Below are 57,671 nucleotides of genomic sequence, written 5' to 3' on the forward strand. Positions count from 1 at the left end.
GAAAAAGATTTGGGTCTTGGGAACCAGGACTCCTGCCCACCGAGGGAATGTAAGACCAAAAAAACTACGGAGTTTTTGAGGCTGTTCCCGATGAATTGGGAAGCTCAGACTTCAGCCGTAGGCAAGTCTGAGTAGTTCACTTACCCACGAGAGACTTCTCTAACCACGTTCAGGAAGTTAGACAAGATTTTCGATTGATTATCTCGTCGCCAAGTCATCGCTATTTGGAACACCGGTAATTGTCCTGAGATTTTTCGATAAACAACACCTGTACGTTGAAGATTCATCACATTAGCAGGTAATAATGTTACACCGATTTCACCCGCAACCAGACTGAGAATACTTGTCATCCAGGCGGCTTCCTGTGCCACCTTCGGGTGAAATCCTGCTTCCAGACAAGCCATCCGAATCATTGTGTGTAGTCCTGGTACTCTGTCACAAGCAGGAAGTACGAATGGTTCAGCTGCAAAATCTGAGAGTTGAACTTGTGGTTGATCAGCCAGGGGGTGTTCCTTGGGTAGTACCATCACTAGTGACTCTTGCTTGACAACTTCGTAGGTAAGAAAATGGCGATCGTCCACATCTTGGAGATTGTATAAATTCTCAAAATCCACATCTAGTGTGCGATCTTGAAGTCTCTGGCGACTATCTTCAGACACAAGCTCTTGCAATCGTAAATTCACATTTGGGAATCTCTGACGAAAAACACGAAGGATATCTGGTAGCAGGCCATTAGATACTGAAGTACTAATACCAACTACTAATTGTCCGATTTCGCCTTGATTTACTTGTTTTGCAGACATCTCAATCCGCTCGACTTGTTCAAGAAGGCGTTGTGCATCTGTGAGGAAAACCTTACCGTATAGCGTGAGTTCCAAGCGAGGCTTACGGACAAACAGTTCTACTTCTAGTTCTTCTTCCAATTGTTTAATTTGCTTGCTGAGATATGGCTGAGGAATATGCAGTTGCTCTGCGGCTCGACTCATATTGATATCTTTTTGTCCAGCCTCATTCTTGAGCGTAGCTAAAAAAACAAAACGTTCTAGACGTTCTAGGTTCATCATAAACTCAATTAATTATATATAAAATCTATATGATCTTATGCTTTATATAATATTTTACGTATAACAGGAGTCTCCTGTAATAAGATTGAGAAGATATTAATTGTTAATATAGGTAATACGAGGAGTGAGTGACCGAAATACCTACTAATGCTCAACTAGAAAGTCTCTATCGCGTCGCCTTTCAACTAACGTACATGATGCTCCAGCCAATACATCTCATTTGTGTTGATAGTCGAACTCGCAACGTATATATATTAGCTGGGCATAACGAAGAGCTTGAGTTTCAAATCTTACCCAATGGGGAGTTTTTTTGATGAACTGGGTAAACTATGATGAAATGTCTGATAGTGAATTGAGGCAGTATTTTCTCAAAAATCGCACAGATCAAGCTGCTTTTCAAGCATACTTAGACAGAATTAATCAACGTCCACGCAGAATTATTGCAAGTCCCGGCGATCCTGATTTTGATCAGAAAGTTCAAGCAGCCATTTGTCAAAAGCTAGAAGCAGCTGCAAGTGATAGCGATCAGCAATATAAAACTGCGTTGGAGCAAACCGATCAGGATTAAGAGCCAGAGATTATTTTTAGAAAAACCTTAATAGTGTTATATCTAAAAGCATATAATACAATATGAAATTTGATAATTGAGTTATAGTCTGTAAACTCCTAAGATTTGATTACTCAATCATTCATTAGGACACAGAATTTTGACTACAAATTTAATCCCTCCAATTCAACGAGTTTTGATTGTTGGAGGAACTCATGGGAATGAGTTCACTGGTGCTTATCTGATCAAAAAATTTGAACAGCATCCTAATTTGGTGCATCGAGCCAATTTTGAAACTTTAACTTTATTGGCAAATCCCAAAGCATTTGCAGCCGTACGTCGATATATTGATAAAGACCAAAATCGTTGTTTCCAAAAGTCAGATTTGCAAGATTTGACGCGCTTTAGCTGCGAAGATATCCGAGCCAGAGAAATCAATAATTTATTTGGTGCAAATGGCAAAACTCCGGTTAATGTGATTTTAGATATCCACAGCACGACCGCAAATATGGGCTTAACTGTGATCAGCAATGAGCATCCTTTTAATCTGCAATTAGTTGCCTATCTTCAGAGTGTGAACCCTTTAGTAAACGTTTATATCTTACCGAAATCTATAGAATCTTCTAGTTTGCCATCTATTTGTGAATTAGGTTGCACGATTGAGGTGGGAGCAGTGGCTCAAGGGGTTTTGCAAGCCGATCGCTTTGTACAAACTGAAGCCTTAATTGAAACTGCTTTGAATTATTTAGAGCAATATAATCAAGGGAAAATTCCATCGTTTCATAACACGCTCACCTTTTACCGCCATTGTGGAACAATTGACTATCCCAGAAATGAATCTGGTGAGCTACAAGCGATGATCCATCCACAACTTCAGTTTCAAGACTACAAACCACTTGCTCCCGGCGAGCCAATATTTTTGACATTTACGGGAGAAGCGATCGCCTATCAAGGAGACTCAATAGTATATCCGGTTTTTATTAACGAAGCGGCTTACTACGAGAAGGGAATTGCGATGTGCATAACTCAGCAGGAACAAGTAATACTTTGACTTGAGTACAGCCCTTATTTACTGTTTTATTCCTGGGAAAGGTAGATATTTATCAAAATTTGATATCAGGAGTCGTCAATGTCTCAATCATCCCCTCAAAAATCAGGGTGCTTAGGTATTCTGTTTTTTCTGATCTTTGTTGTTCCATTTTTGTTCTCTGTTGTTCCATTTCTCATCTCTGAGTTAATAGCAGTGTTTCAAGGTCAAGCAAAAGTTGGTCTCAAGAATTGTTCAGTCCGAGTTGGCGAAGGCATTAGTGTGGGTTGTATTCCAGAAATTACTCCGAAATATCAATTTTTTAATATCACAAATTTGGAGAGTAAAAAAAACGCAATTACGACATCTATTCAAGAGTTTCATACACATATTAGTCAAGATCAGTGTCAAAAAATTTATGAAAAAGCCAGTGATTTATTAAAAAAAGATATCACGCAAACAGATTTCTTGAAGGATTGCGATCGCATTCATCAAGCACTTGGAACAGGAAAATCATTTGAGCTAGTTGGGTGGGAATGGCTACCTTTCGATGAAAACTCGAATGAATATATTCGTGTTTATTCCAAAGCAAGTTTTTCCAAATTAACAATCAACGAGATGTTAATTTGGCAAATCAGAGACAATCAGCCTTCATTATTTGCTTATTATTGGCAACCGAACACAGCAAAATCAAAATAATTGTCTAAGTTTTTCCGAAATACCTATCGTGATTTAATATCCGCGATCGCTCCTTTGGTCATTGCGGCGATCGCTTTATCACTAGCTTTAGGCAAATGATAATACTTACCTCCAGCAGTTTTGGCTATTTCTTTGGCAAAGCCAGTGGAAACAAATTTACTTTCGGTATCAATCACCAACAATTGCATCCCCAATGCCCGGATTCTAGCAGCAATATTTAACAATTCGGCTTTGATATCTGGCTTTTCTCCTGGTTCTTGTGGTTCGCCCAAAGAACGCGACAAGGGAATATTACCCCGACCATCGGTGATCGCTACCAGGACAATTTGACCAATATCTCCACTCATTTGAGCATTCAATCCCACCCGTACAGCTTGTGTCAAACCGTGTGCTAGCGGTGAACCGCCACCACAAGGTAATCTCTCCAAACGGTTTCGTGCTAAAGCGATCGAACGTGTCGGTGGTAACAAAACCTCAGCCTGTTCTCCTCGGAAGGGAATCAAAGCTACTTGATCACGATTTTGGTATGCTTCCGTCAACAGTTGCATCACCGCACCTTTAGCAGACTGCATCCGGTTCAACGCCATTGAACCAGAGGCATCTACAATAAATACTATCAACGCTCCAGCTTTACGTGCTAGCCGCTTCGAGCGAATATCGCCTTGTTCGATAAATACCCGCTTTTGTGCATCTCCTTGATGACGAGCGCGTCGTGCTTTTTGATACGGGGCTGCGGCTCGCATTGTGGCATCTACGGCAATGCGCCGAACTTTGCCTTTGGGTAGCATTGGCTTAATGTATCGTCCCCGGTCTTCGGAGAAGATTAAACTCCGACTCCCTGATTTACCGTGTCGCTGTGCCATCTGAGCAAAATAAAGCACACTCTGATCCAGAACGACTCCTTCCGGGTCAAAGATAAATTCTTCCGGTATATTGGGCGGTTCTTGTTGTTCTTCGTTATCTTCCTCTTCCTCCTGTTCTTGTTCTTCGTCGTCAGGTTCTTGTTGATCTTGGGGAGGAGGAGGTGGTGGTGGGGGTTGTTGTTGGTCAGGTGGGGGTGTCTGAATCTGAGTTGCCCGTGGTACGATGACTAATTCCACCGCTCGACGCAAATCATCGGCGTTGACTTGGGTGCGTCCATCCAAGGCCGCAGAAGCTTTCGCCACCCGCACAGCAAATAATTCCGCCCGATGTCCTTGGACACCACCGCGAATTGCTTCTTCGACTAAGTAAGTAATTTGGTCGTGGGTAATGCAGACATCTTTTAACCATTCCCGCGCGAAGATAATTTGAGTTTTGAGGGCGTCGATATCTTCGCTGTATTGCTGGAGAAATTCTTGAGGAGATTTAGAGTAGGCGATCGCCTGTTCCACTGCTTGCACTCTTTGGTCTAAACCCAAAACACCATCCGCAGAAAGAACAATCGCAATTCTATCGAGTAAATGCTCCCGCAAAGCACCTTCTTCTGGGTTATATGTAGCGATAAATAGGGGTTTACAAGGATGCTGGAAACTTATACCTTCCCGCTCAATTTGGTTACGTCCCTCAGATAATACTGATAAAAGTTGGTTGCTAATTTGGTCATCTAATAAGTTTATTTCATCGACGTAGAGAACGCCTCGATTTGCAGCTGCGAGTAGTCCTGGTTGAAAAATAGTTTGTCCTTGTTTGACCGACTGTTCTACATCTACAGAACCGATGAGTCGGTCTTCTGTTACTCCTAGAGGAATTTGGATGAAGGGTGCAGGAATAACTTCGGTTGGCACATTTTCTGTAGAGACGTTACATGTAACGTCTCCATACAATTCATCATCCCATTCTTCTGGGTGATTGGGGTCACAGTTGCTGAGTGAACCTTTGACAACTTCAATTGGTGGTAGTAGAGCGTGAATTGCACGCGCCATTACAGATTTTGCCGTACCACGACGACCTGCGATCGCTACTCCCCCCAATCCCGGATCAACTGCTGCTAAAAGTAAGGCTAGTTTGATTGCTTCTTGACCGACGACAGCAGCCAAGGGAAAGGTAGTAGTTGTAGCAGTTATAGTAGGCGCAGGCATGATTTTTATAATAGCTTGTCTAGGTTTTTAGCTTACCAAATCTGGGACATCTTTGGAAAAAAGCGGGATTAGTCCAAGACACAGCATACTACCTTTATGATGATCCTGTCTGGAAAATGGGTGTGGAGTGTAATTGAACTATTATATAGATAATGATTTTGCACGGCATTGCAGGTCGATTTTTTACTATATTTTACTATGCCTGCCAAAGATATCTTTCACAACGCAGTCAAACATGCTCTTGAAAAAGATGGATGGTTGATTACAGATGACCCAATATATCTAGATTTCGGTGGAGTTGAAATTTATATCGATTTAGGTGCAGAAAAACTCATTGCAGCAGAAAGAGAAGGAGAAAAAATTGCCGTTGAAGTCAAAAGTTTTATTGGAAGTTCAACTATTTCTCTGTTTCACACAGCGCTGGGACAATTTATTAACTATCGAACTGCTTTGAGTCAAGAGCAACCAGAACGAGAATTATATTTAGCTGTTCCCAGCACAACATATGAAACTTTTTTTAAACTAGAGCTAGTTCAAATTGTGATTCAATCTCAAAATCTCAAGCTGCTGATTTACGAACCAGAACAGGAAGTGATTGAACGATGGATAAAATAGTTCAATATCGGGAAATTATCAAAAGCTTGATTGTAAATTACGTCAATGAAGCTGCAACTAGAGATGACGTAGAAAGACAAATGATATTTGATACGGAACATGACCATTATCAATTAGTAAATGTTGGTTGGCGAAATCGTCACCGAGTTTATGGTTGTGTGCTACATTTCGATATTAAAAATGATAAGATTTGGCTTCAATATAACGGTACAGAAATTGATTTCGCAGAGGAATTAATTAAACAGGGTGTACCAAAGCAAGATATTGTGATTGGGTTTCATTCACCATTTATGCGACAGTTCACAGAATACGCTGTTGGTTAAATCAGACACTTTTGCAATCGTAGTGATGGCGCATTTAAAAACACAACAGACGCGCCAACAACCCCAGGAACGTAAAACTTGGAAATTTAGCTTGATTCGCCGACTGTATGATTTAGGTTTGCAAGAGCAGGATATCCGCAATCTATATAGATTTATCGATTGGGTTATGATATTGCCAAAGGCATTGGAAACAGAGTTTTGGGAACAGTTCAAACAATTTGAGCAGGAGCGTACTATGAGATACGTTACTACAGGTGAGCGCATTGGCTACGAGCGCGGTAAACAGGAAGGCGAACAGGCGCTCATTCTACGACTATTACAAAGACGGGTGGGAGAATTATCACCAGAAATACAAGAGCGTATTCAATCTCTCAGAGTAGCGAGTTTAAGTACGGCAAGTTACGGGTTATACTATATTCCAACCAACGAGGTTAGTGGTAATGTTGAAGTCAGTTGAAGGAGTTTACAAATACGGTACGATTGAGTTGTCTGAAATTCCATCTGACGTGGTAGAAAGCCGCGTCATTGTTACTTTTTTAGAAGCAAAGCCAGTTAAGTTCACTCCACAAATGATGTACTTTGGTATGTTGGCTACTTCAAATCAACACTCAACCGAAGAAGATTTCAAAATAGCAGAATTTCATGGTGATTTTGATGACGGATTGGACTGGTCTTAGGTAAAAGTGAAATACGTTATCGATACCCATGCTCTCATTTGGTTCCTAGAAGGAAATCCCCGCTTGGGAAGTAACGCGAAAACAATTCTTTCAAACCCTGAGAGCCAATTAGTCATACCTGCTACAGCTTTAGCTGAGGCTGTTTGGATTGTAGAACGTGGACGAACATCGATTTCTTCAGCAACTGCTTTACTTTCAGCAGTAAATGCAGACAGTCGTGTCATGGTACATCCACTAGACATAAACGTTATTCAACAAACTATTGGTTTATCTGCGATCGCACAAATGCATGACTGACAAATTGTTGCAACTGCTATTTTTTTGGCAAATCAAGGAGAGACAGTTGTTTTGTTAACCTGCGACCAAAATATTACCGCTTCAGGATTGGTAGCAATTGCTTGGTAAGTAAGTCAGTGGAAATAACGTAAATGCATCGTTAGTGCGATCGCCATTCTAATATGCGGTGTTAATTTTTACTTTACTGTCGGGAAGTAGTGCCTAGACACTGTAGACTGGTATATATTTAGGGTTGAGCTACCGTAAAGTTGTAAGTAGTGTAATGCTTTAAGAGTGTTGATGAGGTAATCGCAGAGTAGAGAGACAGATTATTGTCGTATAAGCTACCTAACAAATGTTGTAATAACACCATGAGCGCTTGTACAATCTTCTAAAGTAACATTGCAAAAGCTAAGATATGCCAGGAAAAGAAATCCCTGATAGCGCTATTGAATTAGTTGCTAAACATATAAACACACGAAGGATACTATCGTTGCACCCTGGCTGAAAATTGGAAGGAATATCTGCTTGGAGATACAAACCGGGTAGTATGGCGAGAGTTTACCCAAAAAGACTTAGTAGACTATTGGCATAAAAAGTGGGTTACTCCTAGACTAAAGACGTTGCAAACAAATTTGAAATTAGAAGTTGTTTTGTAGATTTTGCTAATATTTACAGGTTAATAAACCTTTCTTAGCAAGCAGCTTTAGTACTTAAGATATTGAGTTCAAACCTAAGCTGACCTACTTTTCTAGTTTTATAATGTTGCTACAGTTCCTGTTTGAACCTATACTATGCTGGCACACCGCGTTGAAACAACAATCGGACAAGATCGAAAGCTGACGTTAGAAAACTTGCCATTTCACTCTGGGGAACGGGTTGAGGTAATTATCCTGTCTCAACCCCAAAAAGCATCTGAGCAAAATAGGTATCCTCTTCGCGGAACTGCTATTCAATATGTTGCGCCGACTGAACCTGTAGCTCAAGACGATTGGGAAGTTACACAATGATTTTGCTTGATACCCATATTTGGGTTTGGTGGGTTCATGGAGATACTCAGCTCACTCAGGAATATCAAGACTATATCCAAGCGCAGGAATTACAAGGCTTAGGCGTTAGTGCTATCTCTTGCTGGGAAGTTGCAAAGTTAGTAGAGCGTGGTCGATTAATTCTGCCTTTTTCTGTAGATAAATGGCTAGATCAAGCCCTTGGTTATCCTGGTATTTGTCTTGTGGAGCTAACACCCCGGATTTGTGTAGAGTCTACCCAACTACCTGGTGATTTTCATCGTGATCCTGCCGATCAAATTATTGTTGCAACAGCACGAGTTTATGATTGTCCATTGGTGACAATGGATAGCAAGATCCGCAGTTACCCTCACGTTCAGACACAGCCGTAGAGATAGTAACCTTTTTGGTGTAGGTATCACAACCACTAAGGAGCGCCAATGAACTCAGAAAAGCAAATACCAAGTATAGCGATCGCAACTGGTGCAAATCGAGGTATCGGACTCGAAGTTGCACGTCAACTTGCTCGTCAAAATATCACTGTAATTTTAGGAGCGCGTAACCTAGAAAAGGGAAAAGCCGCTGCTGAAACTTTGGCAAAAGAAGGACTTGAGGTCTTACCGCGTTGGCTGGATGTAACTAATCAAGAAAGTATCGATCGCCTAGTAACTCAAGTCAAAGAAGAATTTGGGCGATTAGATATCCTGATTAATAATGCTGGTATTCTCTATGACACTTGGCAGCAAGCAATCAATGCTAACTTTGACACAGTACACGAAGCACTAGAAACGAACACCTTTGGTCCTTGGCGCATGTGTCAAGCATTTATTCCCCTGTTACGTCAAAGCAAACATGGACGAATCGTTAATGTTTCCAGTGGAGCCGGATCGTTGACTAGCATGAGTGGTGGTACACCAGCCTACAGTGTATCGAAAGTAGCACTTAATGCACTGACTCGAATGCTAGCTGAAGAATTAAAAGGAACTGGTATTCTTGTGAACTCAGTGTGTCCAGGCTGGGTTGCTACTGAGATGGGTGGCGCAGGAGGACGACCAGTTGAAGATGGTGCAGCAGGGGTTGTGTGGGCAGCAACATTACCCGATGATGGGCCTACAGGTGGATTCTTCCGCGATGGTAAGCCTCTGGCGTGGTAAAAAAAGGAACGGGGAACAGAAAAACAAATTTTCCCCGCGTCTTCATTCAAGCTTCAGATGTTTCTGTTTGTAATTTTTGTCCTAGCTTTGGTTCAGTACCTGCGATGATGCGATCAATATTACTACGATGACGCAGAATCACGTACAAACCAGCAGCAACGCCAAACAAAATGTAGGGTAAGGGTTGATGCAGAAGTGTCATGAAAATGGAAACTGCGATCGCACCCGCAATTGAACTTAAAGACACAATCCTTGATATTGCCACAACAACGGCAAATACTCCTGCTGTTGCTAAAGCAACTTGCCAATTCATCGCCAACAAAACTCCTAAACTGGTAGCAACAGATTTACCGCCAGTAAATCCCAAAAAAATAGATTTGCTGTGTCCAAGTACCACTGAAAATCCAGCTAAAGTCACCATCCATGCTTCCCAGATTTCAGGATTGACTGTTGAGGGAATGAAATTTTGAATTTGGGCAAAATGGAATAACCAGTAAATAAGAAAGATGGCTAAAACTCCCTTTAGGCAATCAATTAACAACACAAATGCCCCAGGGCCTTTACCCAATGTTCTTAACACATTCGTTGCGCCAGTAGAACCAGAACCAACTTCGCGAATATCAATACCTTTTAATAGCTTCACCACTGTGTAGCCAGTGGGGAGAGAACCCAACACATAAGCTACAAATAAAATTGCCCCACACAAACTTAACCAAGTAGACATAATTTTGAATTATTGGTTGTTGGTTGATAATTGATTGTTAGTTGTTGGTAATAAATAATCGAAGTTACCAATGACAAATGACAAATGAGCAATGACTATTGTACAGACGCGATTTATCGCGTCTCTAATCACCAATTGATTCATCGCGTCTCTAATCACCATTGACTAAAAATCATCTTCGTAACTTCTCATCATTTTGGGGTCAGGGGCGAAGGCTAACCACAAAGGAAATTGCAATAGTGCCAAGCTAATTACTTCTTCAGAATCATCAATAATAATTAAAGGCAATTGTTTGGATTTTTCTAAGCGTTCGGCTTTTTGTGCGACTGCTTCTGGAGACTCAAATAATACAACACCCCGATCAGGACCAAAATCTGGACGACCAATTCCTAAACAATCTTGTAAACCGCGTCGCCATTCACCCAAGCGTTCCGGTGTATTAGCTAAAACTAGAGTACGGATGCGATCGCCATAAATTTTGTGCAATATCGAAATCGCTGCGGAGGCTACTAGTATATTTTGTAACCTACTGCCCATTGTCCGTAAAGCACCCCGTCCACCTTGGTTGAAAAACCAGTTAGAAACTCTTTCGGCGTGGACTGGTTCAAAGGTACGACGCAACTGCCACGCTGGGCCATAATAATCTGGTTTAGTGCGGTATTGGTCAATGAGGCGACGAATTTGCTTGCTAGTGTCTTGAAATTGCTGTTGGGTAAATTGTGGTGTTCCTAATTCGGTTTCAGCCGATCTGACTTCCTTGATCAAAACTTTTTCTGGTTCTGGTTTTGATGCTGGAACTAATTGTAATTGTTCTGCGGCTATTGCTAAATCCTGTAAGCTACCAGCTAGATAGTCTTTAAAACCCTGTACTCGGATTGCTAATTCTTGAGAAGCACCTGCAAACGTGGTTCGCATCTCGTTGCGAATGCGTTCTTGACGCCGTTCTAGTTGTTCTACAGAAATTTGCAGCGCATTTTTACGTTGTTCTAAGCCAGAAAGCGTCTCTTGCACAAAATTTCCCATTGCAATTTGCGTTTGATTCATTTGCGCTTGCAGGGTTTTATATGAAGCTTGTAAGTTAGCAATTTCTGCTTTTAAGGCTTGTTCTTGTTCTTGTAACTCAGCTAGTTGTTGTTGTTTGGCTTGAATTTCTGGTTGATTTTCTGATCCGAAAGTGGTGATTGCTTCTTGTTGCTCCACTGCAAACTCATCATTAGGATTAGTTGCTTGTGAGTTTGCTGTTAAATGATTTTGGTTTTGTTCTGTATCCACTGTCGAGTTTTGCGTCATTGCTTCTAATACTGGTTCAACAGCTAAGTTTTCTCTTTGTCCATTTGTAGGTATAGGAGGGCTTTTTTCCTCTCTGGATTGCAAAGATTCGTCTGTGGGTTGTTGATTTTGAGCTTCCTCTGGATACATAAAAATTAGTGTAATTCCTATGACGCAATTTAAAGAACTTTTAGCAAATATACAATCTAAGATTAAATCAGTTACCAGTTCTCAGTGATCAATTTGTAGCTGATAACTGTTAACTGATCACTGATCACTGATTTCCTAAATACGTGGACAGCGTTGTTCCAAACAAATTTTTAGAGTCTTGGGATCAAATAAAATTGGTAGAAAATGGATGCTTTTAACTTCTTTAAAGTAAAACAGGATGGGAACACGATCCCAGAATATCCGCCAATTTTGCCATTCTTGATAAGAAAAGCGCCGAATTAATTTTTCTCCTCTGTATACATCTAAATCAGTGGCAGTAAATTGTAGGCGCAATGTTACTGTCTGAAACATGAGAAATAATCCAAATAGTGCGATCGCACCTCCTACCCAAGGTTGCACTAATAGCAGTGGAATAACCGTAATCACTAACACTACAGGGATGTTGTAACTAGGCTTAAGTTCCACAGTTGAAGTTGATAATGGTGTGCTTGTTGTAGTCACAGTCTCAAATCCTGTTCTGTTAGTAGACATTATTCTTATTTTAGGAGTTAGTGGTTAGTCAACCTCTAGCAGGATTTTGGATTACTCTGTCGAGTAGACAGGGAGTGTCTACTTGCAGAAGTCGCTAACGCGCCTACCAAAGGTAGCCGCACTTCGTGCGTCTATGGATTTTGGATTGACCATTAACTAAAACCCCTGTGTTAACGCACTCCCAGTTCCTTGAAACATTAACCAAGAAAGAAAGAAATTACTAGCAAATATGACCAACAAGGCAGTAACGACAGCAGTTGTCGTTGATTGTCCCACACCTTTGGCTCCTCCCGTTGTTGTCAAGCCCCAGTTGCAACCAATAATAGCGATCAAAACTCCAAAACAACACGCCTTGATCATGGCGCTGACAATATCCCAAGTGTCCAGAAAATTACGGGCTGAGTCCAGAAACTGCGTATCAGAGAGGTTGTAAATATTTGTAGCAATGATCAAGCCTCCCAGCATACCCGTCACCAACGACAGCAGGGTTAAAATTGGCATCATCAAAAAGCAAGCAAGTAAACGGGGAATAACTAGATAATCAATTGGATCTGTCTTCAGCATCAATAAAGCATCTATTTGTTCAGTTACTCGCATTGTTCCAATCTCGGCTGCAAACGCCGAACCAACACGTCCTGCTATAACTACAGCTGTGAGGACGGGTGAAAGTTCCCGTGTTAACGCCACTGCTAATACTCCACCAACCAGGTTTCCTGCACCAAAGTTGATAAACTCCCGTGCTACCTGAATAGTAAATACCGCACCTACAAAAACAGCCGTTAGTAGCGCAATAAATAGCGAATCTGGCCCTACTACAGCCAACTGTTCTACAGTATTACGACGATGGATTTTTCCTCTAAGGAGATGGATTATAACTTGTCCACCTAAAAAAATCGCTGTCAGCAATCGCTGACTCCATTTTCCCAAACTAGATGTAGATGTAATCTCGCTCAATGTTCACCAGCTAACTCAGTAACTGCAATAAGAATAGCAATTTAGTCAATGGTCAATGGTTATTCTCCCCATCTTCCTTGTCTCCCTTCAAATTTTGGTTAACTAAGTTTAAATCTCATCTCAGAAATTAACATTCAAATCAGTAGGAGTTTTTCTCTAAGTATGCTGATAAAGAGTCCTGCTAGGCTAGGTTTTTCGGGATTATCTAGATTGGATCTCTTGTCTGGGTTGAAGGCATATCTGAAAATTTGTGTGTAGGTATTTTAATGAAAACTTAAGATTTTTGAACTCTCGTCCATTGTATTGCGATCGCACTTATTGTAGAAAGTGACTACTCAGCTAAACGGCTATTGCTTTTTTAATTCAGGGAGCCAGACCTTCATGACGATTTGGATTAACTTTCTCCGCTCGCTACTGCTGACGATCATCTTTAGTTTTGTCGCACCCATGTTCTTTGTCGGCAGCATACTATTAACTGTGTCGCTAATGGGTCATATCCCTATCTTGCAAGCTGTGACCGAAGCGATCGCTAACCCAATTATGCAGTTTCTCGCTATTTTTGGTAGCGGCAACGCTATCGAAGGGTTATTTACTATTAGTTTGACCTGTAGCTTTGTTGGGGGATTGTTTGATACTTACGCTTATTACAGATGTCAGATTTTACGCTAACATTTTTGTCACAGCAGCATTTTTCCAGCCGATTTTATATTGGACGTCAAGATGCAGTCAGTAAAAGAATATCGCTATACTGTTTGTGGGCGTAGACTCTTAGCGTTTTTTTCTATGCCAGAGGCATTCCCCTAGATGCCTCACCCTACTCTTGCCGCTTATGTATAAACTACATCAAGCTGAGGTCAGCAAAAATCACAATAAGCTGGTATAGTTAAGTTTTATATATAAAAATATTTTTTTGAATAAAATTATCTTATTGTGGCGTAGACTTAATCGTCACATAATTAAAGCTTGGTATAACCTTTCACCTCATTCATCGATGGGAGCCTACTAGTCAGATTTGTTCCGAATGTGGCTACAAATGGGGTAAGCTGGATTTGAAAGTTCGGTCGGTTCGATGCCTCAACTGTGGCACTGAACACGACGGAGACGAAAATGCAGCAAAGAAATATAAACAAAGTCGGGATAGGGCATTGCCACGACTCTAAACGGGCGCAGAGGAAGAATAAGACTATTTCGATAGCATCATCCGATGAAGCGTCAAGAATCACCGTCTCTTCAGAGCGGTGAGTATGTCAATTTTAAAAGTATTGTTGACCGATAATCCCTTGATGGTACAAGCCCCCAGATTTATCCGTGGGGTCAATCCAAAATCACGCCACGTGCTACAACGGAGGGAACCTCCAAGGGCGCAGTGGCTCCAAAATCTAAAATCCAAAATAGTTTGACTGCACATGGTTTGGCCTTTTAAGCCTAGATTTCGTAAACAAATAGCTCGAATTGAAATTACTGGTGCGATCGCTAGCAACACTCGCAAACGCGTACTAGAAGCCCTAGAAACCGTAGAAGAAAAGAAATTCCCAGCTTTACTGCTACGTATTGATAGCCCTGGGGGTACGGTTGGTGATTCACAAGAAATTTACAGCGCCCTCAAACGCTTACGTGAAAAAGTAAAAATCGTAGCTAGTTTTGGTAATATTTCTGCGTCTGGTGGCGTCTACATTGGGATGGGCGCTGAACACATCATGGCTAACCCAGGGACAATTACGGGTAGCATTGGTGTAATTTTACGTGGCAACAACTTAGAACGCCTGCTCGAAAAGGTTGGTGTGTCCTTCAAGGTAATTAAATCTGGTCCTTACAAAGACATTTTGGCATTTGACCGAGAACTGACTGAACCAGAACAGAATATTTTGCAAGAATTGATTGATACAAGTTATCAACAGTTTGTGCAAACAGTCGCCGAAGGAAGAAATTTAGCCGTAGAAACTGTGAAAACTTTTGCTGACGGTCGGATTTTTACTGGTCAGCAAGCCGTAGAATTAGGGATTGTAGACAGGTTAGGCACTGAAGAAGATGCTCGTCGCTGGGCAGCAGAACTAGTTGGTCTTGATCCGGAAAAAACACCCGTCTTTACCCTAGAAGAACGAAAACCTTTGTTGAGCCGCTTGTTACCAGGGAATCGTCAGGCTGCATCTGGAATTAGCTGGCTAGAATTTGAAGTGTCTACAAGTGGTCTACCTTTGTGGTTGTATAGACCATAAAAATGTCAAGTGTCAATTGTCAAATGCTCATAGCATAAAGTTTTGACAATTGACTCTTGACAATTGACTCTTGACTCTTGACTCTTGATTAATTAAGGAGGATAAATGGTGGAGTGGCGAATGCGTGCGATTCGCGGCGCAACAACCGTTTCAGAAAATACGGTTGAGGCAATGCAAGAATCAGTAATGGAACTATTAGATGAGTTGGAAAAGCGTAATCAACTGCATCCGTCGGATATTATTAGCATTACTTTTACAGTCACGCAGGATTTGGATGCAACTTTTCCGGCTGCGATCGCACGCCAACGCCCCCACTGGGATACTGTCGCTATGCTAGATGTACAACAAATGCATGTCGAAAGCAGTTTAAAACATTGCATTCGCTTTTTAGTTCATGTCTATTTACCTGTATCTGCTCCAGTGTCTCATATCTATTTACGTCAAGCCCAAAAGTTGCGTCCTGATTGGTGTTTACCCTTAGCGCATCGGGACTAAACCAGCCTCCTCTATTAGCTGTTGTCCTTGATCAGTCAACAAAAGATTTGTATAAGCTTCTCCTGCTTGTTGCTGTTGACTGTTGTTTTGCTTAGTAATTACATATAACTTGGTAATTATTGGGTAACTACCATCATTAATAGCCTCTGTATTGACTTGATTGCGTTGTTGGGGACACTGATTTTTCGATACTGGAGGTTCAATGTAGGGTGAAACTAATTTTGTCGAATCTAAACCCACAGTTAATAGTTTAACTGTACATTGAAATACTATTGTCCGAGCAGCAGCGTAATAAATACCACCAGGAGTCTGATTAACTCGGCGCAGTGCTTCTGTCGGAGAGTAAACATACTGGATGTTAGAACCAAAAGTTTGCTGGTTTAAAATTTCTTTGTCACCAAAGATGACTGTATCTGCACTTTCCGGGCGTTGAGAGAAGGGGGTAATTGCTAGATCCGGTCCGTCTAGTTGTTTCCAATTAGTGATTTTTCCGAAATAAATCTGCTGTAATTGTTCCACAGTCAGACCTGAGACTTGCAGCGATGGATGAGTTGCGATCGCAATACCATCAACAGCAACCTGACGTGACGCAAGTTGGAAACCTCGTTGAGTAGCGATTTTCTGTTCTGCGGCGCTGGGGGGACGAGAAGATTCCACAAAATCCAATTTCCCGTCAAGTAACATCTGAATTCCCGATCCAGAACCCGGACTGCTACTGGTGGGGTCTACATAGAGTAACTGTAGTTCTGGGCGAGCATTTTGGATTTGAGCATCAACTAATGTTCTAATTGACGCCCAAGCAGTACTTCCACCATGTTTGAATGAGCCAATGGGAACGTTAGTAATTGTCTGGAAAGTTGAATCACTACGACCAGAGGTAGTACTTGTACCTTGACTCATAGGTCTTGAGAAAGTACCGTTATCAATTTGCAAGCGCGGTCTGAGCCATAACCACAGTCCACCAATAATTATGATTGTGATGAGTTCGCCGACAATTAGACCTCTGACTATTTGTACAGCGTCTTTGCTCAGTGGTACGCCTCTTCTGCGTTCATTAGTCATCTTTTGTTACTGGCGTTTACTGGATTATACCAATTCGGAATTTTAAATTAAGAATTTAAAATTCCGAATTTCTCGCTATTTTTGAATGCACTCCTGATAACTCTTGATAAGATTTAAATATTACTTCTGGTGGTTATAGGTAAATCTATTTTAGTGGAAACTATATATTAAATTTATAAGTAAATTAGTCTTAAGTAAAGTTACTTAATGTAATCGTCAGATACACCATAATAATGTTAAGTCAGTTACTAGGAGAGCGATACCAAGTTGTTCAGGTTTTAAGTCAAGGTATATTTTGTCAAACGTATATAGCGCAGGACATCTACTCTTACGACTGTCCTATCTGTGTAGTCAAGCATTTTTTACCAAGTAATAAATGTCCTATACCAATAGAAATACGTAGGCGTTTATTTATTCGAGAAACAGAAGCCCTGAAAAAGCTGGACAATTATGACCTAGTTCCCAATCTTCTGACTCATTTTGAAGATAATCTTGAGTTTTACCTGGTACAGGAATTCATTGATGGACATCCCCTGAGTGCAGAACTTCCTGTTGGTAAGCGTTGGTCAGAAACGGAAGTCTTTCAATTACTGGTAGAAGTTTTAGAAATCCTGAATTTTATTCATAATCAGGGGTTGATTCATCGCGATGTTAAGCCAAGCAACATTCTCAGACGTAAGCAAGATAATCGCTTAATCTTGATTGATTTTGGTGCTGTGAAACCCATCTGGAATCAATTGATCAAAGATTTTATTTCCCATGATCAAAATACTACCATTGCGATCGGTACACCTGGATACATGCCTCATGAACAAGAGCGAGGTAAACCCCGTCCTAATAGTGATATTTATGCTCTAGGTATGATTGGTATCCAAGCACTAACGGGAGTTCATCCGACACATCTACCAGAAGATCATCATACAGGTGAAGTAATTTGGCAAAACCTAACCTCAGTCAATCTTGAGTTAGCCTCAGTACTCAATAAGATGGTGCATTATCACTTTAAAGACCGATATCAATCAGCACAAGAAGCACTATCAGCATTGCTACCTTTGGCTAGTTTATACACATCCACTCAAGCAGCAAATTCTACATTACTATTCAAATTTTCACCTCAAACCTTACCACCAGAAGAGGATACTTATCTAATTTCTGGAGAACACAAAACATTAGCACCACAGTTGATCGACCAAACAAGCAAATTCACAATTCCAGAGACATTAGTCTCACCAACTAATATCTACAAATCAATCCAAGATCATGAAAAGTTGGAACTGCAAAATATCTCATCAGCACAGAGTAATAACCAAGCTTTTGATCATGATAGTCACGCAATAAATTCCACTATGACAATTTTTATCAAAAGACCAGCTTTGTTAATAGGGCTGGTGCTAGGAACGATCTCTGGTTTAATTTTAATGGTTGTCAGTTATTGGTCAGTGCAGATAGTTACTCCTGCTCCTAAAATGCAAGACTTGCAATTACACAAAAATGTCGCCCCTTAAGTTTTGCTGATTACTAACCTATGTTCACCAAGTGATCGATTCTGGTTAGGTTGGACACTATCCCTATAAATCAAAAACGCTACAATTCCAACCACAACAAAATTAGTAATTAGCAGTCCAATAGTACTCCACATCGAAATTTTCATCTTGATCACCAGTGATGATTTGAGCTAGTATTTTGCGTACTATCACTCACGAATAACTATTGTATACAAGTTGCAATCAAAGCAAATAACATTGATATTTTATATCATGTTCGTTTGAACGCTTATAGTCTCGGTTGAAATAGGTAATGGGTAATTGGTAATTGACCCATTACTCATTACCCATTACCGAGAAATCACACTCCGAGCTTGATGTAGGATGAGCTTAATCCACTGCTTTTTTCCCATGAAAACGAATTCCTAAAACAATGTCGTAAAGGAAATCAAAAAAATCTTTTTTCTGGAGTAATCCTAAAGATAGATGACAACCTTTTTGATCTAACAGGGGTTTCATGAGATGGTATGTAGGCTGATAATTGTACCAAGGGATAGAAGGCCACAAATGATGAATTAAGTGGTAATTCTGTCCAAGAATCAAAATGTTGAGAATTGGGTTAGCATAAACACGAGCATTTTTCCAGCGATCGCGTTCCGCAAAAGGACGATGGGGCAAATAATCAAAAAATAATCCCAAAGCTAGCCCTACGATACCAGAAGGTACAAACCAAAAATTGAGAATGTAACCCAAAAAATGATAATGAACTGCGGTAAAGACAATTGTCACCACAAATAAGCGGCTGAGAAACCATTCTAGAAGTTCATACTTCCGCCAGAGACGTCTTTTAAAGAAAAATATTTCGTGATAGAAAAAACGCACTGCGATTAACCACAGTGGACCACCTGTAGAGACAAAATGGTCTGGGTCGTTTTTCGGATCGTTGACATGAGCATGATGCTGTAAATGAACCCGTGTAAACACCGGAAAAGCAAAAACTAGCATCAAAGCGCTACCATGCCCTAACATCGCATTAATGATCTTATTGCGATGGGCAGACTGGTGACAGGCATCGTGAATTACCGTACCGGAAATATGCAAGGCAAGGATATTCATCACAAATGATATCCAGTGCGGCCAGTGCCAAACCCAGTAACCAAGGCAAGATAATACAACGATCGCTACAGCTGCCAAAAACATTAGCAGCGTCGGATTGAAGCCACCAGGAGGCGCTAACAATTCTTTGGGGGGGACTGTCAGTGGCTTCTGTACCTCCGACGTCAGCATCGTGAACTCCTTCATTAATCAAATTTTGCTAGTTAACTAAGGGTCAAGTCAGGGTAAAGCTAAAAGGGTAAAGTAAAAAACATTTCCCTTCAGTTTCTCCTAGAGGAAAAGTGATAGCACTCAATCCGCTCTGAAAAATAATAAAGTTTTAAAGTTTTGTGTAGCAAGATTTATCGATAATCTTCGCATATCATGGGCAAAATAACGGTATGATTCGAGTCGAAGCTTTTAGCTTTGATATTTAACCCGCTATAAGTTACCGCCATTAAATCAGCCAACAGTAAACAGTAAACAGTGATCAGTGACCATTTATCAACCTGACAACTGAACAACTGACAACTGATAACTGAATTTAGGGTGTAAGGGTGTAAGGATGTGATGGTAAGGATTTTGATTTTCCTACACCCATACACCTCATAAACCCCTGGTGAAGCTAATTCCCTGAGTAGCTCCCTAGATTCATCCCCGTATGCAATTGAAAGACTCTTTACGCCGTACCAAAATTGTTGCCACCATTGGCCCTGCTACCAGCAGTCCAGAAATGCTCAAAGCTATTATTGAAGCTGGTGCAACAACACTTCGATTGAACTTTTCTCATGGTTCCCATGCTGATCATCAGCGTAATATTCGCTTAATTAGGCAAACAGCCTTTGAACTTAATCAACCGGTGGGAATTCTCCAAGACTTGCAAGGGCCGAAAATTCGCTTGGGCAAGTTTGATAATGGATCGATAGTGTTAGCAAAAGGCGATCGCTTCACCTTGACCAATCGTCCAATAGTTGGTACACAAGAAATCAGCTGCGTGACCTACGATTATTTAGCAGACGAAGTACCTGTAAGGGCGAGAATTCTCCTTGATGATGGACGAGTCGAAATGGTCGTTGAGGAGATCGACAAAGAAAAAGGTGATCTCCACTGTCGTGTTACCGTCCCTGGTACTCTTTCCAATAACAAAGGCGTAAACTTTCCTGGAGTTTACCTTTCCATTAAAGCCATGACCGACAAAGACCGTGAAGATTTGATGTTCGGTCTGGATCAAGGTGTTGACTGGGTAGCACTTTCCTTTGTTCGCAACCCCCAAGATGTCATGGAAATTAAGGAGCTAATTTCCAGCGCTGGTAAAAATGTACCAGTAATTGCCAAAATTGAAAAGCACGAAGCGATCGAACAAATGGAAGCAATTTTGGCTTTGTGTGATGGGGTGATGGTTGCTAGAGGCGATTTAGGTGTAGAACTACCAGCAGAAGACGTCCCCATGTTGCAAAAGCGATTAATTGCTACTGCTAATCGCTTGGGAATTCCCATCATCACCGCCACCCAGATGTTAGACAGCATGGTCAGCAATCCCCGTCCTACCCGTGCTGAAGTGTCGGATGTGGCAAATGCCATTCTCGATGGTACGGATGCGGTGATGCTCTCCAATGAAACTGCTGTTGGTAAGTTCCCAGTTGAAGCTGTGGCGACGATGGCGCGGATTGCGGAAAAAATTGAGCAAGAAAACATCCAAAACAATAACGCTAGCCAAGTTAGAGATCGAAAGCGCTCCATTCCGAACGCAATTAGCCAAGCAGTAGGACAAATCGCTCAACAACTAGGAGCCGCAGCCATTATGAGTTTGACTCAAACAGGCTCCACAGCTCGCAACGTTTCCAAATTCCGTCCTTGGACACCTATTTTAGCAATTACACCCCATGTAAATGTCGCCAGACAATTGCAACTGGTATGGGGAGTCAAACCTTTGTTGGTATTAGAATTACCCTCAGCTGGTCAAACGTTCCAAGCAGCCTTAAACGTAGCCTTAGAAAATAATCTTGTTTTTGAAGGAGATTTGGTAGTCATGACCGCCGGTACACTGCAAGGCGTTTCCGGCTCCACTGACTTGATCAAAGTAGAAGTTGTAACAGCGATACTAGGACGGGGAATTGGACTCGGACAAGGCTCGGTCAGTGGTCGCGCACGAGTCGCACACACCAGTATGGATGTGAGTAACTTTAACCCTGGTGATATTTTGGTTGCACCCCGCACCAGTGCCGATTTTGTCGAAGTAATTCGCAAATCCGCAGGTATTATTACTGAGGAAGAGAGTCTCACTTGTCACGCAGCAGTCATCGGTTTGCGTCTCGGCGTTCCTGTGATAGTTGGCGTCAAGAAAGCCACACAAGTAATTCGAGATGGCTCGATTCTTACAATGGATATGCAACGGGGTTTAGTTTACTCTGGAGCAGTGGGAACTCCTTAAGAGTTAAAGGGTTTGTAGTGAGCGCTTTAGCGCTCAAAAAGGACTAAAGTCCTCACTACAAACACATAAAGTTTTTCAGGATTTCTGTTGTTGCTAGTCCTGTTTTTTCCCAACTAAATTGATTTGCTCTGTTGATACTAGCAATACATAGGCGATCGCGCAGTTGTGTATCAGTCGCAATTTTATCCATTGCTTCTGTAATTTCTCTGATATTATAAGGATTGATCAGAATCGCAGCATCACCAGCGACTTCTGGGAGAGAGGAAATATTGGAGGTTATTACGGGAGTACCGCAGGCCATTGCTTCTAGAACCGGGAAACCGAAACCCTCCCAGAGACTAGGAAAAACGAGTGCGATCGCCCCACTGATAATTTTTGGTAATTCGCTGTAGGGAACATAATCCAAAAATTTGACTTGCTTACCGATACCCAATTCCTCAACTTGTGCTTGCAACACAGGAGTATAACGCTGATCCTGTGGTCCTGCTAACCACAATTGGTAATCATGATGATTTGGTAAGCTGGCAAAAGCAGCAATGAGTCTGTTGAGGTTTTTATAAGGATCGTGTCTACCAATATAAAGAAAATAAGGGCAAGATTTTGATAACGCGGACATAGGGAGACAGGAGAGATGAGAAGCTAAACCAGAAAAACTCCTCCCTTGTCCCCCTAGTCTCCCTTGTCCCCCCTGTCCCCGATCCCCGATCCCCGATCCCCGATCCCCGATCCCCACATCTTCTACAAAGGGTCGAAAATGATTAACATCATGCGCTAGAAGAATTGGCGTAATTTTCCTCACAGGAATTTGGTAAAAATCAGTAATATCTTTAGCGGTAGCTTGGGAATTACAAATAATGTGTTGCGCTTGCTGAAGAACTTGGGGAATATAGTGGCGAAAGTAGGGTGTCAAAGGCGAAAAACGTTTAGGAAAACGCAATGGAATTAAGTCGTGAACCATCACGACAAAACGAGAATTAGAATAGAGTGGCGCTTCTGGAATCGGGGAGAAAATTAGTTGAGATTTTAGCTTTTTATATATTTTTGGTAATTGAAACTGTGTCCATACTAAGCGATCAAAATGCCCTTTTGTACCATCCGCAGGCGTCAGATTACCAGGAATTGAGTAACATTTAAATTCTGGATAATTTAGAGCAGTTAATAAAGTAGGATGAAGATATTTTAAATAAGGAAAAAGATTTTTGGCATAATTACTTATGCCTGTAGGCTGAGAAAATACCACAGATAAATTAATTAATAAATCGCTCATTTATTCAAACTTAATTCGCTCATAAATTTGATGATATGGTATTTTACAGTTAACTGAAAGTAGAGTCAAAATTCCATCTTGAGCATCAGATTCTCTAAATAACCAATTTCCATCTGATGTTTTACTAAATTGCTCAATGTGAATTGAATACTGATCAATTAAAATATATTCTTGGAATTCAGATATAGAACGGTAATAAGAAAATTTATCGCCGCGATCGTGACTGCTTGTAGATTTCGATAGAACCTCGAAAATTATACAAGGGTTGAGGATTGTATCAGTACGTCCTTCTTCAAAAATAGGTTCATCTTTAATAATTAAGATATCTGGATAAGTGTATTGACGATAGCGAGGAATCCATAAGCGTAAATCATTGGCATAAATGCTGTAACCTTGTTCTTTAAGGGCAAGAGTTAGAGCAATAATCAAATTAATAATGATTTGATTATGATTAATCGAACCTCCTGTCATTGGAATAATTTCTCCATCACAATATTCGCTGCGGTACTCAGCAGTTTCTTCATGTGCCAAGTACTCTGCTGTTGAGTAGTAACGGGGTAGACTTTGCACAACCATAACACTTGTTTGTAGTTCAAAACTCAGTCAGATAACCTTAGTCTAACATTGGGAATCTTGTTATTCACTCATTACGTCCTTTCCACCAATAAATAAAAACTCCATAAATTTTACCCAACCCTATCTGAGGTTTGATAAACATCAAGACTAACGCATAAAAAATCAGCCTGGTTAATCTCAAGCTGAAAACTAGTTTATTTGTATATCTATCTAAACTTAATAAATAACCATAGGTGCTATTTGTTATTTTTCGGAAGATATATTTATTTGTAATAGAAGAAGGCTGATGTATGACTCCAAATTCTTGAGTGATTGCTATGAGATGTCCTTGCTGGGCGTAACGTTGACAAAAATCGAAGTCTTCATAATAAAGAAAATAAGCAGGATCAAATAAAGGACATTCTCCAAAGTTGCAGAGATTAATTATGAAACTACAACCTGTTACCCAATCACATTTAATATAATCTGTGTTTGGATCGGTAAATAGATTTAGACTTGAAATTTCGCCTGTTTTCGCATTAAAATAACCACCTGCAAACCAAACTTCACCAGCAGGAGTATGAATAACTGTACCAAGAATAGAAATTTCAGGGTGAGATTTCAAAAATAACTGGAGTTTCTCTAAATGATTTTCTTGGAAATATGCATCTGGATTAATTATCCAAACAATAGCTTGTGAGTCTTCAGTATATATATATTTCAACCCAAGATTACAAGCATTGCCAAAACCCAAATTATTTGCAGCATTTAAAATAATTACATAATCATTTTTAAGATTGTTAATTGAATCATCATCAGGAGAGTTGTTGATGATAACTACCTTAAAATCTAAATTTTTCTGATTGGGTAAAGAAGCAATTAATTTGGCAATAAGATGCGTTGAATAATAGTTGACTGTTAAAAAGTAGATCACGTTAATTCGATTTGACAGTCATCACCAATCATAAATCGCAAGGCTTTCGGACGCCGTAGAGCAGTGGTTAATTGCGCCCTTTGTCCAATCACGCTGTCAATAATACGTTGATGAATTCCTGTTATTTTAGCACCTTCTAAAACTACACTATGTTCTATATCACTTTCAATCAGTTTGGTATGATCGGCAATGCTTGTGTAAGGGCCTATGAAGCAGTTTTCTAAATAACAATTGTTACCTATGACTACAGGACCACGAATAGTAGTGTTAACTATTTTAGAATTAGCGCCAATCTGAACTCGCCCAATTATATTACTTTCGGCATCTATTTCCCCTAAGATTTTTGTGTTTAAATAGGTATCAAGAATCAGGCGATTTGCTTCTAATAAGTCATCTTTTTTACCAGTATCTAGCCACCAGCCTTCCAATTGACAAGCTAGGACTTGCTTTTGCTGGTCTATAAGGTATTGAATAGCATCAGTAATTTCGAGTTCACCTCGTGCAGAAGGTTGGATACAGGCGATCGCATGATGAATAATGTGAGAAAAAAAGTAAACCCCCACTAATGCCAAATTAGAAGGGGGTACTTTCGGTTTTTCGACTAACTGCAAAACTCGTCCGCTTTCATCAACCCTAGCTACACCAAAAGCGCTAGGATTATTTACTTGACGCAAGAGAATAATCGCATCTTGCTGTTGAGTAGTAAATTTTTGCAGAAAGTAGCTTAAATCGCCTTGTTGAATTAAGTTATCGCCTAAGTACATCACAAAAGGCGAATCTCCCAAAAAGGGATAAGCAACTTTCACCGCGTGGGCGAGTCCTGCTGGTTGTTCTTGTAAGATATAGGTAATTTTTGCTCCAAAGCGATCGCCATTTCCGGTTTTAGCTTGTACTTCTGTTCCCGTTTCTGGGCTGATGATGATACCAATATCAGTTATACCAGCGGCAACCATCTCTTCAATGCCATACCATAGAATTGGCTTATTTGCAACGGGTACAAGTTGTTTTGCCCCTGTATAAGTTAGAGGACGTAAACGAGTACCTTTACCGCCAGCAAGAATTAATGCTTTCATAAGTATTGGTTTAGAAGATATTGAATATTAGTTAGCAATATAAAAATAGCTACTAACTACTAACTAATAACTCTTGCAACATTTTCCTTAATCTTTGTCGCCAATGGGGCGGATGATTTCCCAAAATCTCTGCTATTTTGGCACATGCTAGAACTGAGTAGCTTGGGCGGTGGGCTGGTGTAGGATATTCGGGAGTAGTAATCGGGATAACTCGTTGGATTTTCAGTGGAAAACCTAATTGTTGGGCTTCTTCAAAAATTGCCACAGCAAAGTCATACCAGCTAGCAACGCCACTGTTGGTATAGTGGTAAGTTCCAGCAATTTCTGAATTCAATTGGGGTATTAATTTAGCTATGGTTTCTGCTATGTCTTTCGCCCAAGTAGGACTACCGATTTGATCTGCGACAACCCGAATTTCTTCTCTTTCTCCTCCTAGTCGTAGCATCGTTTTGACAAAATTGCTTTTACCAAAAGTTCCATAAACCCAAGCAGTACGTAGAATGAGATGATGATTGTAAGTCTCGCGAATACCTTCTTCTCCTGTTAGTTTAGTTTGACCATAGATACTTAAGGGGTTAGTTTGATCTTCTTCTTGATAAGGACGACAATTGTTGCCATCAAAAACGTAATCAGTAGATATATGAATCAAAAAAGCTTGTTGTTTTTTGGCTTCCTGTGCCAGAATTTGCGGGGCTGTTGCATTAATAGCTTTTGCTAATTCTGGTTCACTTTCAGCTTTATCAACCGCAGTATAAGCAGCAACATTGATGATAATTTTTGGTTGCTTTTCTCTAATTACACTGGATATAGTATCTGGTTGGGCAAAATCTACAGTGGGACGCGCAACTGAAATTACATTGGCGTAGGTTGATAAAATTTGTTTTAGTTCTTGACCTACTTGACCATTACTACCGATTATTAGAATTAATTTACTCATAAATTAATACTTGAAAATACTGATTCTAAAGCATTAGTTTGTATTTTTAATATTTTTTTAATGTCAAGTTAGCGGATATCATTATGTGAATAATGAACAAAGATATAAGCATGTAGCGATCGCCCTCCAAACCCATATTTAGTTCATTTTGCAAAAATGCTGCCACAGTTTACGCCACAACCACAATCATCTACTTCATCGCTAAAATAGGGCATTGAGTGAAAACTTCGGACTCTGGAAAAAGTTTACCTGCCTTGTCTTTAATAGATAGGATTGGTGATGTGGTGAGACGCCAGTCTATTCCCAAGTCGGGATCATTCCAAAGGATGCATCGTTCATACTGGGGTGCATAGTAATCTGTGGTTTTATAAAGGACTTCGGCAAATTCTGAAAGTACAACAAAACCGTGAGCAAACCCTGGTGGTATCCAAAGTTGGCGTTTGTTCTCGGCGTTGATTTCATAACCTATCCACCTACCAAAGGTCGAGGAGCTTTTTCTGATATCTACAGCAACATCAAATATACTACCACTAACTACTCTGACCAACTTTCCCTGTGGTTGTCGAATTTGGTAGTGTAAACCACGCAAAACATTTTGTTTGGAGTAAGAATGGTTATCTTGGACAAAGTTAAATAAATGGCTAGTAGCTTCAGCAAATTTTTTATAATTATAGCTTTCAAAGAAAAAGCCACGATCATCTTGGAAGACTTCAGGTTCAATTATGAGAATATCAGGAATTTCAGTACAAATAATCTTCATTTTAGTAGCAATTTTACAGACTATCAATGTATATTCAATTACTATAAATTGAATATACCAAATATAGTAAAAACAAACTCAAAATTAACTTTCAATTATCTCCTAGATTACTGCTGATTGAGTTAGTCAAATTTATGATACAACCTTGGTATTGGCGATCGCTTCCTTTAAGAAATCGCACTGGTTCCGATATTTTCGCTGCTTTATTTGGTTATAAACAGACATTAGGAATAGCAACTTTATTAGAAAGTCCATACCCAACACCAACAGATAACCCTCAACTATCCCGTTATTCTATTTGTGCAGGCGCTCCTCGTTATCTAGATGGATACCCCCAAATGTGGACTCCGGCGCTGGGAGAAGTTTTACCATTTCTCGAACAGTTACTGCAACAAAAAGTAGGGGGAGTAAGAGGACAAGGGGGAGAAAATATTTTTCACGCTCCTCCTCACACCTCCCTATCTCCTCACCTCCCCTTTACGGGTGGTTGGCTAGGTTGGTTAGGGTATGATATCGCCAGAGAAATTGAGCAGCTACCATACACTAAATCTGATTCATTACCATTTCCGGTTGCTTTTTGGTACGAACCAGATAGTTTTGCCGTTTTAGATCATTGGGAGCAAATCTTATGGTTAGCCGCCAGTAGCCCCGATGAATTCGATGAATTAGAGAGAAAGTTGGAAGAAGACACGGAAACTAAAAGACTCGAAGACACGGAGAAATTTTTCATAAAACCCCCATCTCCCCCTGTCTTTTTGTCCCCTTTCTCTCCCTCTAATACTCTGCGCTTCTACAGTTCTCAAGAAGAATACGAAGCAGCAGTTAACCATGCCAAAAAATACATTCAGGCTGGAGACATATTTCAAACAAATCTCTCGTTACGGTTTGAAACACAAACAACTGTTTCTGGTTGGGAGATATATCGTGCTTTGCAGCAAATCAATCCTTCTCCTTTTGCTTGCTATTTTCAAACACCGTGGGGAGAAATCATTAGTTGTTCACCAGAGAGGTTAGTAAAATCACAAAGACATACAGACACCAAATTTCATGTCTCCACCAGACCGATCGCCGGAACGCGATCGCGTGGGATGATGCCAGAACAAGACCAAAAATTAGCAGAAGATTTACTCAATAACACCAAAGAACGTGCCGAACATATCATGTTAGTGGATTTAGAACGTAATGATTTAGGACGGGTGTGTGAATGGGGAAGTGTGAACGTTGATGAATTACTGACTATTGAACGCTATAGTCACGTTATGCATCTGGTTAGCAACATCACAGGTACTCTCAGAGATGATGTTAGCCCTGTTGATTTGATTCGTGCCATATTCCCTGGTGGTACAATCACAGGCTGTCCCAAAGTTCGTTGTATGGAAATTATCGAAGAACTAGAACCTGTACGGCGTAGCTTGTTCTATGGTTCCTGTGGCTATTTAGATTGGCAAGGGAACTTGGATTTAAACATCTTAATTCGTACTCTGCTTTTGGCTCCCTGTTCCGAAGGACAAGGGGAACATGGGGGACAAGGGGAGCCACTGCGTTGCGCGGGTCAAGAGCGTTGTAGCACGTGGCGTGGACAAGGAAGACAAGGAAGCAGGGAGCAGAGAGACGCACTAGACGCGGAGAAAAAAACCAATGCCCAATGCCCAATTTACACACCAAGCACACCAAGTACTCCAAGCACATATATTGTCTGGGGACAAGTGGGAGCAGGAATTGTCGCAGACAGCGATCCCGAACGAGAATGGCATGAATCTTTACACAAAGCTCAAGCACAACTACAAGCGCTAGCAACTGTTTTAGGGGATCAGAGATCAGGGATCAGGAATCAGGAATAGGGGAGTATAAGGAGTGAGCATTGACCATTGACCATTGACCTATTGGTAGGCTGTTTGCGAATTTGTATAACAAAAAGACGGCAATTATGGCAGCATTGGTAGAGGGGAAACAAACAGAGGATGAGAGTAAAACAGGAGGGAATGGGCAAATTTTCCTTTCATGTCTCTACCTCCTCAAGCCCTCTGAACGCTTTACCCCAAATGCTAGTGCCTTTAATTACGACAGCAATATGCCTTAGCTACGCATTATCTACAGTTTAGGTAAAAGTTAGAGAGAGGGTAAAGGCATTATTATTAGTTTGGAAAAAGGTCAGAGTCCAAAGGCTTTTAAGTTCCTTTTCCCCTTATCCCCTCCAGGAGGTTCCACCTTTTGTTTTACCCCTGACTTTTGCAAATGAAACTGTCAGCCTCACCAATCTTGGCATTCAACTGCGAAAACATACTATCTATACTATTCTTACCTTCAAGTATTTAAATGAACCCAGAAAGCTCAGAAACTTACATCAATCATCCAACTTGGGGTTTGCTCTATAGGATCTGTATGGTGGATGAAAACCAAGAGTTATTCACTACACTGTATGCTCAACGCCTATTTTTTTTAGTAATAACTGACGCTAAAGGTGTCAAATTTCAGCCGATAGGACGTACTGAAGCCAGAATGTTGCTAGAAAATCGCTTGCGTAATCTACGTCGTACAGGACAAGCTCAGGAGTACGATCAGTTGCAAAGTATCTTCCAACGCACCTTCCAATGAGCAGCCCGATTAGCGAACGTATTAATACTGTGCGTGCAGAACTACCACCTTCAGTTCGGTTGATTGCAGTTAGCAAACAAGTACCAACTGATGTCATTCGTACTGCCTATACTGCGGGAATTCGAGATTTTGCCGAAAATCGCATTCAAGAAGCGATCGCAAAACAAGCAGAGTTACAAGACTTATCTGATATTACTTGGCATTTTATTGGACACTTGCAAAGCAATAAAGCCAAAAAAGCCTTAGAAAATTTCCAGTGGATTCACTCAGTAGATAATTTGAAGCTAGCACAGCGCTTGAACGAGTTAGCGCAGCAAATAGGCGTGAGTCCTCATGTGTGTCTGCAAGTCAAAATTCTTCCTGATCCCAATAAGTCGGGTTGGAGTGTACCTCAGCTTTTAGCTGACTTACCAACACTGAATCAATGCAAAAATTTACAAATTCAAGGTTTGATGACAATTCCGCCTCTGAGGCTAACTGAGCAGGAAATTATGGCAGTGTTTAATCGCACACGTGAACTAGCTCAAGAAATCCGCGAACAAAACTGGCCCCATATTCAAATGCAGCATCTTTCAATGGGAATGTCAGGTGATTATAAACTAGCCATAGAAGCAGGTGCAACGATGGTGCGTTTAGGAACAATCTTGTTTGGAGAGCGTAGTGCGTAAATTGGGCATTGGGCATCGGGCATGGGGAACAGACTTGTTAAATAATTCTCCCTTGTCTCTCTTCCCTTATCCCTTGTTCACGATTTTGATGATCTGTTGATTATTCTGTCCTTAAAAATTATTTTTTTTACAGAATTAAATCCGTAGAGGTCGGTTTTCAAAGCTGTCTCTACGGTTTTTTGCTTTCTGGCTTTCATCTGAGTTTGGCAATAAATGAAACATTGAGCCTTGTTTTCTGTAATTTTGAGATAGCAGATGCTAAGATTTGCTTTATTAAGAATTGTTGCAAATAAATTATCAAAGATGTTGGTGTAGCAAATAACTGAGTATAAAGTATAAACAAAAGCAAACACATAAAAACTTTGGGGTTAAAGCAACTTTGCATTCAAAAATAGTTAGGCTATAATCTTGACTCATTATTGCGTGCAAGCTAGATACAAACGTTCTAGGGGGGCGTTCGTTCAACAGTTTGCGCCGTAGTACATGTTACAAACAACTTATAGAATTGCAAAAGCGTCCGCTCTGTGTAGCGGCATAGGTAGGCAGCATTAATTGTTGTCAGATCCCAGAAGGTGATTTGCACCAGGAGCGTAACACTATGAACAATATCTTCTCTAAACTGAGAGACTTTGTTGGTTTAAATGAGCCAGTAGAATACGAGTATTATGAAGAAGAACCTGAAGCAGAAACTTATCAGAATCTGTATCAGGAGCAAAATCAACAGCCTGTACCCCAAGAAGCTACCTCAGCCAATCGACGTTGGCGTGAACCCATGCCTACAATGAATGCGAATCCAGATGTAGCAACTGCTTCTGCAAAAACAATGAGTAATGTTATTGGTATGCCCGGTGCTATTAATGGTATTTCAGAAGTTTTAGTACTAGAACCACGTACTTTTGAAGAAATGCCACAGGCAATTCAAGCCTTACGAGAGCGAAAGTCAGTGGTATTAAACTTGACAATCATGGACCCTGATCAAGCACAGCGAGCTGTTGATTTTGTTGCAGGTGGCACTTACGCATTGGATGGACATCAAGAACGTATTGGCGAAAGCATCTTTTTGTTTACACCCAGTTGCGTCCAAGTCAGTACCCAAGGCGGAGTTCTTCACGAAGTACCTCAACCACCACTACGTACACCACGTCCCGTACCTGGTAATCAAACTTGGGGAAGCGAACCCAATCGCATGGTACAATAAACTAAAATTAGTCAAAAGTCAAGAGTCCACAGTCCAGAGTATTGACTATTGACTATTGTACGCGATTAATCGCGTCTCTAGACCAATGACTATTGTACAGACGCGATTAATCGCGTCTCTACTAATGACTCATAAATTTGGATTAATTGGCGGCGGGGTAATGGGAGAAGCTTTATTATCCCGCCTTATTGCTCGCTCGATTTATCATCCATCAGAAGTGATGGTTAGTGAACCACAGCCCACACGCCAAAGTTTTTTAGCAGAGCAGTACAATGTGGCTGTGACAGGTGATAATCGCTTGGTTTTTAGCCAAACAACGGATGTAATATGTTTAGCTGTTAAACCCCAGGTTTTCAGTGCGATCGCTCAAGAATTAGCGGATGTCCTTGATCAAAGACATTCACCGCTAGTGGTTTCTGTATTGGCGGGTGTAACTTTATCCAATTTAGAAGCAGCTTTTGGGCAATTACCAGTAATTCGAGCAATGCCAAATACGCCAGCAACCGTAGGTGCAGGGATTACTGCTATTACTCCTGGTGCTTATACCCACATTAAACATCTGGAAATAGCACGGAAGTTGTTTTCAGCAGTGGGGGAAGTAGTAGAAGTACCAGAATCACAAATGGATGCAGTCACTGGTTTATCAGGTAGTGGGCCAGCTTATGTAGCATTAATGGTAGAAGCACTTGCAGATGGAGGAGTCGCCGCAGGTTTACCCAGAGCGATCGCCAATCAACTAGCTTTACAAACAGTCTTGGGAACTGCTCAGTTATTACATGAAACTAAACTCCATCCCGCAGAACTCAAAGATCGTGTCACCAGTCCCGGCGGAACCACAATTACTGGTATTGCCCAGCTAGAACGTTCAGCATTTCGCTCTGCTCTGATTGAAGCAGTCAAAGCTGCTACCATCCGTTCTCAGGAGTTGGGGAAATGAAGGGGATTGGGGATCGGGGAAAGGGGACAAGGGACACAAGGGAGACAAGGGGGACAATTAATCAGTTATCAGTTATCAAATTAAACTGGTAACAGTTAACAGTTAACTGTTAACTAATTCATGTCCCATGCCCGATACCCGATCCCCGATTCCCGATCCCCGATCCCCGATCCCTAATGCCCTACTTGCTAAGGCCTCATATAATATAGTAAAAGTCTGGTTGCAATTGTGATTGAGTGAATTATTCTGCACTGTCTTCAGAAGTAGACCCCAGTTCTGTATTTCCTTTTGAACTGGATGCGTTCCAGCTAGATGCGATCGCTTCTCTCAATGCTGGAAGTTCTGTGGTGGTTTGTGCGCCAACAGGTTCGGGTAAAACCTTAGTTGGAGAGTATGGTATTTATCGTGCCTTGGCGCGAGGAAAACGGGTATTTTACACTACCCCCCTGAAGGCACTTTCTAACCAAAAATTACGTGATTTTCGTGAACAATTCGGCTTTGATGCTGTTGGGTTGTTAACAGGAGATGCTTCCATCAATCGGGATGCACCAATTGTAGTCATGACTACAGAAATTTTCCGCAACATGCTTTATGGCACACCCATTGGGCAAGTTGGTATCTCCTTAACAGACGTGGAAGCAGTGGTGTTAGACGAATGCCACTACATGAATGATCGCCAACGGGGAACAGTTTGGGAAGAATCGATCATTTATTGTCCCCACGAAATTCAACTGATTGCTCTATCAGCAACTGTCGCCAATAGTGAACAACTCACCGACTGGCTGAATCAAGTCCACGGCCCGACTGATCTGATCTACTCAGATTTTCGCCCCGTTCCTTTGGAATTTCACTTTGGAAATCTCAAAGGGGTATTTCCACTGCTGAATGACAATAAAACCCAAATTAACCCGCGTCTGCTCAAACGAAACAGAAAAAAAGAATTAGAAAAAGGCAAGGGCAATCGCAGACCGGAAGCACCTAGTATAAATTTTATTCTTAGTCATCTCCAGCAACGAGATATGCTGCCAGCAATCTACTTTATATTCAGCCGTCGCGGCTGTGATAAAGCAGTGGCAGAAGTCGGTGATATGTGGTTGGTAAATGAGCAAGAAGCGCAGCAACTACGGCGACAAATTGACGACTTTTTCAGCCGTAACCCAGACGCGGGGCGAGCCGGACATATTGCTCCCCTCTATCGTGGTATCGCCGCACACCACGCCGGGATTTTACCTGCGTGGAAAGTACTAGTAGAAGAACTATTTCAGCAAGGACTAATTAAAGTCGTATTTGCCACAGAAACCCTAGCAGCAGGAATTAACATGCCTGCTCGCACAACAGTGATTTCTAGCATATCCAAGCGTACTGATACTGGACACCGGATGTTGACAGCTTCTGAATTTCTGCAAATGGCAGGAAGAGCGGGGCGTCGGGGTATGGATGAAGTCGGTCATGTGGTGACATTGCAAACTCCCTTTGAGGGAGCAGAACACGCAGCAGCTTTGGCAATCAAAAAACCAGACCCGTTGGTCAGCCATTTTACGCCCAGTTATGGCATGGTATTGAACTTGCTGCAAATTCATACTCTTGATGAAGCTAGAGAACTCATCGAGCGCAGCTTTGGTCAGTATTTAGCAAATGTGCATCTCCAACCAAGGCAGCAATATATTGCCCAGTTGCAAGCAGAATTAGAGGAAATTAATACACAAATTGCTGAGGTAGAAGAAAGTGAAATCGCTAGCTATGAAAAACTGCGACAACGCCTGAAAGTAGAACAAAAATTATTAAACACACTGCAAGAGCAAGCAGACGAAGGGCAACAAGAAGAATTAAATATGATGCTCAACTTTGCCGTTTCAGGGACATTACTTAGTCTAAAAGGTAAATACTTAACAATGTCTCTGCCAGTAACCGCAGTACTAGTCGGCAAAACCCAAGGTGCTAGCCAAACACATTATTTAGTGTGTTTAGGGAGAGATAACCGTTGGTATGTAGCAACTACAGCAGATGTAGTCAATTTATATGCAGAATTACCGAGAATTGATGTACCTCCTGACTTGCTACCACCTGCACAGATGAATTTAAAGCCAGGACAGTCCTGTCGTGGTGAAGAAGAAAGTAGAGCGATCGCTAGCCAAATTCCCGAACCAGAGGAATCTCTACACACACCGCCTGAAGTAGTAGAACAACTCCATGTGGTTGCAAGTTTACGAGAGCAAATAGAAGCTCACCCACTGCATAAAACTGGCAATGTCGGTACTATTTTCAAACGAAAAGTACGGGCTGCTGAACTAGAAGAAGAAATTCAAGAATTGCAAACACAGATAGAGCAACAGTCCCAACGACATTGGGAAGAGTTTCTTAACCTGATTGAAATTTTGCAATATTTTGAAGCCTTAGATAACTTATTACCTACACAATTAGGACAAATTGCCGCAGCAATTCGGGGTGAAAATGAATTGTGGCTTGGTTTAGCCCTTGCTAGTGGAGAACTAGATAACCTCGACCCCCACTGTTTAGCAGCAGCAGCAGCAGCATTAGTGACAGAAACTCCCCGTCCAGATAGTAGAGTGCGCTTTGAACTTAGTGATGAAGTTGCAGAAGCCTTAGCGAAATTGCGTGGAATTCGCCGCAAAATGTTCCAACTACAACGCCGTTATAACGTCGCTTTACCCATGTGGTTGGAGTTTGAATTAATCGCTTTAGTAGAAAAGTGGGCATTAGGGATGGATTGGGTTGAACTGTGCGACAATACCAGTCTAGACGAAGGTGATGTCGTACGGATTTTGAGGCGGACACTGGATTTATTATCCCAAATTCCCCACGTACCTTATATGTCAGACTCCTTGGTGCGTAATGCTTTACGTGCTATCCAGTTAATTGATCGCTTCCCAGTCAATGAAGTTATGGAATAGTCAAGAAAAAGGGGTGCAAGGAGGTAAGGGTATAGGCGTGTCATAAATCAGTTATCAGTTATCAGTTATCAGTTATCAGTTATCAGTTATCAGTTATCAGTTATCAAATTAAACTGCTCACTGTTAACTGATTCATGCCCGATCCCCGATCCCCGATCCCTATTCACTCTGGGTATTCGTGAGAAACAAAGGGAACTTCTACTATTTCACCTGCAACTTCTCCAACTTTAACTTGCAAACCGACACCACCAGCTTTAGTACGGATATAGCCTAAACCACGATAACCATCGACAGTTTCAATACAACTAGTCAATTTACCAACTTTTTCATCCCCTACTGTAATTGCTGTTCCTGGTTCGACAGCAGCACTCAGTTTTAGACCCCAAAGGTATTGTTTTACACCTTTATAAGTATTTAAACGGGCAATAGTTTCTTGACCGATATAACAACCTTTGTTAAAAGAAATTGTCTGCCATAAACCGACTTCCAAGGGATTGTAATCATCAGTCAGTTCTTGCTCTGGAACGGGGCGACCTTGTGTAATTCGTAACACTTCCCAGGCGCGATCGCTCATCGGTATTGCGCCTAACTCAACAATTTGATTCCAGAGGGTTTCTTTAATGGACGCTGGCAAAATCAGAGTGTAGCCAGGAGAAGCTAAACCACTACCCACAGCAATATCTATACCATCAAATACTTGGTGATTTCCGTAGGATTGACCAATAATGGCGCTACCACCTAGCTTTTCAATAATGGTGTTACTGGCTGGTCCAATCAAACTGAAAGTCGCAGTTTCATCAGTGACATCAGTCAGTTGTACCTTGTCAGCAAAAAAGATATAACGATCTAGCCACTGTAACAGATACTCACGACGGTTAGGTGAAACCAAAAGTAGGACTGCATCTTCCATGACATAGCCTGTTGCTAAGTCAATGGTACGAGCAGTTGATGTCACAAAAACTGTATCACAGCCTTGTCCTGGTTGCAGTGTTTGGAAATCATTTGTGCTTTGATTATGCAGAAAGCGCAGATGATCGCCATCAGATACTTTAATTCGTCCCCAGTGTGAGCGATCGCATATTGCAACTCTGGTTTGTGCTGCTTCGATAGCTGCTGTGTCTTGAGTGTCAATGGCAAAAGGCATAATGATATGTGAATTGAATTTTGTGTTCTTTGTGTTCTTTGTGTTCTTTGTGGTTCGTTATTTTACCCTTCAAAGTTAGATTGTCAGACCAATAGTTATTAATTATTGTTAGCTATCTTTGCATTTTATTTTATGCAATCAACTGCCGAAAGCGTTTTTCTTTGGCAATTAATTCAAAATCTATGTCGGTTTCCGCTTGTTCTTTATATCTGGGATTGAGATTAATTGCTTGTTGGAGATTTTCTAAAGCTAATTCTAGCTGGGACTGTAAAGCATAACAGGCTGCTTTGTTGTAATAGGCGTTGGCGTAGTCTGGTTTAATATTCAAGGCGCGATCAAAGCTTTGAATTGCTTCATCGTCATCACCAAGCATAACTAAAGCGTAACCTCTGTTATTCCAGGCTTTGTAAGAGTCAGGATTTAATTGTAGTGTTGTGTCAAAAGATGCGATCGCTTCTTCGTATTCTTCTAATTCTTCTAGGGCTAATCCTCGGTTTAACCAAGCCACAGCATCATCTGGTTTAATTTTTACGGCTCTATCAAAACATTGAAAAGCTTCTTTTTGGTGCTTTAATAATCCTAGTGCGACGCCTTTGTCACACCAAGCTTGATGATATTCAGAGTTGATTTGTAAGGCTTGATCGTAACAAGCGATCGCATCTTGGTATTGTTTTAATCTTCCCAAAGCAATACCCCGCTTCAACCAAATTAGCGGCTCATCTGGATTAAGTTTAATTGCTTTTTTGTAGAGAGCGATCGCATCTTCATAACGTTTTTCTGCAAACACCACATCTGCTTGTTTAAGGTAATCATCAACAGTCAATATATCCTGCGTTTCAGTAGTTTCTGAATCTACTGATTGTAAGGGTGCTGGCTGTAATATTTCTTGCACTTCTACAGTCACAGATTCTAAATTTACTGGAGGTGTAATTTCAGCTAATTGTTTAAGAGTTTCTTCTTTTTGTTGTTGAGCTTCTGTTTGTAATTGGGCAAGTTGTGAGAGAAAATCTGACTTAATTTTTTCTAGCTTTTCTATAATTTCCAGTTTTTGTAATTGTGCATTTGACTGTAATTCAGAATACTGAGAAGCAAATTCCGAACCTGATTTTTCTAGATTTTCAATTACTAATTCTTTACTACGTTTAACGTCTATCAACAACTTAGAGATTTGTGATCCAATTTCAGTCTGTAATTTCTCCAACCTTTTAATGATACGCTGCTTTTGCTGGATAGCTTCTGTTTGTACATCACTGAGTTGAAACTTAATCTCAGATACTGTTTTATCTATTTCCGCCAAAATTTGGTCTTTTTGTTGTTGAGTTCCTACCTGCCATTGTGTAAGCTGGGCTGTAAAATCTGCTTGCGATTTTTCCAATCTTTTTAGAACTCGTTGCTTTTGTTCTTGAGTCTCTGACTGCACATTATTCAATTGAGATGTTAACTCAGATATTGATTGTTCTACTTCAGCCCAAACTTGTTTTTTTTGCTGTCGAGTCTCTGTTTTTAACTCTGATAATTGAGAGGAAAATTCTGATTGTAAACTTTTCAAACCTGCAATAATTTGTTGCTTTTGTTCCTCTAATGCCAAATTTGAGCCAGCTAATTGAGATGCAAATTGCGATATTAACTCTTGTTTGGAAGTTTCTAAATCTGCAAAAGCTTGCTCTTTTTGTTGTTGATTAATGACGTTGAAATTAGCAAGCTGTGTCGCAAATTCCGATTGCCAGTTAGTCACATTTGCTAAAACTTGCTGTTGCTGTTCCTCAAGTTCAGATTGCCATTTTGCTAATATATTTCTAAATTGTTGTCGTGATTTTTCTAAGTCAGCAACTGTTTGTTCTTGATTCTGTTGATTAGCTGATTGATACTCTGCTAATTTTCCAGCAAACTCTGTTTGTAAATTTTCTATATTTGCTATAACTCGCTGTTTTTCTTTTTGAGTATCAGACTGAATTTCAGTAATTTTTGATGTTAATTCTGTGATTGATTGTTCTAATATCGCAAAAGATTGTTCTTTCTGGTGTTGAGTTCCTGTTTTAATATCAGATAATTGTGCCGCAAATTCTAACTGAGTTTTATTTAAATTTTCTCTAATTTGTTCATTTTTTTGTTTAACTTCTGACTGCCAAGTAGTTAATTGAGAAGTGAATTCATGTCGAGACGCGTCTAACTCGGCAAAAGTTTCTTCTCTTTGTTTTTGATGTTCATATTTAAAATCAGAGATTTCTGATATCAGTTCTGATCTTAATTTTCCTAAAGTATCAAGCGTGATATTTTTCTGATGTTGAGCATCTATTTCTAATTCCGACAATCGAGCGCCAAATTCTGCTTCTATATTTTTTAATTGTTGTTTAGATGTATTTATTTGTGCTTCTAATTCTGTTAATAAATGTACTTTTGACTCAGATATTTCCGATGGAATTACAGAGATAATCTGTTCTCGTACCGCTTTGGCTTCTTGTTCTAAATCAGTCGTCAGATTTTTGGCTTGTTGGATACTGTGTTGTGCAGTTTGTCTCACACTCAGCAGTTGCTTTTGTAATTCTTCTAATTCCTTGAACTGCTGTGTCGCTTTATCTACGATTTCACGCACTACAGCCCGCCGCAATAGCCAAAAAGAAGCAATCACAGCGACAGGAAATACAGTCAGTATAATTACCCAAATATTTAGTAAACTACGCGTACGACCAAAAGCCCGATCTACTTCTGTTTGGACTAGTTCTCGGACTTGTTGCTGTTGCGGTTGTTGAGTGACTGTCGGAGATGGCGAAACTTGAGCGATAACATCACCAACGGATAGTAAAATGGTAGAAAATACTACAGCGCCTTGCAACAGGAATGCGTAGACAAATTGATGCTTGCTCTTCATGTACCTATCCTTATCCGTTTGGTCAGTTTTAAACTAAGCGTGCCTGTCTCCAATTTACCAGCCGTTGTCAGCCGTAATTCGAGGACGTGGCAACACCAAACAAAACCTATTCCTCCATCATAGAACTGTTAGTGGTTAGTAGTTGGTCATTTGTCATTCGTCATTTGTCATTCGTCATTTGTCATTCGTCATTTGTCATTCGTCATTTGTCATTCGTCATTGGGCATGAATCAGTTAACAGTTTAATTTGATAACTGATAACTGATAACTGACAAGTCTTCTTTGTCCTCCTTATGCCCGTTTTATCCCAATACGGTTCAGTTAAGGCTAAAAACTAAAACTAGCGTAGGTTGGGTTTCGTTCCTCAACCCAACATTATCAAGGCTTTGTTGGGTTTCGCTTGCGCTCAACCCAACCTACATTTTTTCTTAACTGAACCGTATTGCGTTTTATCCCCGTTGCCCAATCCCATCTCTACTGCGGAGTAGCTATAGGTTTAGTAGTTTTTTCTTTAGCCTGATTATCAGCTGCTTGTTTGAATAACGGTTCAATTTTATTTCGCCAATATTCAATATTGGGTAATTTTTCGGGATGATCTTTATAAGCCAAAACTTTATCCCATTGACCATTATCTAGTGCCTTATTAATTTCATTGAATAAAGCTTCTGACTTTGTCCAATCTTGCTGCCACTGGGTGATAATATCTGCTGTCTCTTTAAAGTCGGATGCATTCCAAGGTATAGACTTCAGAAGTTCGATCGCACTGTCTAAATCCCCAGATTCATATTTCTCTTTTGCTTGTTCTAAAATTTCACTAGCACTTTTATTGACAGCTTTATTTTGTGGTTTATCTGAGTTTGATTGTAGGAAAGGTGAAGGTAATGATAAAGGTTGTGATGTTTTTGACGGTGATGTTTGTACATCAACCACAGGTTTTGTCGGAAGGGGGCGATTAGCAATCACAGTACTATCATCTACTGTTTTAAGTGCAATCCCTCTATCTCGTAGACAAGAAACCCATTCTTCTTGATTTTTGATTGCATCCGAATATATCCAAGCTGAGTTCTTGGGGTCGATTTTAACTTCTACCCAACCAGCTTTTGTCCGCTTACCGGTGACTTCTAATTGCTTGCCTTTACTAAGTGTTTCTACAATGTTGTCATTGGCGATCGCCACTGGTTCGGAACGGAGATTAACTTTATTTGCACCAACCACAACAAAACAGTTACTGGCTGTGTCATTACCCCCCGAAAAACTAGTAGTGAAATTTTCGACATTTTTGACTAAAGCTGGGGCGACAACAGCTGCACTACCTGCCAAAATCACCAGAATACATAGCTGTAGTAAATCAAGACCACCGGAACTTCTGCGAATGGTAGTATGCTGAGGCTGAGGGGTTGCTGGTTTTGAAACTGCACGATTTACAGGTGCAACAGCGACAGTTCTCTGCTGAGACTGAAGCGATGGAGATTTGATAGATTGGTAGCTAGACTTTCTGGGGTTTGCTATCGACTCAGAATGCATACCCAGAGAATACAATGCCTGTAGTGTTTCTGTGGCAGTTTGGTAGCGGTCTTTAAAGTGATAGCGTACCATCTTGTCTAAAACTGCAACCAAATTTTGGTTGACAGGTACTAAATGTTGCCAAAGAATCTCACCAGTTTGGGTATCTTCTTGCAAATCGATTGGTGCTATTCCTGTCAATGCTTGAATCGCAATAATACCCAAAGCATAAATATCACTGTTGGGGCGGGGTTTACCTTGTCCTTGTTCTGTAGGCATATAACCGGGAGTACCGATCGCCACTGTTGCAGAAAACTGTCCACCACCGAATGCTTGGGGATATCCAGAAGGAGAACGTAAGTGTTTGACAGCGCCAAAGTCTACTAAAACTAATTTATGGTCAGAGGCACGACGAATTATATTATCTGGCTTGATATCTCGATGAATTACCCCGTGGCTGTGAACAAATTCCACAATACTGAGAACTTCTATCAATAAATCAATAACTTCGCCCTCAGTCCAAGCTTCATCAGCAACTAGTTCATCATTCAGAGGATGTCCTTCTATAAACTCTTGTACTAAATAGAATTCTTGATTTTCGTCAAAATAAGCCAAAAGTCTGGGTATCTGGTCATGATTACCCAGTTTTTCTAAAGTTTCGGCTTCATTGTGAAACAATCGCTTGGCAGTGTCAAAGATTGTAGGGTCGGTGCTAACTGGCTTGAGATGCTTCACCACACAAATAGGATTACCCGGTCGCTTCGTATCCTCGGCAATGTAGGTTTCTCCAAATCCCCCTGTTGCCAAAACTCGGATAACTTGGTATCGGTGGTCTAGTAACTTGCCAATCATATTCCCTCCCCAGTGTTTACACCCAGTTTTGCCAAATGGTAATAAATATCTCCAAGCTTTGCTCGATAAAATCCGCTATCTTGAAATAAAGATTTGCACGTAAAACGCACTTTTTAATAGATACAAATTGTTAATTTATTTTTCAATAACATTTTTTAGTACCCATGCCTCCTAAAATCACCAACTCACTCGCGTGGCAGCAGGCTGAACTCCTCATGCAACCTGCTTTCATTCGCGTTGTTGATAACATTCGCAAGCTACTGGATCTATCTGATTGGAAAGGAACTTACCAGGATGTACTGATTTGGCCCCTAGAAACCACAGAAGATACAAAAGCTATTGTTACGAAGCTTTTGCAAGAACTAGAAGCTGCAACACCAGAAAAAGCCATAGAAATTAGGGAGACACTAGCTCGTCTGCCAATTCCCCATCCAGGATATCACTTGTTTTTGCAGCGTCAAGAGCAAGAAGTCAGCGTAGATTTATGGGAATTATGTTATCAAGTGTGTTTTCTTGATTACACTTCCCCCAACAATGATGCAGTTGAGATTGATACTAGTTTAATAGATGAAGTGGGTGATGTGGACTGGCAACGTTTAGACAACAAGGCCAAGCAGTTAGTTAAACAGGTGTTTGCAAATTTACCGTCGGATAGGTGATCGGGGATTGAGGATCGGGGATTGGGGATTGGGGATTGGGGATTGGGGATCGGGATTGGGGATTGGGATTGGGATTGGGATTGGGATTGGGATTGGGATTGGGATTGGGATTGGGATTCTCGTTTTATCCCATATGGAACTTTTTGTTGCTTATACTCGTAGAAAATTGTCGGTGAGCAATTCACCACAAAATCTTCTATTGAGTATGAAACCATGCCACGCATCTTTGACAACATAGATTTGCAACTGCTACCGATTTTGCGAGAAACTCTCAAAGTTTCTTATCGGTCAGATTTTTGCGTTGGCTATTTTAATCTCAGAGGTTGGCGAAAAATAGATGATTTAATTGAACAGTATGTTGGCAACGAAAAAGCTTGTTGTCGTTTGCTGATTGGGATGCAAAGTCGTGAGAGTGATGAAGTCCATGCAGCTTTCACCCTTGGTAGTGGTGACGGGCGGATCGATAATAGTGCGATCGCGCGTTATAAAAAACAGATGGCGGCTGAATTTCGCCAACAGTTAACTATCGGTGCGCCTACGAATCAAGATGAAGCGGGTTTGCGACGGTTAAGTTATCAGCTAAAAACTAAGAAACTCATTATTAAACTGTTTCTGCGTCACCCCCTCCACGCTAAGTTGTACCTTGTACACCGACAAGATCCAAATGCACCAATAGTCGGATTTTTGGGTAGTAGTAACCTGACTTTGCCGGGATTGGCTAAACAAGGGGAATTGAATGTTGATATTTTAGACCACGATGCTTGCAACAAACTGCAAAAATGGTTTGATGATCGTTGGCAAGAATACGGTTGTATAGATATTTCCAAAGAACTAGCGGAAATTATTGATGAGAGTTGGGCGAGGGAAGAATTAATCCCGCCTTACCACATTTACCTCAAGATTGCTTATCACTTATCTCATGAGGCGATCGCTGGACTTTCAGAGTTTCGCATTCCCTGTGAATTTAACAATTTATTTGATTTTCAAAAAGCAGCAGTACAGCTAGCAGCGCGTCATGTTACTAGACGTGGTGGGGTGTTGGTGGGGGATGTGGTTGGTTTAGGGAAAACTTTAGTGGGAACCGCCCTTGCGAAAATATTACAGGAAGATTGTTTTTTAGAAACGCTAATTATTTGCCCGAAAAATTTGGTGCAAATGTGGCAGGAATATGTTGATAACTATAAGTTATATGCTAGAGTTTTGCCGATTAGTAAAGTACTTGTCGAATTACCAAAGTTACGTCGCTACCGAGTTGTGTTAATAGATGAAAGTCACAATTTACGTAACCGGGAAGGAAAAAGATATAGAGCGATCGCAGAATATATTAAGAATAACGAAAGTAAATGTATTCTACTTTCTGCTACACCTTATAACAAAACCTATCTTGACCTTTCTTCCCAATTAAGATTATTTGTGCCAGAAGACCAGGATTTAGGTTTTCGACCAGAAGCTTTAATCAATGAACTTGGAGAATTAGAGTTTACTAGAAGACATCAATGTTCTGTACGTTCTTTAGCAGCTTTTGAAAAAAGCGAACATTCCGACGACTGGCGAGAGTTGATGAAACGCTACATGGTACGGCGGACGCGATCGTTTATTAAAGATAATTATGCCTACATAGATGCAACTGGACGTAAATATTTAGAATTTTCTGACGGGAGTCGTTCTTATTTCCCAGATCGCATTCCTCGTACTGTCAAGTTTACTTTAGATAGTTGTGATAATGACGTTTATTCTCGCCTTTATTCTGAGTCGATTGTAGAGATAATTAATCAACTAAATCTACCTCGTTATGGATTAGGAAATTACGTTGTCACCAAACATAAACAACCACCTACAGAAACTGAACAACGGTTTTTGAATGCATTATTTCGGGGTGGACGTAGATTGATGGGATTTTCCCGCACCAATTTATTTAAACGTTTAGAAAGTAGCGGAATTGCTTTCATCCAATCAATTGAACGCCATATTTTACGAAATTTTATCTATTTATATGCCCTAGAACAAGGACTTGATATTCCTATTGGTACTCAGGATGGTGAGTTATTAAATACAAGTAATAACGATGAAGATGCTGATTCGGTTATAGCAACTTTGTTTGACACAGAAACCGAAGAAGACCTCACCCCCCTACCCCCCTCTCCGCAAGCCGAGAGAGGGGAAGAATGTTATATTAAATCTTTTTCGCAAGTAGATATAGAAGACATAGAAGAAGATTACATCCCCTCCTCGCTTGCGGGGAGGGAGAAGGGGGTGGGGTTAACAGAAAAAAGTTTTCGCCAAAAAGCAGAGTTAATTTATACTGAATATGCAACTCGCTATCAACGGCGATTTAAGTGGTTGCGTTCTACACTATTTGATATTAAAAAATTAAAACGGGATTTGTTGGCGGATGCTAAAGCACTGATCAATGTGTTGCAAGATTGTAGCGAGTGGAATTCCCAAGAAGATAAAAAATTTGCCACTTTGGTCGAATTGCTAACAAAAACTCACCCAAAAGATAAGATACTAATTTTTACCCAATTTGCCGATACGGTACGTTATCTGACTGAGAATCTACAGGCGATCAAGATTACTCATGTAGCAGGAGTGACAGGTCAATCAAAAAACCCTACGGAATTGACCGGAAGGTTTAGTCCTGTAAGTAATGGAAAAGGCGATCGCATCACTCCTTCTCAAGAATTACGTATCTTAATCACTACTGATATTCTCAGTGAAGGTCACAATCTGCAAGACTGTGCAATTATCATCAATTGGGATTTACCTTGGGCTATTATTAGGCTAATCCAAAGGGCGGGACGAGTAGACCGGATTGGACAAAATGCTGAAAACATTCTCTGTTATTCTTTTTTACCAGCAGAGGGAATAGAACGCATCATTAATTTGCGGGGACGATTGCGTCAACGACTACAAGAAAATGCGGAAGTAGTAGGAACCGATGAAGCATTTTTTGAAGATGATGATACTCAAGTAATTCTCGACCTCTATAATGAAAAATCTGGAATTTTGGATGGCGAAGAAGACACAGAAGTAGACTTAACATCGGAAGCATTTCAAATTTGGAAAAAAGCTACGGATGATAATCCAGCTTTGAAAAAGATGATTGAAGAAATGTCAAATGTGGTTTATTCTACTCGCGCCCATACTCCCCAACCTGTGCAACCAGAGGGAGTATTACTTTATATGAAAACCACTGAGGGGAATGATTCTTTAATTTATGTTGATCGCGAAGGAAAAAGTGTTACTCAATCGCAATTAGCTGTTTTAAAAATGGCAACTTGTGAAGAATCCACTCCCGCCATTCCCAGAGATAAACAGCATCACGAATTAGTTAAAAAAGGTACGGAACTGATTGCTGAGGAAGAAAAAAATATGGGTGGTCAATTGGGAAGACCATCAGGTGCAAGGTTCCGCACTTATGAACGCTTAAAAAGTTATGTTCAGGAAATGAAAGGGACTTTATTTATTACTGATGAATTGCTAAAAGCAATAGATGATATTTATCGTTACCCGTTAAGACAGTCAGCCATTGATACTTTAAATCGGCAAATCAGAAGCGGTATTAGTAATCAGCAATTGGCAGAATTAATAGTAGCCCTACGGATGGATGATCGTTTATGTATTGTTAGTGAAGAGGTAGAGAAACGAGAACCTCAAATTATTTGTTCGTTGGGATTATTTCAGGAAAAGTGATGCTGTAAATTATCATCCCAACAAAATTATACCAATTTGAAAAAGAATCCGACAGATGAATTCTGTAGAGACGCGATTTATCGCGTCTTATATTCTGAATGTGTCGCAAACATTTTTTGAATCGAGTTATATTTAATTTTTCTAGAGTATAAAAGTTACTAATTTTCTCTCTAAATCATATTTTATTTAATGGCATTTTATCTGCTTACTATGTGTAAACACTGAAGCATTTTTTTGATGTCAGCGTTTATAACGTATAAAAGCTATTGTTAAAAATATTACTTTAATTAAAATATTTTAATGAAATCTGCTTAGGCGGATGTGAGTTCATTTAACCCCAAACAACATGTTTGAAGGGTGAATTTTTCATGGTTATTTTTCCAAGATCAAATTAGGTAAAAAAGTAAATTATGCCACTTAATTTTCAAAAAACACGGGATTTGCTCTATCATTTCCAGTTTGAGGATTTGTTTATAGAGGAGTTAGGTTGGTCACAATCAACACAGAGAAAGGCTGTTTCGTTGGAAATTGAGAATAAGACTTATAAATACAAGTGTATTGCTGAGATTTCTGGTGTGGCTGTCTTTGAAGTAACCGCAGCAGATGATACTATTCCAGAAGCGAAAATTCGTGCTGCTATTCACCAAGAAGTTACTAAATTAAAAGCTGAAAATCTGCTGATTTTTATTGGTAATCAACGCACCCGCAGTCTTTGGTATTGGGTAAAACGACAAAGTAGAGACGCGATTAATCGCGTCTCAATAGTTCGTGACCATTTGTATGTGAAGGGTCAATCGGGAGATTCATTTTTAGGTAAGCTTGCTTCTCTCGTCATTGATATCACTGAACTTGAAGAGGGTGAACCGAATGTAGTCAAAATAGCTCATCGACTGCAAAAAGCTTTTGATGTTGAGCCAGTTACTAAAAAGTTTTATAAGGAATTTCAAGAAGAACATCGACAGTTTTTACTTTATGTTAAAGGAATTAATAACGAAACTGACAGACGCTGGTATACATCAGTGCTTCTCAATCGCTTGATGTTTGTTTATTTTCTCCAGCGTAAAGGGTTTATTGATAATGGTGATTTAGAATATTTGCCAAACAAGCTAAAAGAAAGTAAGCAACGTGGGGAGAACCGCTATTATCATGAATTTTTGCAAGCGTTGTTTTTTGAAAGTTTTGCTAAACCAGAAGAACAACGCAATGCATCAGTTCAGGTGTTAGTAGGTAAGGTGAGATATCTGAATGGGGGACTCTTTCTCCAACATCGCATTGAGCAAGAATATAAAATAGATATAGCTGATGAAGGATTTGAAAGAGTTTTAGATTTATTTGCTCGTTATTCTTGGAACTTAGATGACACACCAGAAGGTAACGACGATGAAATCAACCCTGATGTGTTGGGTTATATTTTTGAAAAATATATTAATCAGAAAGCCTTTGGAGCTTATTATACTAGACCGCAAATTACAGAATATCTCTGTGATAGAACAATTCACAAATTGATTGTAGATAAAGTAAATGACGCGCTATCTCAGAAGTATAAATCTTTTGAAGATATCAATGAATTATTAATTAAATTAGACACAAATATTTGTAGTCTGTTAATTGACGAAAAAGATGGGATTCTCCCCAATTTATCAATTCTTGATCCTGCTTGTGGTTCTGGTGCTTTTCTTGTAGCAGCTATGAAGACACTCATTTTAGTCTATGCTGCCGTCATTGGTACAATTGAATTACAGGGAGATAGCAGACTCAAAGACTGGTTAAACCATCAAAAAAGCCAGCACATTTCTATAGAATATCTCATCAAAAAGCGAATTGTTACTAATAACCTCTATGGTGTTGACATCATGGAGGAAGCAACGGAAATTGCGAAATTACGTCTTTTTTTGGCGTTGGTTTCTTCTGCTCATAAAGTCGAAGAATTAGAACCGCTACCAAATATTGATTTTAATATTATGGCGGGAAATTCGCTGATTGGGTTAATTCGAGTCGATGAAACTGCATTTGATGTTGTAAAGACGCGCCATGGTGCGTCTCTACAAGGGAATCTTTTACAACCTCTTGCTGCGGCTAATTACAAGGCTATTTTAGAAGATAAAAATAAGTCGATTGAACTTTACAAGAAACACGCTTTTATTCCTGGTGAAGAAAAGTTAGCTGGTGGTGATGAGGGAACTCATCAAGATACAAGGTTGTTAAATCTGCGGCGACATATTGAACAACTCAACCAGGAATCACAAGAGAAGTTAAATTTTTTGTTGTTGGATGAGTTTAGTCAGCGTCTGGGGATTAAATATGAGGAATTTCAGTTAAATGGAAAGTCAAAGAAGCGTGTTTTGACTGTTAAAGATATTTCAGCGTTGAAACCTTTTCACTGGGGTTATCACTTTGACAAGGTGTTAAAACGGGGTGGCTTTGATGCGATTATTACAAATCCGCCTTGGGAGATATTCAAACCGCAAGCTAAAGAGTTTTTCGCACAGCATAACGAACTGGTGACGAAGAATAAAATGGATGTCAAGACTTTTGAGAAAGAACAAAATAAACTTTTACAAAAACCTGAAATTGCAGAAGCTTGGTTAGAATACCAGAGTCAATATCCTTATGTGAGTTCTTATTATCGTTCATCTGAAGATTATAAAAATCAGATTTCTATTGTTAATGGTAAAAAAGCTGGTACAGATATTAATCTCTATAAATTATTTGTTGAACGCTGTTTTCATTTGCTGCGAGATGGTGGGGAATGTGGAATTGTCATTCCCAGTGGAATTTATACTGATTTAGGAACTAAGCAACTGCGAGAAATGTTGTTTTGTCAAACAAAGGTGACTGGATTATTTTGTTTGGAGAATCGTAAAGAAGTTTTTGAAGGTGTTCATCGTAGTTTTAAAATAGTTGTCCTTACCTTTGCTAAAGGTGGTAAAACAACTGAATTTCCATCGGCTTTTATGCGACTTGATGTACAGGAGTTGGAAAGATTTCCGAGTTCAGAAAGTTTGCGGATAAGTTTTGATATGGTGCGGAAACTGTCGCCTGATTCGCTTTCGGTGATGGAGTTTAAGAATGAGATGGATGTCCGCATTGCTGAGAAAATGCTGAGGTTTCCTTTGTTGGGGGAAAAGATTGATGGTAAATGGAATCTGCGGTTAACTCGTGAATTTGACATGACTAATGATAGTCATTTATTTAAGCAACAGCCTGGGAAAGGAAGGATACCGCTTTATGAAGGTAAGATGATTCATCAATTTACGCATCAATTTGCGGAACCAAGATATTGGGTAGATGAACAGGAGGGTAGGAAAGCAATATTGGGAAGGAATGGAAATGATAATGGTCAGAAGTTAGATTATCAAAGTTATCGTTTAGGGTTTAGGGCTATAGCCAGAAATACAGACGCAAGAACACTTATTGTTGGTGGGATACCAAACAATGTCTTTTGTGGTAATTCAATCTTAGTTTCGTCAAATCATACTCAAATATCAAGTTCTGAAATAGTTGTCGCTCAAGCTATTTTTAATTCTTTTGTGCTTGATTTTTATGCTCGGCAAATGGTATCTGCCAACATCAATATGTTCTACATCTACCAACTACCAATACCACGCCTAACAGAAGGCGATCGCTACTTCACCGACATAGTACAACGCGCCGCCAAACTCATCTGCACTACCCCAGAATTTGACGAACTGGCGCAAGAGACGTTAAATTTAACGTCTCTACAATGTGGCGTTACCGATGAAACGGAACGCGCCAAACTCCGCGCCGAACTCGATGGAATAATAGCGCATCTCTACGGCTTAACTGAAGCAGAATTTACTTACATCCTCACCACATTTCCCATCGTTCCAGAACAAACCAAACAGGATGCATTAGCAGCTTATCGCCAATTTACACCTGCATACTCCTACTAAAACTGACGTGACCATTCACTCGGCCAGCGTTCTACCACAACTTTCGTTTGCGTAAAAAACTCAACTGCATGATTACCTTGACCGTGTAAATCGCCAAAAAAGCTGTCTTTCCAGCCGCTAAAAGGGAAAAATGCCATGGGTGCGGCGACTCCGATGTTGATACCGATATTACCAGCCTCTGCTTCATAACGAAACTTCCGTGCTGCTGCACCATTGGTGGTAAACAAACAAGCCATATTGCCATACTGACCACTGTTGACGAAAGCGATCGCTTCATCAATATTATTCACATGGATTAAACTCAGTACTGGCCCAAAAATTTCGGTTTTGGCTATTTCACTCGCCGGATCGACATTTTGCAAAATTGTGGGACGCACAAAGTAACCTTGTTCATGTCCAAAAATGTCTGGTTGGCGTCCATCTATTAATAACGTCGCACCACTGTCTGCGCCTTTTTGAATTAAAGCCTCAATTCTGTCTTTACTTTGGGCAGAAATCACTGGCCCCATCTCTACCCCTGGTTCTAAACCATTACCTACGACCCGCTTTTTGGCAGTTTCTGCGATCGCTTCTGTAAAAGTTTGCCGTGCTTCCCCAACAGTAACAGCGATTGAGGCTGCTAAACAACGTTGTCCTGCACAACCAAAGGCGCTATCCGCAGTAATCCGCCTGGTCATTTCCATATCTGCATCCGGTAGGACAATAATCGGATTCTTCGCGCCGCCTTGGCACTGGACACGCTTACCGTTGGCTGCGGCTCGACTATAGATATATTTTGCTACAGGTGTGGAACCAACAAAACTTATTGCCCGAATTTGGGGATGATCCAAAATTGCGTCTACAGCTTGTTTCGTCCCATTCACAAGATTGACTACACCTTTAGGGAACCCAGTTTTGTCTAGTAACTGGAAGATTTTTTGCATTGTCAGTGGCACTTTTTCCGAAGGCTTGACAATATAGGTGTTACCGCAGGCGATCGCATAGGGCATAAACCAAAATGGTATCATCCCTGGAAAGTTGAACGGCCCAATCACCGCACATACTCCCAGTGGTTGGCGAATCATCATTTCATCAATTCCCCGCGCGATATCTTCCAGATTTGTCCCTTGCATCATCATCGGAATACCGCAAGCAATTTCGACATTTTCAATGGCGCGGCGCATCTCACCCTTCGATTCAGCCAAAGTTTTACCGCATTCTTGGGTAATAGTACGGGCTAAATCTTCAAAGTTTTCTTCTAATAAATTTTTTAGTTTAAATAAATACTGTACCCGTTCTGTCGGTGGAGTTCGCCGCCATGTGACAAAAGCTGCGGCGGCTGCTTCCGTGGCTTGATTGACCTCAGATGCACTTGACAGAGGAACTTTTGCCAATATTTCTGTCGTCGCTGGGTTGATTACATCTAAAAATTCTGTAGCATTAGATGCACACCATTGACCGTTGATGTAGTTAGGTAATGTGATAATTGTTGCCATTACGTAGATATTTAATTCCTAAGATAAAAATATAAGAATATGAATATCTTAGTCTCTAACTGTTTTTGGTAAGGATGAAGCACACAGCTGCTCTTGGTAGGGTTTACCACTGTTACCTGTTGCCTATTCCCTATTCGCTTTTCAGCCAGCCATTCTTATAAATATTTGCTAATTCACATTAGTAGCATGGCAAGGCTAAATTTATGCATTAGATTTTTAGTTGTTATGCGGCAAATACTGAATTTTTTTTGATTATTCTAATTTTTTATCAGTGCAATTTCTGAGGCTGTAAGTATTATAACTCGAATATTATCGGTTTGTTACGCAACTAGATGCAATTCATATAAGTTTTATGGGATAAGCATTTGCATGAGTTTGTTATTATTTTTTAGTGACACGCTCATCAGCAAATGCCCTTATATAAAATAGTTAGAAATAGTATCAAAATTACTATTTATTATACTCAAAAATGAGTATGATAAATGAAAGGTTTGCTTAAAATTTGAGAAAAACAGGATAAAGCATCCACCTCCAGCAATAAAATTCTAAAATTTAAGAATTATTAAATAAAATTGAGGACATTATGGCTGCGAAAGTAGAAATTTACACTTGGAGGACTTGCCCATTTTGCATCCGCGCTAAAAGCTTACTGAAGAAAAAGGGGGTAAACTTCACCGAGTACAGCATTGATGGAGATGAGAGCGCACGGGGGAAAATGGCTCAAAGAGCAAATGGAAGACGCTCCTTACCACAAATTTTTATCAATAATGTTCACGTAGGTGGTTGTGATGATATATACGCTTTAGACGCCAGAGGACAGCTAGATAATTTATTAGCTTCTGGCAATAGCGTCTAGATGAAGGAGTTCGATGGTATTTTGATTGGGGAGCGATCGCAAAACTTGTTTAACCATCAGGGGATAATCTAAATTAAATGACCGTGGAATTTGCTGGCAATTGAGGCAGAAAGCGTGAAATTGGCTTTTATTATTGATCCCATCCAGACCCTTGACCCTTGTCACGACACAAGCGTCGCCCTAATGGAAGCAGCACATGTCATGGGACATGAAGTCTGGATTACCCAAGCGAATTTACTAAGTGTAGTAGCAGGGAAAGCATGGGCTATTGTGCAACGGGTAGAACTCGTGCCTATTGAACTGGTGGAGGGAGGCTGGATAGCAGCAAATCCTTGGTACACACTGGGTAAGAGCATCTGCATGTCTTTGGAAACAATGGATGCTGTATTCATGCGAACAGATCCACCAGTTACAGTTTCATACCTCTATACCACCTACATTCTGGACTACATTGACCAAAACAAAACCTTGGTAATCAATAGTCCTAGCGGTATTCGAGCGGCAAATGAAAAAATGTACGCCCTTCAGTTTACCAAGGTAATACCAGAGACTATTGTTACCGCCGATAAGCAGATTATCCGAGATTTTGTGGAAGCAAAAGGTACAGCAGTTCTCAAACCACTGGGTAATAAAGCTGGTGAGGGAATTTTAATTTTGCAACCAGGCGATCGCAACCTCAACTCGATCATCGAACTCAGTACTCTTCGGGGTGGAGTACCTGTAATGGTACAAAATTTTATCCCAGAGGCAAAACAAGGAGATAAACGGATCATCCTTCTTGATGGCAAACCAATTGGAGCAGTTAATCGTCTTTCTGCTAGCGGTGAATTTCGCAATAACATGGCTGCTGGTGGTACAGTTGCCAAAACCGAAATTACCCCAAAAGAACACGAAATCTGCTCCGAAGTTGCCGAAACCTTACGTCAAGACGGCTTAGTTTTTGTCGGTATCGATGTAATTGGTGGCTACTTGACAGAAGTCAATGTCACCAGTCCCACAGGAATACGTGAAATTGATCGACTAGAGAACATTCGCCTTGCTCATGTAGTGATGAAATGGGTCGAGCAGACAAAAAATTTATAAATTATTGATTATGAATTATGAAATTTTTTAACCTTCATAATTCATGATTGATCTGTAATTTCTCTTGCACCCTGGAAACCGAAACAATAAATTACAAATAACATAGAGAGTTACAGTGGTATCCGGTAGTAAGATTTAGACCGAACAGTTAAAAATAGCTCTGTACTGAAAGACTACAAAAGCAAAATAAGTCCACCATTAACAATACTTATGCCAACCCAAGACAATATTAAGACAACTGAATCAATAAGCAAAACAAAGGCGATCGCTTCGTTTTTACCAAACACACTGATGATTTGAAACAACCTGACTCCAGCCTAAGCTAATTTCAGTCTATGGGATAGGTAGATGAATTTAGATACTGATTGGCTACACCAAAAATGGTAAGTGAATTGCTGACCTTAACTCCTGTTATGAACTAGCGGAATTAAAAATGAGCAGTCGGCAAGCCAACAGTTAATCTTTTAATTGCGTGGTGGTGTCCGCTTCCGCAGAAAATCAGGAATATCCAATATGGTTCCTTTTTCTTTTGGTTCTGGAGTAGGTGTTGGTGGATTGGGTGCAGGAGGTTGTTGCATTGGTCTTCTTTGTGGTTGGGGTTGTACTACTCGCCCTTGGGTAACGCTTGGCTGTTGTGCAGTTGGGGCTTCACCTGTAAATCCAGTTGCAATCACGGTAAGCCTGACTTCACCTTGGAGTCTGTCATCAATCACTGCTCCAAAAATAATATTGGCATTGGGATCAACCACTTCATAAATTGTTTCAGCAGCAGCATTCACCTCGTGTAGTGTGAGATCGCTACCACCAGTGATGTTAAAGACAACACCCCTAGCTCCCTCAATCGAACACTCAAGTAATGGAGAAGAAATTGCCGCGATCGCAGCTTCTCTAGCTCTAGATTTTCCAGAACCAATACCGATCCCCATTAATGCTGATCCTGCATCTGCCATTACTGCTCGCACATCTGCAAAGTCAACATTGATCAAACCAGGGATGGTAATAATATCGGAAATCCCTTGTACCCCTTGGCGTAGCACATCATCTGCATAGCGAAAAGCTTCTTGCATCGGTGTTTGTTCGGGGATCACTTCCAGTAGCTTGTTGTTAGGGATGATAATCAATGTATCTACCCTACTTTTTAGCCCTTCGATCCCTTGCTCTGATTGGCTGATCCGGCGACGCCCCTCAAAGATAAAAGGACGTGTAACTACACCAACGGTAAGAGCGCCCATTTCTTTGGCGACTTCTGCCACAATCGGAGCAGCACCTGTACCAGTTCCACCACCCATACCAGCGGTAATAAATACTAAATCAGCACCGTCTAAAGCCGTAGCAATCTCATCTCGTGACTCCTCAGCAGCTTTTTGACCAATAGCAGGATTACCACCTGCTCCCAACCCCCGTGTCAATTTCTGCCCTATTTGTAGTCTGCTCGGAGCTGCTGCCAAAGTCAGAGCTTGAGCATCCGTGTTGATAGACCAAAACTCTACGCCACTGACATCTGATGCAATCATGCGGTTAACAGCATTGCTACCACCGCCACCTACACCGATCACCTTAATGTTGGCAACTCGACCGGGAACAATGTCGCCGATTCGGGTATCTTCACGCTCAATTTTTTTATTGTCATTATTTTGCCCAAAGCTCAACCCTGAATGATTAAACGGATTTGTGGAATTCACAGCCAGTGAAAAAGCAGACTGTCCTGGAGATTGGGAGTTTTTATAGGTAAGTCCTTGGTTATTATCAAGTGTCATTGGATTCACAAAGGTAGATAAACGGCTTTTTAAGGTGTTATTCACCTAAGAGTCAACTATAGTTTGACGCTGCCATCAACAATATGACATTGTTTTTTCTTGTTCTCCCCACTTCCAACCCTTTCAGGATTAGAGGTAGGAACATTTGTTATGGGGTAAGTCATCAAGGCGTCTGTTTGCACAGTTAATTCTAGAGAAGTATACCTACTATTTACTTGAAAATGACCTGTATCACTTCCACCAGACATTAATATATTCACTGCTTTTTTACCGATTTGGTTCGGTATACCTTTAGTAACCCTAATAACCCTTTTCTTTCGCTGCCGCTGCTTTATATTAGTCATCAATTTTACAGTTATAAGTGTATTTTTTTTCTTTCCTCATTAAAATAACCCAGATAATTGGTATAAAATATTAGGCATAAAACTATTAAAACATTGCCGAAAGCCAAAAATAGACAGTTCCATGTTCAAAAATCGCATAGTTTGGTGGTCTTTAATTATACAACTGTATTGAATAATCAATTTTTTGCACGTAAAACACTGAGCTAATTGTATTACTTGCAAAGACTGGTCATGATACGTTAGTTCTCGGTTGATGATATGTTTAATCGGATTCACCATTGGGGATAATTGCAACTTCAGACAAATTTAGTGTCTTAATATTTTATTTACCTATACTCAAAATAGAGGTGACAGAAAAATTATGTTTGTAGGTTTTACTGAGGTTTTGAAACATTTTATTGATTTACTGTTTTACTTGCCTCAATTAAAACATCCACCTGTACAGTAAACTTTCGACAAGTCTTTAAAAGCAACACTTTACCTACATGAATTGGCAGGTAATAAAAAGAACTTCACTATAGCAAGTATTATGCTAAACTGAAGATTGGGTAGTAAAAATTGCTTTTAGGTAAGATGCTATAAGTAAAGAACCTAACATCTTCTACCCATCATTAGATGTTAGTTAAATAACAATAAGAGCTTTTACTGTCTAAAGAGAGGTTTTGCAACTAATCCTCCAGTTGTAAATACGAAGTTAATGCCAATTTTGACATAGGTGACTGGGCAAACCCAACTCAACGATAAACATATTATTCAACATAAAACTTCTTTATAGCCTAAGAATCTTCTAACATCAAACACGCAGATTTTTTTTGGTCGATTTGGAAATTGGCTTACTATTTTTATGGTTCATTTGTACTAATAGTTGTTCTGGATTTTTCAGATCGATGTACTCTATTTCATTGGGATTCAGTTGCGAAGGGAGATGGCGAATTTGAGCAAGTACCTTAATTTGCTCTGGTAACTGGGGACTTGGAGTACCGAGATGTACTAAACCTAATTCTGTTTTTATAATTAAGTTTGTTGGGTCTTGCCAATCTATTTCCGTCACTTTTAAGGAAGTTTGGCTGATCGCTTCATAAAAAGAACTCCAGTAGGGACGGTATTGTTCTGGTGTTCCGATCACTTTTAAAGTTGGTAGCTTGACTCTAGAGTTGAGGGAAGTAAAATTTTTTAAAGGTATCCACACGCCATAAGCATCTAGTAATCCCATGGTTGCTTTTGTATTGCCATTTTTACTATTGGCTTGTTCTCGACGGATTTGAGCGATCGCAACTGGTGTTCTTTCCTGAAGTTGGACTACCAAACCAGGAGGAAACAGGCGACGACTCACGGTTGCTTGAGCAATACTTGGTTGTTGCTGTAGAGAACGAGCAATCCGAGACGGTTCAATCTTCCACAAGGATTGGGGATAAGACAAGACCAGTAAAGACTGAACCTCTTGATCCGAAAGCAATTGGTTTCCTGTAATCACCACATCTTTGGGAGTTTTGAGAACCCAATTCGGTTGAATTGCTATCCAAAGCAAACCACCTGCCAAACTAGTTACGGCCAGAGTTCGCCAAATTGCTTGAATAAATTTGATCAGCCGCTTTTTACGTAACTTCTTACGGCGTCCTGCTAGGATGGTGCGGGAAATTGATACTATGCTAGCCATTCAAACCTCTTCCACACTCTTAATCCAAGTCGTTAATTGCACATCTGTAACATTCAATAATTGTAGTCAAAGCTGCCTTTTCAACACTGTACAGCAACAAAATCAAGATTTTAGTAGTTAGCCATTGTACATTCATACAATTTGAAAT

At 40.4% G+C, this 57,671-nt stretch carries 49 protein-coding genes and 1 pseudogene; 29 read left to right on the plus strand and 21 right to left on the minus strand.

What is annotated here, in order from left to right; all coding sequences use genetic code 11:
- Nucleotides 1-140 precede the first annotated feature (140 nt).
- Nucleotides 141-1,064: a LysR substrate-binding domain-containing protein gene (locus tag ACE1AT_RS12130; protein WP_374868572.1), complete on the minus strand. Its 924-nt coding sequence runs from the start codon at nt 1,062-1,064 to the stop codon at nt 141-143.
- Nucleotides 1,065-1,201: 137 nt separating this feature from the next.
- On the opposite strand from ACE1AT_RS12130, the gene ACE1AT_RS12135 reads away from it, so the two are divergent.
- The 4 genes from ACE1AT_RS12135 (at nt 1,202) to ACE1AT_RS12150 (ending at nt 3,337) form a co-directional block, all read left to right on the plus strand.
- A complete protein-coding gene (locus tag ACE1AT_RS12135; RefSeq protein WP_374868666.1) occupies nt 1,202-1,378 on the plus strand; it encodes a hypothetical protein in 177 nt (58 codons plus the stop codon).
- Nucleotides 1,378-1,632, plus strand: a complete 255-nt coding sequence (locus ACE1AT_RS12140; RefSeq protein WP_374868574.1) for a hypothetical protein — start codon at nt 1,378-1,380, stop codon at nt 1,630-1,632. Before ACE1AT_RS12135 ends, ACE1AT_RS12140 begins: the two co-directional genes overlap by 1 nt.
- Nucleotides 1,633-1,786: 154 nt before the next feature.
- Nucleotides 1,787-2,662, plus strand: coding sequence for an aspartoacylase (locus ACE1AT_RS12145; protein WP_374868668.1), 876 nt, complete (start codon nt 1,787-1,789; stop codon nt 2,660-2,662).
- A gap of 78 nt (nt 2,663-2,740) precedes the next feature.
- Nucleotides 2,741-3,337 carry a hypothetical protein gene (locus tag ACE1AT_RS12150; protein WP_374868576.1) on the plus strand — a complete coding sequence of 199 codons (597 nt, stop codon included), beginning with the start codon at nt 2,741-2,743 and terminating at the stop codon, nt 3,335-3,337.
- A 23-nt stretch (nt 3,338-3,360) separates the two neighbouring features.
- Here the strand turns inward: ACE1AT_RS12150 and bchD are convergent, their stop codons facing one another.
- Nucleotides 3,361-5,397, minus strand: a complete 2,037-nt coding sequence (bchD, locus tag ACE1AT_RS12155; protein WP_374868578.1) for a magnesium chelatase ATPase subunit D — start codon at nt 5,395-5,397, stop codon at nt 3,361-3,363.
- A gap of 198 nt (nt 5,398-5,595) precedes the next feature.
- On the opposite strand from bchD, the gene ACE1AT_RS12160 reads away from it, so the two are divergent.
- From ACE1AT_RS12160 to ACE1AT_RS12195, 8 genes and pseudogenes are all read left to right on the plus strand, one after another.
- Nucleotides 5,596-6,012: a XisH family protein gene (locus ACE1AT_RS12160; RefSeq protein ID WP_374868580.1), complete on the plus strand. Its 417-nt coding sequence runs from the start codon at nt 5,596-5,598 to the stop codon at nt 6,010-6,012.
- Entirely contained in the window at nt 6,000-6,335 is a 336-nt protein-coding gene (locus ACE1AT_RS12165; RefSeq protein WP_374868582.1) for a XisI protein, read from the plus strand. Before ACE1AT_RS12160 ends, ACE1AT_RS12165 begins: the two co-directional genes overlap by 13 nt.
- Nucleotide 6,336: 1 nt before the next feature.
- Nucleotides 6,337-6,792, plus strand: a pseudogene (locus tag ACE1AT_RS12170) (DUF4351 domain-containing protein); the annotation flags it as partial.
- Nucleotides 6,776-7,012 (plus strand): hypothetical protein, encoded by a 237-nt coding sequence (locus ACE1AT_RS12175; RefSeq protein WP_096675752.1) that lies wholly within the window; start codon nt 6,776-6,778, stop codon nt 7,010-7,012. The pseudogene ACE1AT_RS12170 and the gene ACE1AT_RS12175, both read left to right, overlap by 17 nt.
- 6 nt (nt 7,013-7,018) lie before the next feature.
- On the plus strand, nt 7,019-7,309 hold the full coding sequence (locus ACE1AT_RS12180) for a type II toxin-antitoxin system VapC family toxin (RefSeq protein WP_374868584.1): 291 nt from the start codon (nt 7,019-7,021) through the stop codon (nt 7,307-7,309).
- Nucleotides 7,310-8,082: 773 nt separating this feature from the next.
- Nucleotides 8,083-8,298 carry a hypothetical protein gene (locus ACE1AT_RS12185; protein WP_026721782.1) on the plus strand — a complete coding sequence of 72 codons (216 nt, stop codon included), beginning with the start codon at nt 8,083-8,085 and terminating at the stop codon, nt 8,296-8,298.
- Complete coding sequence (locus ACE1AT_RS12190) at nt 8,295-8,687, plus strand: type II toxin-antitoxin system VapC family toxin (RefSeq protein ID WP_053458194.1); 393 nt, start codon at nt 8,295-8,297, stop codon at nt 8,685-8,687. Before ACE1AT_RS12185 ends, ACE1AT_RS12190 begins: the two co-directional genes overlap by 4 nt.
- Nucleotides 8,688-8,735: 48 nt before the next feature.
- On the plus strand, nt 8,736-9,449 hold the full coding sequence (locus ACE1AT_RS12195; RefSeq protein ID WP_374868587.1) for an SDR family oxidoreductase: 714 nt from the start codon (nt 8,736-8,738) through the stop codon (nt 9,447-9,449).
- Nucleotides 9,450-9,495: 46 nt separating this feature from the next.
- Here the strand turns inward: ACE1AT_RS12195 and plsY are convergent, their stop codons facing one another.
- The 4 genes from plsY to ACE1AT_RS12215 form a co-directional block, all read right to left on the minus strand.
- Entirely contained in the window at nt 9,496-10,173 is a 678-nt protein-coding gene (gene plsY, locus ACE1AT_RS12200; RefSeq protein ID WP_374868589.1) for a glycerol-3-phosphate 1-O-acyltransferase PlsY, read from the minus strand.
- A 165-nt stretch (nt 10,174-10,338) separates the two neighbouring features.
- Nucleotides 10,339-11,592, minus strand: coding sequence for a DUF3086 domain-containing protein (locus ACE1AT_RS12205; protein ID WP_374868591.1), 1,254 nt, complete (start codon nt 11,590-11,592; stop codon nt 10,339-10,341).
- A 135-nt stretch (nt 11,593-11,727) separates the two neighbouring features.
- The gene (locus ACE1AT_RS12210; RefSeq protein WP_374868593.1) at nt 11,728-12,144 is read right to left on the minus strand and encodes a DUF3119 family protein; all 417 of its coding nucleotides are present in this window, start codon (nt 12,142-12,144) and stop codon (nt 11,728-11,730) included.
- 156 nt (nt 12,145-12,300) lie between these two features.
- Nucleotides 12,301-13,071, minus strand: coding sequence for an MlaE family lipid ABC transporter permease subunit (locus ACE1AT_RS12215; protein ID WP_374868670.1), 771 nt, complete (start codon nt 13,069-13,071; stop codon nt 12,301-12,303).
- A gap of 408 nt (nt 13,072-13,479) precedes the next feature.
- Here ACE1AT_RS12215 and ACE1AT_RS12220 point away from each other — a divergent pair, with 408 nt between their 5' ends.
- The 4 genes from ACE1AT_RS12220 to aroH all read left to right on the plus strand — a co-directional run bounded on the left by ACE1AT_RS12220 (nt 13,480) and on the right by aroH (nt 15,809).
- The gene (locus ACE1AT_RS12220; RefSeq protein ID WP_374868595.1) at nt 13,480-13,767 is read left to right on the plus strand and encodes a hypothetical protein; all 288 of its coding nucleotides are present in this window, start codon (nt 13,480-13,482) and stop codon (nt 13,765-13,767) included.
- A gap of 341 nt (nt 13,768-14,108) precedes the next feature.
- Nucleotides 14,109-14,258: a zinc ribbon domain-containing protein gene (locus tag ACE1AT_RS12225; RefSeq protein WP_374868672.1), complete on the plus strand. Its 150-nt coding sequence runs from the start codon at nt 14,109-14,111 to the stop codon at nt 14,256-14,258.
- A gap of 246 nt (nt 14,259-14,504) precedes the next feature.
- Complete coding sequence (sppA, locus tag ACE1AT_RS12230) at nt 14,505-15,314, plus strand: signal peptide peptidase SppA (RefSeq protein ID WP_374868597.1); 810 nt, start codon at nt 14,505-14,507, stop codon at nt 15,312-15,314.
- Nucleotides 15,315-15,419: 105 nt separating this feature from the next.
- Complete coding sequence (aroH, locus tag ACE1AT_RS12235) at nt 15,420-15,809, plus strand: chorismate mutase (protein ID WP_374868599.1); 390 nt, start codon at nt 15,420-15,422, stop codon at nt 15,807-15,809.
- On the opposite strand, the gene ACE1AT_RS12240 is transcribed toward aroH, so the two are convergent.
- Nucleotides 15,792-16,871: a PstS family phosphate ABC transporter substrate-binding protein gene (locus tag ACE1AT_RS12240; protein WP_374868601.1), complete on the minus strand. Its 1,080-nt coding sequence runs from the start codon at nt 16,869-16,871 to the stop codon at nt 15,792-15,794. The genes aroH and ACE1AT_RS12240 overlap by 18 nt on opposite strands.
- A gap of 233 nt (nt 16,872-17,104) precedes the next feature.
- Here ACE1AT_RS12240 and ACE1AT_RS12245 point away from each other — a divergent pair, with 233 nt between their 5' ends.
- A complete protein-coding gene (locus tag ACE1AT_RS12245) occupies nt 17,105-18,376 on the plus strand; it encodes a protein kinase (protein ID WP_374868603.1) in 1,272 nt (423 codons plus the stop codon).
- Nucleotides 18,377-18,745: 369 nt separating this feature from the next.
- Here ACE1AT_RS12245 and crtR read toward each other — a convergent pair whose 3' ends face one another.
- Nucleotides 18,746-19,642, minus strand: coding sequence for a beta-carotene hydroxylase (gene crtR / locus ACE1AT_RS12250; protein ID WP_374868605.1), 897 nt, complete (start codon nt 19,640-19,642; stop codon nt 18,746-18,748).
- A 469-nt stretch (nt 19,643-20,111) separates the two neighbouring features.
- Here crtR and pyk point away from each other — a divergent pair, with 469 nt between their 5' ends.
- On the plus strand, nt 20,112-21,881 hold the full coding sequence (pyk, locus tag ACE1AT_RS12255; RefSeq protein WP_374868607.1) for a pyruvate kinase: 1,770 nt from the start codon (nt 20,112-20,114) through the stop codon (nt 21,879-21,881).
- A 55-nt stretch (nt 21,882-21,936) separates the two neighbouring features.
- On the opposite strand, the gene ACE1AT_RS12260 is transcribed toward pyk, so the two are convergent.
- The 6 genes from ACE1AT_RS12260 to rfbC form a co-directional block, all read right to left on the minus strand.
- Nucleotides 21,937-23,148, minus strand: coding sequence for a glycosyltransferase family 4 protein (locus ACE1AT_RS12260; RefSeq protein WP_374868609.1), 1,212 nt, complete (start codon nt 23,146-23,148; stop codon nt 21,937-21,939).
- On the minus strand, nt 23,149-23,724 hold the full coding sequence (locus ACE1AT_RS12265; RefSeq protein ID WP_374868611.1) for a Uma2 family endonuclease: 576 nt from the start codon (nt 23,722-23,724) through the stop codon (nt 23,149-23,151).
- A 64-nt stretch (nt 23,725-23,788) separates the two neighbouring features.
- The gene (locus ACE1AT_RS12270; protein ID WP_374868613.1) at nt 23,789-24,637 is read right to left on the minus strand and encodes a glycosyltransferase; all 849 of its coding nucleotides are present in this window, start codon (nt 24,635-24,637) and stop codon (nt 23,789-23,791) included.
- Nucleotides 24,634-25,710, minus strand: a complete 1,077-nt coding sequence (locus ACE1AT_RS12275) for a glucose-1-phosphate thymidylyltransferase (protein WP_374868615.1) — start codon at nt 25,708-25,710, stop codon at nt 24,634-24,636. The genes ACE1AT_RS12270 and ACE1AT_RS12275 overlap by 4 nt, the downstream gene beginning before the upstream one ends.
- Nucleotides 25,711-25,762: 52 nt before the next feature.
- Nucleotides 25,763-26,647, minus strand: a complete 885-nt coding sequence (gene rfbD / locus ACE1AT_RS12280; RefSeq protein ID WP_374868617.1) for a dTDP-4-dehydrorhamnose reductase — start codon at nt 26,645-26,647, stop codon at nt 25,763-25,765.
- A 190-nt stretch (nt 26,648-26,837) separates the two neighbouring features.
- Nucleotides 26,838-27,407, minus strand: coding sequence for a dTDP-4-dehydrorhamnose 3,5-epimerase (gene rfbC, locus ACE1AT_RS12285; RefSeq protein WP_374868619.1), 570 nt, complete (start codon nt 27,405-27,407; stop codon nt 26,838-26,840).
- Between the two features lie 134 nt (nt 27,408-27,541).
- Between rfbC and ACE1AT_RS12290 the strand changes: the two genes are divergently transcribed.
- From ACE1AT_RS12290 to ACE1AT_RS12315, 6 genes are all read left to right on the plus strand, one after another.
- Nucleotides 27,542-29,248: an anthranilate synthase component I gene (locus ACE1AT_RS12290; RefSeq protein ID WP_374868621.1), complete on the plus strand. Its 1,707-nt coding sequence runs from the start codon at nt 27,542-27,544 to the stop codon at nt 29,246-29,248.
- Nucleotides 29,249-29,723: 475 nt separating this feature from the next.
- Entirely contained in the window at nt 29,724-30,002 is a 279-nt protein-coding gene (pipX, locus tag ACE1AT_RS12295) for a transcriptional coactivator PipX (RefSeq protein ID WP_016860526.1), read from the plus strand.
- Nucleotides 29,999-30,670 (plus strand): YggS family pyridoxal phosphate-dependent enzyme, encoded by a 672-nt coding sequence (locus ACE1AT_RS12300; protein WP_374868624.1) that lies wholly within the window; start codon nt 29,999-30,001, stop codon nt 30,668-30,670. The genes pipX and ACE1AT_RS12300 overlap by 4 nt, the downstream gene beginning before the upstream one ends.
- A gap of 598 nt (nt 30,671-31,268) precedes the next feature.
- On the plus strand, nt 31,269-31,868 hold the full coding sequence (locus ACE1AT_RS12305) for a cell division protein SepF (RefSeq protein ID WP_374868626.1): 600 nt from the start codon (nt 31,269-31,271) through the stop codon (nt 31,866-31,868).
- Between the two features lie 124 nt (nt 31,869-31,992).
- Nucleotides 31,993-32,805 (plus strand): pyrroline-5-carboxylate reductase, encoded by an 813-nt coding sequence (gene proC / locus ACE1AT_RS12310; protein ID WP_374868628.1) that lies wholly within the window; start codon nt 31,993-31,995, stop codon nt 32,803-32,805.
- Between the two features lie 236 nt (nt 32,806-33,041).
- The gene (locus ACE1AT_RS12315; protein ID WP_374868630.1) at nt 33,042-35,717 is read left to right on the plus strand and encodes a DEAD/DEAH box helicase; all 2,676 of its coding nucleotides are present in this window, start codon (nt 33,042-33,044) and stop codon (nt 35,715-35,717) included.
- 163 nt (nt 35,718-35,880) lie between these two features.
- Here ACE1AT_RS12315 and ACE1AT_RS12320 read toward each other — a convergent pair whose 3' ends face one another.
- The 3 genes from ACE1AT_RS12320 to ACE1AT_RS12330 all read right to left on the minus strand — a co-directional run bounded on the left by ACE1AT_RS12320 (nt 35,881) and on the right by ACE1AT_RS12330 (nt 42,085).
- Entirely contained in the window at nt 35,881-36,867 is a 987-nt protein-coding gene (locus ACE1AT_RS12320) for a YgfZ/GcvT domain-containing protein (RefSeq protein ID WP_374868674.1), read from the minus strand.
- Between the two features lie 124 nt (nt 36,868-36,991).
- Nucleotides 36,992-39,730 carry a tetratricopeptide repeat protein gene (locus tag ACE1AT_RS12325; protein WP_374868632.1) on the minus strand — a complete coding sequence of 913 codons (2,739 nt, stop codon included), beginning with the start codon at nt 39,728-39,730 and terminating at the stop codon, nt 36,992-36,994.
- Nucleotides 39,731-40,204: 474 nt separating this feature from the next.
- Nucleotides 40,205-42,085, minus strand: a complete 1,881-nt coding sequence (locus ACE1AT_RS12330; protein ID WP_374868634.1) for a protein kinase — start codon at nt 42,083-42,085, stop codon at nt 40,205-40,207.
- A gap of 164 nt (nt 42,086-42,249) precedes the next feature.
- Between ACE1AT_RS12330 and ACE1AT_RS12335 the strand changes: the two genes are divergently transcribed.
- The 3 genes from ACE1AT_RS12335 to ACE1AT_RS12345 all read left to right on the plus strand — a co-directional run bounded on the left by ACE1AT_RS12335 (nt 42,250) and on the right by ACE1AT_RS12345 (nt 50,351).
- Nucleotides 42,250-42,744 carry a hypothetical protein gene (locus ACE1AT_RS12335; RefSeq protein ID WP_374868636.1) on the plus strand — a complete coding sequence of 165 codons (495 nt, stop codon included), beginning with the start codon at nt 42,250-42,252 and terminating at the stop codon, nt 42,742-42,744.
- 213 nt (nt 42,745-42,957) lie between these two features.
- Nucleotides 42,958-46,437, plus strand: a complete 3,480-nt coding sequence (locus ACE1AT_RS12340) for a helicase-related protein (RefSeq protein WP_374868638.1) — start codon at nt 42,958-42,960, stop codon at nt 46,435-46,437.
- Between the two features lie 410 nt (nt 46,438-46,847).
- Entirely contained in the window at nt 46,848-50,351 is a 3,504-nt protein-coding gene (locus tag ACE1AT_RS12345; RefSeq protein ID WP_374868640.1) for an Eco57I restriction-modification methylase domain-containing protein, read from the plus strand.
- On the opposite strand, the gene ACE1AT_RS12350 is transcribed toward ACE1AT_RS12345, so the two are convergent.
- Entirely contained in the window at nt 50,348-51,826 is a 1,479-nt protein-coding gene (locus ACE1AT_RS12350) for a CoA-acylating methylmalonate-semialdehyde dehydrogenase (RefSeq protein WP_374868642.1), read from the minus strand. The genes ACE1AT_RS12345 and ACE1AT_RS12350 overlap by 4 nt on opposite strands.
- 583 nt (nt 51,827-52,409) lie before the next feature.
- On the opposite strand from ACE1AT_RS12350, the gene grxC reads away from it, so the two are divergent.
- Together grxC and gshB are read left to right on the plus strand one after the other, a co-directional pair.
- Nucleotides 52,410-52,682 (plus strand): glutaredoxin 3, encoded by a 273-nt coding sequence (gene grxC / locus ACE1AT_RS12355; RefSeq protein ID WP_374868644.1) that lies wholly within the window; start codon nt 52,410-52,412, stop codon nt 52,680-52,682.
- A 114-nt stretch (nt 52,683-52,796) separates the two neighbouring features.
- Nucleotides 52,797-53,765 carry a glutathione synthase gene (gene gshB, locus ACE1AT_RS12360; protein WP_374868646.1) on the plus strand — a complete coding sequence of 323 codons (969 nt, stop codon included), beginning with the start codon at nt 52,797-52,799 and terminating at the stop codon, nt 53,763-53,765.
- A 464-nt stretch (nt 53,766-54,229) separates the two neighbouring features.
- Here gshB and ftsZ read toward each other — a convergent pair whose 3' ends face one another.
- The 3 genes from ftsZ to ACE1AT_RS12375 all read right to left on the minus strand — a co-directional run bounded on the left by ftsZ (nt 54,230) and on the right by ACE1AT_RS12375 (nt 57,523).
- On the minus strand, nt 54,230-55,522 hold the full coding sequence (gene ftsZ, locus ACE1AT_RS12365) for a cell division protein FtsZ (protein WP_374868648.1): 1,293 nt from the start codon (nt 55,520-55,522) through the stop codon (nt 54,230-54,232).
- Nucleotides 55,523-55,578: 56 nt separating this feature from the next.
- Nucleotides 55,579-55,866 (minus strand): hypothetical protein, encoded by a 288-nt coding sequence (locus ACE1AT_RS12370; RefSeq protein WP_374868650.1) that lies wholly within the window; start codon nt 55,864-55,866, stop codon nt 55,579-55,581.
- 793 nt (nt 55,867-56,659) lie between these two features.
- Nucleotides 56,660-57,523 carry a cell division protein FtsQ/DivIB gene (locus ACE1AT_RS12375; RefSeq protein WP_374868652.1) on the minus strand — a complete coding sequence of 288 codons (864 nt, stop codon included), beginning with the start codon at nt 57,521-57,523 and terminating at the stop codon, nt 56,660-56,662.
- Nucleotides 57,524-57,671: the final 148 nt, after the last annotated feature.

This window comes from Pelatocladus sp. BLCC-F211, assembly GCF_041928655.1.
Taxonomy (GTDB): Bacteria; Cyanobacteriota; Cyanobacteriia; order Cyanobacteriales; family Nostocaceae; genus Pelatocladus.

Bases quoted from the DNA above. Each gene is read 5' to 3' on its own strand.
- ACE1AT_RS12305 (WP_374868626.1), top strand. From the start codon at position 31,269: ATGAACAATATCTTCTCTAAACTGAGAGACTTTGTTGGTTTAAATGAG.
- bchD (WP_374868578.1), bottom strand. From the start codon at position 5,397: ATGCCTGCGCCTACTATAACTGCTACAACTACTACCTTTCCCTTGGCT.
- ACE1AT_RS12330 (WP_374868634.1), bottom strand. From the start codon at position 42,085: ATGATTGGCAAGTTACTAGACCACCGATACCAAGTTATCCGAGTTTTG.
- ACE1AT_RS12260 (WP_374868609.1), bottom strand. From the start codon at position 23,148: ATGAGCGATTTATTAATTAATTTATCTGTGGTATTTTCTCAGCCTACA.
- crtR (WP_374868605.1), bottom strand. From the start codon at position 19,642: ATGCTGACGTCGGAGGTACAGAAGCCACTGACAGTCCCCCCCAAAGAA.
- ACE1AT_RS12140 (WP_374868574.1), top strand. From the start codon at position 1,378: ATGAACTGGGTAAACTATGATGAAATGTCTGATAGTGAATTGAGGCAG.
- ACE1AT_RS12370 (WP_374868650.1), bottom strand. From the start codon at position 55,866: ATGACTAATATAAAGCAGCGGCAGCGAAAGAAAAGGGTTATTAGGGTT.
- ACE1AT_RS12325 (WP_374868632.1), bottom strand. From the start codon at position 39,730: ATGAAGAGCAAGCATCAATTTGTCTACGCATTCCTGTTGCAAGGCGCT.
- aroH (WP_374868599.1), top strand. From the start codon at position 15,420: ATGGTGGAGTGGCGAATGCGTGCGATTCGCGGCGCAACAACCGTTTCA.
- plsY (WP_374868589.1), bottom strand. From the start codon at position 10,173: ATGTCTACTTGGTTAAGTTTGTGTGGGGCAATTTTATTTGTAGCTTAT.
- ACE1AT_RS12340 (WP_374868638.1), top strand. From the start codon at position 42,958: ATGCCACGCATCTTTGACAACATAGATTTGCAACTGCTACCGATTTTG.
- ACE1AT_RS12290 (WP_374868621.1), top strand. From the start codon at position 27,542: ATGATACAACCTTGGTATTGGCGATCGCTTCCTTTAAGAAATCGCACT.
- ACE1AT_RS12220 (WP_374868595.1), top strand. From the start codon at position 13,480: ATGACGATTTGGATTAACTTTCTCCGCTCGCTACTGCTGACGATCATC.
- ACE1AT_RS12185 (WP_026721782.1), top strand. From the start codon at position 8,083: ATGCTGGCACACCGCGTTGAAACAACAATCGGACAAGATCGAAAGCTG.
- ACE1AT_RS12205 (WP_374868591.1), bottom strand. From the start codon at position 11,592: ATGTATCCAGAGGAAGCTCAAAATCAACAACCCACAGACGAATCTTTG.
- ACE1AT_RS12195 (WP_374868587.1), top strand. From the start codon at position 8,736: ATGAACTCAGAAAAGCAAATACCAAGTATAGCGATCGCAACTGGTGCA.
- rfbC (WP_374868619.1), bottom strand. From the start codon at position 27,407: ATGAAGATTATTTGTACTGAAATTCCTGATATTCTCATAATTGAACCT.
- ACE1AT_RS12265 (WP_374868611.1), bottom strand. From the start codon at position 23,724: ATGGTTGTGCAAAGTCTACCCCGTTACTACTCAACAGCAGAGTACTTG.
- ACE1AT_RS12300 (WP_374868624.1), top strand. From the start codon at position 29,999: ATGAGCAGCCCGATTAGCGAACGTATTAATACTGTGCGTGCAGAACTA.
- proC (WP_374868628.1), top strand. From the start codon at position 31,993: ATGACTCATAAATTTGGATTAATTGGCGGCGGGGTAATGGGAGAAGCT.
- ftsZ (WP_374868648.1), bottom strand. From the start codon at position 55,522: ATGACACTTGATAATAACCAAGGACTTACCTATAAAAACTCCCAATCT.
- ACE1AT_RS12275 (WP_374868615.1), bottom strand. From the start codon at position 25,710: ATGAAAGCATTAATTCTTGCTGGCGGTAAAGGTACTCGTTTACGTCCT.
- ACE1AT_RS12350 (WP_374868642.1), bottom strand. From the start codon at position 51,826: ATGGCAACAATTATCACATTACCTAACTACATCAACGGTCAATGGTGT.
- rfbD (WP_374868617.1), bottom strand. From the start codon at position 26,647: ATGAGTAAATTAATTCTAATAATCGGTAGTAATGGTCAAGTAGGTCAA.
- pipX (WP_016860526.1), top strand. From the start codon at position 29,724: ATGAACCCAGAAAGCTCAGAAACTTACATCAATCATCCAACTTGGGGT.
- ACE1AT_RS12345 (WP_374868640.1), top strand. From the start codon at position 46,848: ATGCCACTTAATTTTCAAAAAACACGGGATTTGCTCTATCATTTCCAG.
- ACE1AT_RS12165 (WP_374868582.1), top strand. From the start codon at position 6,000: ATGGATAAAATAGTTCAATATCGGGAAATTATCAAAAGCTTGATTGTA.
- ACE1AT_RS12210 (WP_374868593.1), bottom strand. From the start codon at position 12,144: ATGTCTACTAACAGAACAGGATTTGAGACTGTGACTACAACAAGCACA.
- ACE1AT_RS12175 (WP_096675752.1), top strand. From the start codon at position 6,776: ATGTTGAAGTCAGTTGAAGGAGTTTACAAATACGGTACGATTGAGTTG.
- ACE1AT_RS12245 (WP_374868603.1), top strand. From the start codon at position 17,105: ATGTTAAGTCAGTTACTAGGAGAGCGATACCAAGTTGTTCAGGTTTTA.
- ACE1AT_RS12130 (WP_374868572.1), bottom strand. From the start codon at position 1,064: ATGATGAACCTAGAACGTCTAGAACGTTTTGTTTTTTTAGCTACGCTC.
- pyk (WP_374868607.1), top strand. From the start codon at position 20,112: ATGCAATTGAAAGACTCTTTACGCCGTACCAAAATTGTTGCCACCATT.
- ACE1AT_RS12375 (WP_374868652.1), bottom strand. From the start codon at position 57,523: ATGGCTAGCATAGTATCAATTTCCCGCACCATCCTAGCAGGACGCCGT.
- ACE1AT_RS12335 (WP_374868636.1), top strand. From the start codon at position 42,250: ATGCCTCCTAAAATCACCAACTCACTCGCGTGGCAGCAGGCTGAACTC.
- ACE1AT_RS12150 (WP_374868576.1), top strand. From the start codon at position 2,741: ATGTCTCAATCATCCCCTCAAAAATCAGGGTGCTTAGGTATTCTGTTT.
- sppA (WP_374868597.1), top strand. From the start codon at position 14,505: ATGGTTTGGCCTTTTAAGCCTAGATTTCGTAAACAAATAGCTCGAATT.
- ACE1AT_RS12160 (WP_374868580.1), top strand. From the start codon at position 5,596: ATGCCTGCCAAAGATATCTTTCACAACGCAGTCAAACATGCTCTTGAA.
- ACE1AT_RS12240 (WP_374868601.1), bottom strand. From the start codon at position 16,871: ATGACTAATGAACGCAGAAGAGGCGTACCACTGAGCAAAGACGCTGTA.
- grxC (WP_374868644.1), top strand. From the start codon at position 52,410: ATGGCTGCGAAAGTAGAAATTTACACTTGGAGGACTTGCCCATTTTGC.
- ACE1AT_RS12190 (WP_053458194.1), top strand. From the start codon at position 8,295: ATGATTTTGCTTGATACCCATATTTGGGTTTGGTGGGTTCATGGAGAT.